This window comes from Streptomyces acidicola, from assembly GCF_009377235.1.
Classification (GTDB): domain Bacteria; phylum Actinomycetota; class Actinomycetes; order Streptomycetales; family Streptomycetaceae; genus Streptomyces; species Streptomyces acidicola.
This window is the reverse complement of the sequence record NZ_VMNX01000001.1, coordinates 1-50,443: the sequence shown is the minus strand read 5'-3', so window position 1 is coordinate 50,443 and position 50,443 is coordinate 1. Positions and strand designations below refer to the sequence as shown.

The following is a 50,443-nucleotide window of genomic DNA, read 5'->3' as shown; positions in this document are numbered from 1 at the left end:
GGTGCGGTGTGGCCCTGCCAAGCCATTCCGTCTCCAGGACTTCACCGCCAAGTTCTGTGACGCGTGCCCTGAATGCAGCCTCGGAGGAGCCGGGTTCCTTGCCTGCGCACGCCCTACAGAGGCCGCGACCCTGCTGCACATCTGCCGGACGGGGGCTGCACTCGTGACCTCCGACACAGATCACTCGGTGTGGCTTTCTGCTACCAAGCCAGACGGGCTCAAGCAGCACGGCGCCCAATGCCTTGAGACGCGCCCGGAAAGCGACTTCAGCGGCCTTCGGGTCGCGTCCTGCGCATGCGCGGCAGATGCCGCTGCCTTGCTGCACGGAGCTCGGCGCAGGTGTGCACTCGTGCCCTTCCGGACAGCGCACCCGGTGCTGCGTGTTCTTTCCTAGCCATTCTGTCTCCAAAACCACACCGCCAAGCTGGGCGACCCGCTCTTGGAACGCGTCCCACGCTGCCTGCGAGCGCGGTGAGAGCTTCTGTACAGTTGTCACACGGGGACTCCTTCGCAGTCTCCGAAGCGGCCCCGGATGGTGCACCACCACCGCCTGGGCCGCGCGGTATTTAGGCTTCCAATTCTCCTACTTTCGCTGCCAGTTATGGCGATATTCGTGCAACTACTCGCCGCACTGACGCAATTCCCCCGCCACATGGCGTGGGCGTTGGTCGTTACCGTGTCCGCTCGTCGCCGAAGGGAGCCTCGTGGCATCCAACCCGCCGATCGCCGCCGCGGTGGTCGTCCACGCGAACCGTCTGCTCTTGATCCGCCGCCGCGTCCCGGAGGGCGCCCTGTTGTGGACGCTCCCGTCGGGCAAGGTAGAGCCCGACGAGACACCTGCCGCGGCTGCCGCGCGGGAGGCCTTGGAGGAGGCGGGCGTGACGGTCGAGCCGGTGCAGCTCCTCGGTGAGCGGCTGCATCCGGGTTCGGGCCGCCGGATGGTGTACGTGGCCTGCCGTCGGCTGGCCGGGGATGCGCGGGTGGCGAGTCCGCGGGAGGTCGCGGAGGTCGCCTGGGTGCGCCTCGGCGAGATTCCCGAGCGGATCCCTGGCGGGCTGTTCGGGCCGGTTCAGGCTTTTCTGGATGACGCCTTGGGTGCGTGAGCCGTCGCTCTGTCTGCGTCAGTGGCTGTCGGGCTCGTTGCTGGAAGTTCCGGCATGCCGTGCAAGGGCTTCGAAAAGTTTGGACCTTTGCTCGCGTGTCGGGGGGGTGTAGCTGTTCAGCGCCCTCTTCATGTTCCTCAGGGCCTCAGCCACGACTCGGACCATGCCTTCGATAACGAGTACTGCTACGGCGCCAGCAGTCACGTAGAAGGATGCTTTGGCCAGTTGGGGGTCTGTCTGCGGTTCGTGTGTTGCAGACCAGAACAGGACTTTGATGAGTATCCATACGAGGGGGCCGCAAATGCCCAGCCAGATGATCGCAGCGGCCAGTGCAGGTATCGCCTTGCGCAGCACGCGACCAGGCCGGACTGCGACGGTTATCGCCTCCAGGTCGTCTGGTTCGGGGTCTTCTTCGCGTTGAATGGCGTCGATGGCGCTGTTCTGTGCGTTCACGCCTCGCTGAGCCGATTCAACGAACGCCCCGACGAACCGGCGCAGCAGGCTTGCGAGCTGTACTGAGCCGATCAGTAGTGCCGCCAGGATGATTGTGGTGATGAGTGCGGCGTAGTCGTCGCTCATGGCCCACTTCATGCGCCCCCTATCGATCATGTGGTGGGACGAACTTACTACCAGCCGGTCGGGCCTGGCTGAGCTCGTAGCTTTACACACAAAGGCGCCCTCTCCCTGACCTCGGGAGAGGGCGCTGCCGCGTCTACACCGCCTACCTGGCGCCGCTTCCGGCAGTGGCGGTGCTTCCTGGCAAGCAAACCGACATGGCATTGTTCGGATTCGGCCATCCTGCCACCGGCACTATGTCCGGTTTGCCGGGCTGCACGTTGCCTAATTGGATTTATGGCGAGAGCCAGGGGGCTATGTCGTCAGTGGTAATGATGCAGGTCATCGGCGCGCAACTTTATGTAAAAGTCCAGCTCAGCCGAACTTTCCGTGTCAGCCCGGGTTGGGTTGTGACTCATCTTCATACGCGAGAAGGCCGTGCCGGATCTAGCTGTCTCATACGAGCCCGTCAGTTAGGTTCCAGGAATGCGTCAGGCCGGGCGGTCTTCACCCGCCCGGCCTGGTCGACCAGCGAGTCATCACCTCGCTGATCAGTGAGAACCCCTACTCGCCAGAATGGAGGCTCCGTGGGGAGCGTAGCAAAGATGGTGGTAAAGAATTTCTTGTCGGATCGGGATGCCTTAACCACCGAGCACCTGTTGGACGCCCCGCTCGATTCTCTGCTCGCCGAGTTCGGCGTGGAGGTGGCGGTGCTGGATACGGACCCGGGCTTCACCGGGGGTGCGGCGGTCCATCCTGACGGCCGGCTGCTCTTCGTGCGCCCCGCGTCCCGGCCGGCGGCGGAGTGGGAGTTGATGGCGCGGGCGATGCTCGGGCGGGCGCTGCGGGTGCCGATGCCACCGCTGCCGGAGCCATACGAACTCACCGAGCTGTAGCCGAACCCTCAGACCGCCCCCGCCCAACAGGGCGGGGGCGGTCTGCATTTGCGCCTGGTCTGCGCCCTTGTCGCACCGCCGTGTACCGCTGACCGTTGTGTAGGTCGGATGACGGTGCACTGACTGGGGGGTCTGCATGCAGCGCAGGTTGAACGACGTGACGGGTTGGGTGCTGCTGGCGGTGGCGGTGGTGTTGCACCGGACGGTGGCGAGTAAGGCGGCGACGGAGCGGCTGCAGCGGCAGCGGAATGCGGCGCTGCGTGGGGCATTCGGGCGCGGGGTGCAGGTGCCGGAGCTGGCGGCCCGGCTGGGCCTGTCGGAGGGGTGGGTGCGTCAGGTGCTGAACGGGAAGAGGCCGCCGGAGGTGGAGGAAGCCGCCTGACTAGGCGGCGAAGGCCCCGCCCGGTTTCCCGGTGCGGGGCCTGATGTCGCGCTGGCTGTTCACCCCTACGTGGCACCGCGCGTGATTCGCGAGGAGCACTGCACGAGGTGGCGTGCTTCGTAGGCTGCGCGGATCACCTGGCGGTAGGTGTCTTTCCCGAGCAGGGTCTCGATGCCGTTGAGCGTCGTGTATGCGATGTCGAGCCGAGGGTCTGGTCCGGTTCCGAAGCGCCGTTCGAAGGCTTGCTGTCGGCGGACGTTGAGGAAGTCGTGGCGGGTGGGTTCCTCGATCTCGGTGTAGATCGCTTCGATGGCGCGCTGAAGGACTGGGGCGTATAGGTCGCCGATCAGGTCTTCGAGGACGGTGAGGTGTGCTGTGGCGGCCTGGATGGGCATCGGCCAGCAGTCGGCGTTGCCGTAGCGGTGCTCGATGGCTTGGCGGAGGCTGGGCACTGGGGCGTGGAGGAGCGGCATGCGGCTTTGCCTATAGGGCATGGCGGTGCTGTCTGTGTAGGCGCGCTCGGGACCGGGTGGTGATCGGCGGGGCGTCATGTGGACGCCAGTCTGACGAACGACCTGCTCTGTCTAGGCCGCCCGCCCGGCCGCGCCCACCGTGGCTGCTGTGCCGGGCGGATACGCCTGCCGCCTCGCCTGCCGCCGTGCACCTGTCACGCCGCAGTGTTCCCGTCCGAATGCTGCCGTGTGCCGTAGCTGCCCTGCGCGCACGCTCACGATATGGGGGCGGATGGGGTGCCGCGGTTGGGCGGCGAGCAGATACACACGTGCCCGAAGTGCGGGCTACCGCAGGAGCGGGTGCCGACGCTAGAGCACGATTGGGTGATGTTGGAGCCGGGCGTGGATGTGCTGGCGCATCTGGTGCCGGCCGAGCATCGGTGGATCACGGTGTCGGATGGCCGCGTGACCGTGTACGGGGTGTGTCCGCCGGATGCGGCGCAGCGTTGCCGGATCGAGCACCGGCTCGCCTGTTCGGGCCAGCAGCTGCCCGATCTGTGGCCGTGGCTGACCACGTTGCGGGAGGAGAACGGGCGGGCGGCTGAGCGGCTGGCGAATGCGGATCCGGCGGTGATGGCGGAGGTCGAGTTGCCGGACGCGGGGTAGATGGTGCGGGCTGGCGCTGCGCCCCGGTCCCGGAGGCGGATCGGGGCGCAGGCGCGTCAGGTGAGGTCTACGAGGGTGGGGGTGGGTTCGTTCTCCAGGTCGTATGGATAGAACTCCCACATCGTGATCTTCGCGTCTTTCGGTACGCGGTAGACGAATTGCATGTCGTCCTTGAAGCCCGGCTGGAGTTGTGCGTTGCATTCCGGGTTGTCTGCGACCTCGTAGAGGTTTTCGATCGTGTCGTAGCGGCGGTCTTGGTCGTCGATGAGGGCGCTGACGATGGGCAGCGAGCAGGTGAGGTCCATGCTGGCCTTCGTCTCGTTGGTGACGACGGTCTTCAGGGTGACGTATTTGGCGCCGTCGCCTGCGTTCTTTTGCGCCCCGGCCAGGGTGATGGTGTTGCTCTCCACGACCTTGGTGATCTTGACGACTGCTCCCCCGTTGTCGGCCTTTTCGCCGACCTTGAAGTCAGTCTCGACGGTCGTTGTTGCCGCGTCCTCCGCCTCTGCGGTGTCGGCTTCGGGTGCTGCCGTCTCGGTGACTGTGACGGTGGGTGCGGGGCTGGCTTCGCTGTTGCCGGTGACGCCTGCGGTGATGGTTGCCGCGATGGCCGCGGCTGCTACTGCTGCTGCGGTGGCGATGAGGACCGTGCGGTTCTTGTTCGGCGCCGGCGGCGCGGTGGGTGGCTCATATCCGGGCATTGGCGGCGTGACGTTCTGGCTCATGATCCCCCCCGAGGGTGGTGCTGCTGAAGAGCGGATCATCCCGCATGTGGCGCACGTTACGGAGGCGTTGTGCGCGAACCGTGACCACGTGAGGGTGCACAAAGGAGCGCGCCTCGTCCGCCCGTCCGGGCGAGGGGCACTGTCACGTCCTGCGACTCAGGATGGCTTCTCCGAGTGCGGGTGTGACGGACGGGAACTCGTGCCCGCAGTGGATCCCTGGATGAGTGCTTGCATGAGGGTGAGGCCGGTGTGCTGGTCGGTGGCGTCTTCGGTCCATTCCTGGCCGTCGTCGGGGCATTTCATGCGGGCCGGGTCGGTCCATCGTCCGGTGGCGATCAGGTTGCGCTGCCTGCCGCATTGGGGGCAGGCGACGGTGCGGGCCTCGGGCATGGGGGGCTCTGGTGCGCCGTAGGTGCTGTCGTCGTATAGCCCGTCGTAGAGGTGTTCAAGCCGGTCTGTATCCGCCGGGCCGACGATGATCGGGCCGTCTACGTCGATCTGCCATGTCTGGGACTCATCCACCCTCGAACCCTACGGTCACGGCGGCCGGCCTCGGAATGGGGCCACGGCACGATGTATCCGGTCCGCCGGCCGGACGAAGGCTTGTTCGTGTTCAGCCGAGGTAGTCGATGTTGCGGAGGTAGACGCGCCGGACGGGTGGTGCGGCGATGACGAGGAGGGCGATTGCGGTGTGCTGGAGGGCGCATGTCCGCTCCACGTCGCGTAGGTCGTCGCTGCGGGGCTCCGTGTGGGCCCAGGGGTCTTGGCAGATCCCGATGAGGGCGCGGTCGAGTTCGGCTCTGGCGTCGTCGGGGAGGGCGTCCCAGACGGCTTCGACGGCCTTCGAGTAGCGGAGCTTGTACACCCGGTTAAGGGTGGCAGGTCAGGCGGCGCCTTGTGACCCGATTCGCTCAGCTGCCTGCAGGAGACGTTCTGTGCCGTCGATCCAGTCACCTGGGGGTTCCTCGCCGCGCTGTACAGCGGCCACGATTTCGCTGCTGCCTTCGAAGGCGTTCAGGGTGTTTTGGGCGATCCGCTGCCATTTGGCGAACACCTGGAGTAGCTCATGCGCCGGGGCCCGGTTGATCTCGCCGAGGAAGCGCTGGGCGAGGGCAGGGTTGCCGAGCGCTTCGGTGATGCGCTCGATCGTCCACGACTGCTCGCTCATCGCTGCCTCCGGCCGAAAGTGCTGGTTGATTCGAGACTAGCGTGAGTAAGTGAACCCTGAGGAGCCGATGGCCGGGTTGCCCCGGCCGGACGGGTTGCGTCGCCCGCCGGGCGCGCGCCCGGTGGCGCTCGACCGCTGGGGTGAACCTGCAGGCCAAACCGTCTTCCTGGCCGCCGGTACCCCGTATGTCTGGTGTCGTGATGAATCAAGTGATGCGTGCCGCGGCCGTTGCCGCCTTGGCTCTGGCGCCGCTGGCTTTTCCCGTTTCTGCTTCCGGCAGCACCACGGCTGGGCGGGCTGGTATCGACTGCCCGGACGGCTATGTCTGCATCTACCCGGAGATCAACTTTGGTGGGCAGCCGTGGGTGCGGCGGGCCGTGGATGGTGGTGTGAAGGATCTGCCGTCCTCGATCCGTGACCGGGGCAGTTCGATCCGTAACAACTCCGGCCGTACTGCCCGTGTCTATGAGAAGCGGAACTACAGCGGTCGCTGGGCGTGTGTGACCCGCAGCGGTGGTTCCATTCATGATCTGCGCGGCTACAACCTCAACGACCAGACTCGCTCTCTGAAGATCAACCGCAACGGCTGCGGTTGAACACCCCCAAGGCTGAAGCCCCTGCCGCTCAACACGCGGCAGGGGCTTCAGCCTTCCGAGCGACGGCTGGGCTACCGGGCCAGCGTCACCGTGATCGTCTGGTCGGGGCAGAAGGAGAGTTCGCGGTTGAGCGCGGCCTGTTCCGCAGGGTCGATGTTCAGCGCATACCGGGTCTTGATCGTGATCCAGTCGGTGACGTACTCACACCGGTCGGGCGTGTAGGGCGGCAGCCAGTCGGCGGGGTCCTTGTCGGCCTTGGACCTGTTGGAGGCGGCGGAGACCGCGATGAGTGCGCGGGGGTCGTCGAGGTCGTTGGCGAAGGCCTGGCGCTCGGCGGGACCCCAGGCGGAGGCGCCGCTATCCCAGGCTTCGGCGAGGGGTACGCGGTGGTCGACGTCGAGTTTCCTGGCCGTGTCGAGGTACAGGTTGTCGTAAGCCGAGTACCACTCGCCGCCGGTCAGGGCGCAGTTCGACCCTTGCGTCGGTGCGACGACCGCCTCGGCTTTCAGTACCTCCGCTCGCGTGTTGCAGCCGTCTTTGTCGGCGTCGATCCAGTGCTTGAACTTGTCGCGGGTGTAGCCAGTGCGGTCCTCGTCGCGGACCGGGAGCTGGTTGAGGGCGTCACTGACGGGCAGGGTGATGGTTTCGCCGGCCGCGGCCCGGGGCGGGATGTCGGCGGGCGCGGCGTGGGCGGTTGCGGGGAAGAGCAGGGCCGCAATGGCGGCAGCCATTGCAGCGGCGCGTGCGAGTCGCACGGTGGAGTCCTCTCGATCACGGACAGCTTTCGTGATCTTCGTAGCGACACCAGCGGGGCGCTCACCTGGAGAACGACGGCAGGTCTACCCGATCGGGCGGTAAGTGTGATGGTCAGCTCGCTGGATCGGGATGCTCAGGACGCACGTGCGTGGCAGGCATCCCCGATCGAATAACGTCAGCTTGCCTCAATCGGACGGGGCCCCGGGGTCTGCTATGAGGGGTTGACGGTCCACCCGGTCCCATGCCTGCGTTTCTGGGTTCCAACGCAGATGAGTCCGGACGATCTCTTCCGCTCTTAGACGGATCAACGCTTCTGCTGCTGCAGGGGGTAGCTCCCTCGGATACTCGATTACGCAGTTGTGTTCGGGATCGTGAACCACCACCCACGGGTTGACACTACTGCCTTCGATGCGCCTGAAGGCGGTTGAACGGCTGGATAAAGATTTTATTTTGGCGTATACGTCTTTCCCGCCCTCAGCGAGGATGCCTCCGACGAACAAGGCCGTCAGCGCGAAAATTGATACGGCCGCGGGGTCGCCCAATATGAAGCCCGCGCCAGACGTGCGCTGGTTGCGGCCATAGAAAGCATTGTCAAGATAGGGCAGGGCGGTTTCATCCGTGCCTAGATAGTGCCTGGCGAACCAACCCTCCGGCACTTCCTCTCGCCCCTGGAGTTGCCAGTGGATGTCGCCCAAGGCCGGCGCAATCACGCCGAGCAGCAGGAACCGTTCTCCCTGCAGCGACACGTCAATCTCCGTCATGGGGGCTGGGTCGCCGAAAACTAAGAAGCTCGGGTTGGCTGCCATCCACCCGAATCTCACGTCCGCCACCAGCCATCCACGGTCCCTCAAGCCCTGCTGCAGCGCATCGCCACTGACCGCCAATCGCGCGAAGTCTGCCGGAGCTTCATGGAACCGCAGATCGGTCATGCGGCGATGCTAGTGGCTTTGGCCTGGTCGCGGAGCCGCTGGAACGCGGCCTGTTCGCCGTCGGTGAGTGCCAAGCTGTCGCATGGCGCGCCGCTGGGCTCACCTGCCATGACAGCGGCTGTCATACGCGGCGTTGGTCGTTCCACGTTCGGCTACCGATGACGAGGATCCGGTACGGGGCGGTCATTCGCCGTTCCTCTCCAGTGGCCAACGCCGGTCTGCGTCGCGGCATTCGGCGACGCTGGGCCCTTCGTCGTGTGCCGCTGCCTGGCCACCTCCCGCTGCGAGGTAGCGGGTTCGCGCGTCGTGGCCTTCGAAGAGGGTGATGGCCCATGCTGCGGCGATGTGGAGTCCGCTGGCGATGCCTTCGTTGACCCATCGGGCTTCGTCGAGGGTGCAGCGGGGTGCGTTGTCGAGGGCTTTGGCGCGTTCCTGCGCTAGGCGGGCGAGGAGTTGACGGTACGCGTCGAGGCTCTCAGCGCCGCCCTGCGGCCCGTTGGGTGCCTCGGGTGCCGAATTCCCCGTCGCGGCGCCTGCCGGGACGCTGTGGGGCATGTTGGGAGGCTTCTGGCCCGCCTCCGGGTCGGCGGCGAGCTGCGCCGCGCGGTCGACTTGGACGAGCGGCACGGTCTGGTCGGTCATACGGCTGTCCTTTGCTGGTCGGGGGGTTCGAGTTCATCGAAGCGGATGATGCGGCGACGCAGGGCGATCACCACGGCGTGGGTGCGGGAGCGGGCGCCGAGCTTGTTCGCTGCCGCGGTGAGCCGCAGGTGGATGCCCTGCTCGGTGGTGTCGAGGCGGTGGGCTATCTGCTTGCTGGTGTAGCCGGAGGCGGCGAGCCGGAGCGCGGCCAACTCGCCAACGCTGAGGGGCAAGTTCGGGTTGCGGGGCATCAGCGTCTCCCTCTGGCCCTGGTCTGCCAGGTGACGCCCGGGGAGTGCGTGTGCTCGCCCCGGGACGCGGCCGACGGGCCTGTCATGAGCAGGCGCCGATCCGGCGGCAGGGCAGGCACTCGTAGCCGATGAGGTAGCCGGCGGATGTACCGAGGATGAGGGTGAGGAGGGCGATCACGGTCTGCTCCCGGTGGAGTTCACGAGGCCTGGTTGATTGCGCGGGCGACGGCAAGGGCGTGGCGGGCGTCTTCGGGCAGGGCCGCGTCCTCGCGGAGTTCGATGCCGGTCCAGCTGTCCAGCCAGTCGGCGAGCGCTTTGCCGACGCCGGGGTGCACCGCGCAGATATAGAGGGCCATGTACGGGGGCACGTGCGGGTCGGTGGTCGTGGTGGCGACGACGTAGGGCACGCCCTTGTTGCTGATCGTCTGTGGGTAGGGGCGTTTCTCGCGGTTGTCGATGTACCACGGGCCTCGGCAGTCGCCGAGTTCGCCGGTGAGGACGCGGAGTCTGGCGGTTGCGGTGGTGATTTCTTCGGTGGGTGTCATTGAGGCTCCTGGGTCGTGCGGGTCCAGCGGGGCGCTGTACGCCCGTTTGAGGCTCGTTCTGGGGTTCCGGCGTCGCGAGAGTCGCGGGAGGGGCTGCGAGGCGCTCTAGCGGGCACTGAGCGCCTCCTGAGGTCTATTCGTGTCCATACGCCGAGTGGTAGTCCGGCCCACACGACGGCGACGACCACGAGTGCGAGCGCGGCGCCGAGCGTTCCGGCCCACAGGATCGCGGCGAGGATGACGAGGTGGGCGGTGTGCACCGCCTCGGCAATCACTGCGGGTCCCTGCGGCTGATGGGCCGGAACTCAAGCGGCGGCCCGAGCTTCGGCTCCTCGCGCCACGAGCGGACGTTCGCGAGGGTGCGGCGCGGGTGCACGGTCCACATCCAGGCCAGGGCGGCCAGGACGATGGGGGCGGCGGGCCAGAACTTCCAGGTGCGCCAGCCGGGTGTGGTGGCGTCCTCGGCCCAGTTGAGGAGGCGGGGGCCGAGCCGAGCCCGGCCGAGGGCGTAACCCACGGCCAGGACGGCGTCGTGTCCGTCGGCGGGGTGGGTGTCGTGGGCCCACCAGCCGCCGGTGGGGCAATCGACGTAGGCGATCGGGGTGACGCAGGTCCGGCAGGTGGTCTGCGGGTTGTTGGTCATTCGGGTCTCCAGATGCTGTGATCGAGGGTGGGCGCCCGCCGGTAGGTCGAATACCGGCGGGCGTTCCTTGCGAGCGGGGGTCAGGCTTCGTCGGCCTCCCACGCCGCGATCGCCGCCTCCAACGGACGCGAGTCCCACACCCACGACCCGTCGTTACGGATCGGCCCCGACACCAGCCGGCCGTTCAGAGCGCGCCCCGCGGACCATGCGACCTGCTGCGGGCTGGAGAAGACGTTCACGCCCTCCGGGTCCAGCTCGGTGACGTTGCGGCCCCCGCCGGCCTCGATGAGGTGCCAGCCCCGCCGCTGATCCCAGCCGAGGTAGACGCCGTCCTGCCAGGTGTCGGTGTTGATGTCGGTCTGGTCGAACTCGATGAAGGCTTCGAGGAGTTCGCCGTCCTGGGTGGTGGTATCGGCTTTGGTGACGGTGATGCCGTAGGTGGCGAGTTCGGTGGTGACGGCTTCGATGTACGAGTCGTGCGGCAGGCTGGTCATGATTCCTCCTGGTTTAGCGGGTGTTGGGACGGTAGGGGGTGGGTCTGACAGCGGGTTGTGGTTCAGGCGGGCGCAGGCTCGTTGGCGAGCTCCAGCAGCACCGCGGCGTGGCAGTGATCCGGCTCGCCGGGCTCGGGGAGCGGGCACCAGCACATGAGGTCCCGGCCGGCCAGCTGCTGCCGTGCTTCGTCACGCACCTCCGGCCGGTCGGCCAGCCACTGGCGGTAGAGCTCGACGACCTGCTCGCGGGTGGCGTCTTGGACGAGGTGCCACGTGATGGTGCCGTCGGGGTGCACGAAGGCGTGTTGCTGTCCGGACGTTTTACCGAGGCGTCCTTCGTGCTCCCACTCGCTGCCGTCGAGCGCGGGCATTCGGACCTGGGTGGAGTTGAGCGGGTACGCGTTGCCCCAGCGGCTGCCGCGTCCGACATAGACGGCTTCCTCAGGCGCGCGCCATCCCTTGGTGCGACGGCGTTGGATACGGGCGGGCATCACGCCTCCTCGCCGCTGAGGAACTCCCGGAGCCTCCGGTCGGCTTCGCCAGAGCGGGCGTCCTTTCGGGCGATCGCCGCGAGCAGGAACCGGATCTGGGCGCGGTGGCGGCGAACCTCGGCGACGAGCGCAGGCACGTCGTCACGAGCAGCCGCCATCAACTCCCAGTCGGCATCGGTGAAGTCACAGATCTCCGAACGGTGGAAGTCGTAATCGCGCGGCTGCTCCCCGGTCCGCTTGCAGCGCTCCACCGCGAGATGCGTCGGGGTGGGGGTGACGATGCCGGTCACGAACATGCCGTGGCCGCACGGGTAGTCGCCGCCGCAGTCGCACGACTCGCGGTCGAGTCGCCAGGGGCCAGGGGTGAGGCGCTCGCGGGTGGCGCGGGCGTCGATCTCGTTGAGCTGGGCGTCGCTCAGGGGCGGGCGGTCGGTCATGGTCGGTGCCTTTCGTGTGGCCGGCCGGGGTAGCCGGGTGTGATGGCGGTGGGGTGGGGCGGGCGGGCAACAACGCGCGCCGGGTCAGGGCTTGGTGACGTGGAGGCGTCGTCGTCCGCCGCCCGGCTGCTGGTCGGGAATCACGTGAAACCCGGCGGCCTGCAACTCCAGCCGGTACTTCTCCAGTTGGTCGGCTTCGCCGGGTCCGTCGTGGAAGACGTGCACCATGCGCCGTCCGGCCTGGGCGGTGCGGTAGCCGGGCTCCCAGTCGCCGTCGACGAACTCGGACTGCGGGTAGGCGGCGAGGACGGCGTCGACGTCGCGGGCGTGGATGACGCGGGCCATCAGCGGGTCACCTGCTCAGGTGTCCGCGGGCGGCCCGCGATCTTCGCCAGCTTGGCGTCCAAGTGCCCGGCCGGGTCGTCGACGATCGAGGCCAACGCCACCGCCGCAGTGACGATCACGTCGCACAACTCGTCCGCCACGTCGCGGGGGCTGTGCGTGACGCCCTTCCGCGGGTTCTGGCCGACGGCGCCGATCCACGCCTGGGCGACCTCGCCGGCCTCCTCGGACAGCTTCAGGATGCGGAGGGTGACCTCCTGCTGGGTGCGGCCGTTCTCCCGGTCCAGCCAGGCGACGAGGTTGCGGATCGTGGACCACTGGTTGGGGCTGATCATCGGGTTCTCCTGTCGGGTTGGGGTTAGGCGGCTTGGCGGAAGCCTTCGGAGCGCCAGCGGTAGACGCAGCGGGGGGTGACGCCGACGATGCGGGCGATCTCCTCGGCGGGCACGTCGCGTTCGGTGAGGCCGCGAGCGACCATGACCCGCTCCAGGCGGGTGAGGCCCTCGACGGCCCGCTGTTCGGCGACGATCAGCTCGACGTCGAACTCGTCGGCAACGGTCCACTCGGTGAAGTCGGGGTCGCCGTGGCGGGTGATGCGAGTCCGGTGCTTGTAGCAGATCCGCCGGCCGGGGCGAGGTGCTGCGGTGCAGCCGTCGATGCGGCAAGTGGCGTTCATGCAGCGGTCACCCTGGCTTCCTCCTCCCGGCGTTCGTGGACGGTGATCCGGGCTCGTCCTTCGTCGTGGCAGGGCGTGGTCGGTTCGACCTGGCATTGGGGGCAGCAGGCGGTGGTCTGCGCCCACGCGGACACGCGCTGAGGGTGCGGCTCGGTCAGGATCCGACCCGACTTCCGCAACACACACGGCCGGTGAGCGGGGACACCGCAGTGCGGGCAGTCCACAGCACGAGCCGGGTGCTGGCGGGCGCGCATGAAGTGCCGCAGGTTCTCGGGCATCGGGGCGGAGTAGCGGAGCGTCATCGGTTCTCCTCGGTGTTGGGCGGCGGGCAGTTGCCGCAGTCGCAGGGTTCGTCGGGTCGGTGGATCTCGTTGCTCAGGTGCCGGGCAGCCGCCGCCCATACGTGGCGGGGTATCTGCCAGTCCGGCGGCGGCCCGGCGGGCCGGTGCCAGAAGGCCAGGCGCCCGGCCGGTGACCGGGCGGCTTTTGCGCGGCGGGCTTCGGGGCCGGTTCGCGGCGGGACTTGCCGATCGCGATCTGCGCGCGCAGCAGCTGCCGGAGCTCCCCGCGCCCCTCGCGGCGGATCGCCTTCACGTCGTCGACCTGGATGCCGTCGTCCTGCGGGATCTGCGCCTCGCTCACGACGCCGCCTCCTCGTCGACTTCGAGGCGGGCGAGGTGACGGGTAGAAGCAGCCTTGCGGCGCTCAATCTCCGCCTGCTCGGCAGCCGGATCCGTGTCGCCGCTTCGAGCCGCATGCGGGGCGCGCTCACTCCCGCCTGGGGTCCGGCACGGCCGGCCGACCGCGGCCTTGCACTTGGGGCAGTCGGCGCCAAGAGGTCCTGGGCGCTTCACCTCCGCGACCTCGGGCGAGACCTTCCGGCCTATGCCAGCCACGAGTTCAGCGACAGGCCGACGCTTCATCTCCAGCCCGTCTGCGGCCCGGGTGCGCAGACCGCGAAGCGCCGAGAGGTAGGCCTGTACGTCGTCCGGGTCAGCGTCAGGGACCTCAGCCGACAAACCGGGGCCCTGGAAGTCCGCGGCCCGCTCGTCGCGCTGCTTACGGATCTCAGCGATGATTTCGGCCGGGCTGACGAACGGCTGCTTACGAGCCACAGCCGCAGCGGCGGCACGGGCGTCGGTGAGCGCGAAGTCGGCGAGGACGTCGTGCCAGGCGTCGGGGGTGTACTCGTCGAACTTCTGGCCGGGGCAGAGTGCCCGCACGTAACGGGCGAGCACAACGGTTTCGTCGGGGGTCACTGGTCCTCCTGCATACGGGATTTGGCGCGCTCCATGGCGCGGTCGAAGAGGTCGTTGGTTTCTTGCTGCTGGCGGGTCGGGGGCAGACCGCCCACGACGGCAGGCAGGTACGAGACGCCGTCCTGCTGCTCGGGGGCTTCGAGAGTTCTCCAGCCCGGAACCCAGGCGGAGGCGCCAGCAGGTGGGCCTTTGAGTCGGGCGGAGTTGACGGCGTAGGCGACCATCGCGGCGACGCCGACGCGTTCGATGGCTTGGCGGGTGTACTCCCAGCCGGATTCGCGGAGATCCCAGGCGACGCCAGCGAGGCCTGCCGTAGCGACGCCGCGCTTCAGATCGGCTAGGGGGTCAGGTAGACCGCCCGTTCGCCGCTCGCCTGCAGCACCAGTACTTCCGTAGGAAGTACTGGTGTAAGGAGCGGCAGCGGCATGGATACCCGTGACGGAAGCGTCACGCCGTGACACCTGCTCCCGACCTGCACATTCGTCTGAACTCTGCGATCTTTCCGAAGCACTTTCACTTTTTTTCGAGGACGAATCGAAGGTAAAGTCCTTCGATTCCTCGGCGTTTCGCTCGCCTTTTTGGGTGTCAGGAGCTCCACCGCGACGCTCCTCACGGTGCTTCGACTGGCGGTCGCGGGCCTTCTTGCGCTCTGCCTCGGCGCGGGCGCGAGAGGTGTTGCGGCCGTCCTCCAGGAAGTCGTGGAAGACGTAGTCGCCCGGGGCTGGATCGGGGCATCCGTCGCGGCATCCGTGGCCGTGCTCGTGCCACAGGCCGGCCTTGACGAGCTTGGCCGCTTGCGGCTTGGTGCCGTACAGCTCGGCGACAACGCCGGGCACGATGCCGTCGGTCAAGTGCTGGGCGGCGTAGGAACCGCAGCGCAGCCACAGACCGAGCGCAGCGTTCCCAGCCTTGATCAGCTTCGGGTGGGAGTGCGCCTTGTCATCGATCCTGAACCAGGGCATCAGTTCTCCCTGGGGGCTTTGGTGTGGGTCATCACGCGGCACCGCCCAGCGGCTGTGCGGCGATCTCCAGCACGGAGAGGTGCCGAGGCAGGCAGGTGGTCAGGTCGGTGTCCTGGTAGGCCCCGGCTGCCACGGCGGCGGCGAGTACGTCGTTGAGGTAGAAGTCCCCGTCGGCGGCCACGCGGTTGTAGTGGCTCAGGAAAGCGCCTCGCTCGTCGGGCTCGGGCCAACGGTTGGCTGCCGCACGGAAGCTGCGCGACCAAAGGTCGGCGGCCCGCTGCCGGAAGGCGTCAACTCCCGTGTGCTCGACCTCGTTTGCTCGCAGGCCGTGGTGCAGCTCCGACGAGTGGTGGAAGCCGGCCAGCACGGCTGCCCGCCTGATGCGGCTCAGTGCCACGTCGCCGTCCGCAAGGTCGTCGACCTGGGTTTGAACGACCCTGAAAAGGAAGCTGTCAGGTGGCGCCGTGTACGTGGCCGCGCCGTCGAGGTCGGTCCACGCGTCGCACCAGTTGATGACGACGTCGGCGCGCTCCTGATCGGTGGCGCCAGCCATCGCTTCTTCGATGGTCGAGAGGCCCGCGGATCCACCGAATGCGGCCGCAGCGATGAGCGGTTTCGGGTCCACCCAGTCGGTGCTTGCCTCGATCTGCATGAGGCTGCGCACGAACGTGGCGTGCTCCTCGTCTGAGGGTGCCACTTCGAGGTCGGACTTCCAGTTATGGGCCCAGAGGTCAAGTGCGGCCTGCCCGACGGAGCTGAGTGCAGGGGCGGCCTTGTTGGTCTGCGGGGCGACGATCTCGCGCGCTCGCTCGTGGAGTTCCTTGATCACGCGCCAGGCGATGCCGCAGGCGTAGCGGAACGTGTTGTCGACCCTGACCGTGGGGTTGGTCATGGCCTTCTCGATGATGTCGGGCCACACCTCTTGTGGGAGGCCTGCCTCGTAGAAGGTGTCGAGGCTGGTCTTCCAGCTGTCGGGGAGTTCGACGCGCGCGGTCTTCCAGCCGTCTTCTCGGGTCCATCCACGCCAGGACTTCTCGAAGGACTCTCGGTACGCGACCTTCGGTGCCTGCTTGTCCCGCAGGTCGTCGGCGGCCTGCTTCATGGCGGCAGCCCACCGGAGCGCGTCGCCGCTGACGTCCGCGACCAGTGCCGCGTCGGGGCTGGCGCTGCTCTTGCCGCTGTTGCAGGGCTCGCAGGCCGTGACGAGGTTGTCCGCCTTGTCGGTGCCGCCGAGCGCGACGGGTGTGACGTGGTCGACGCGCAGCGGGACGAGGGGGGCACTCGCTCCGCAGTACCTGCAGGTGTGGTTGTCCCGGCGGAAGATTTCGTACCGGAGGCGTTTTGAGACGGCCATTTGTCCCTCGTTTTGGAAGCGCGTTTTCAACTGCGCGTGACGAATTGGGCTTGCGATTCCGGTGAGCGATTTGGCCCGGAGGTTCGCCTTCTCGCGTACATCATAGCGCTCAACGCGCTCATGTACATCACAGAACTGAGGTACACTCCCGACATGACCGCGCCGAAGAAGGAGCACCAGGAGAAGATCGCCGACGTGCGTAACTCGCTCGCCGACGCGATCGAACGCGCCCGCTACTTCGACCAGACCACCGTCATGACCAGCCGCGGGAAGCGCGTCGCGGTCATCGTCGGCATGGACTTCTACGAGCGGGCACTGGAAGCCCTCGGCGAGGAACGCGAACTGGTCAAGAAGGACGCCCCTACTCCGAAGCGCAAGGTCGTCGTGCGTCGTAAGCCGGCCTCCGACGACTGACATCTCTCCTCCTCTCCTCTCCGGCCCCGCGTGTGCGGGGCCTTTGCCGTGTGCGGGTGGTTGGGGTTGCTGCTGGTCAGGGCCCGGCGCGGGTGATCAACGCTTCCGGTTTTTCGGTGGCGCCGGTACGCCAAACCGTGGCCATCTCGTGGCCACCTTCGGCTGGCCGGCGTTGGATCCGGTCACGCAAATTGCTTGCATTCATGGCGGGTTGTGGCTTTCGGCGCCGTGCAGCCGACAGGCGACATGGCCACAAGGTGGCCACGGTTTGGCGTTGTGTTGCCGGGCGGACTGTGGTCGCTGCACGCGGCCAGCAGCAGCCGGTCACGCGGCGGCTCGCAACTGACTGCGGGCTCGGTGGACGGTGCGCGGGGTGCAGCGGACGCGTTCGGCTATGACCGCAGCCGAGTAGTCCCGGCGGTCGAGCTGGTGGATTGCGGCGTGGCGTTCGCGCGGGGTCAGGGACTCAGGCGGATCACCGGCGACCGCGCGCTCGATCGCTATCTCATCGGGCTCGGCGGGCTGGTAGCGGGCCCGCTCGCGCTGCCGTCGACATTCGAGGCAGACCAGATGGCCCTTCTCGTTGCGGCCGAGGTTCTCGGGGAATGGGTGGCCGTGGCGGCATGCAGGGCTGTCAGCGGTGGTCTGGTAGCCGGGCAGGCAGAGGCGCTTGCGGTGGCGTGCAACGGTGTCGCGGGCAGCCCCGGTATGCCGGTGGATGGCGAGGTCGCTGTGCCCAGCGCGGAGCAGGGCTTCTATCTGCTGACGCTTCTCGGCGGCGTTCACCCGGCCTCCTTCCGGCTGCCGGTGGCGCGGTAGCGGCGGTCTGCTGCGGCGTTGGCGGCGCGGCAGGTGTCGCACCGTTCGCCGTTCTTGAGGTGGCGGCGGTACATGCGGGGTTCGCCGCAGATGGGTTCTGGGCGGGGTGTGTGGGTGCGGGTCTTGGGGTGCTTGCCGGGCTTCCAGCCGTTCGCTTTCCAGGCCTCGACGGTGGAGGGGTCCGAACCGATACGGCGGCCGATCTCCTTGGAGCTGAAGTTGCGGGCGTCGAGGATTCGCGCGGCGTGGATCTTCTCCGCGCGGGTGAGGGTGACGGGTTCGCCGTTGAGGGCGTATTCGATGGCGATGTAGTCGAGGTCGGCGGTCTCGTCGTAGGTGTGGGTGGTGGAGGCGTAGAGGCGCTCGCGGATGCCGGCGCCGAGGCGGGTGCCGTTCATGCGGCGAGCTCCCGTTCGGTGTCGGGGTGGGCGGCGAGGGCGTGTTCGACGTAGGACTTGGAGACGCCGAGGCGTTCGGCTGCGGCGGCCCGGTCGAGACCGGATTGCATGAGCCAGTGGGCGTCCTGGGCGACGATCTCCCGACGGGTGATGCCGTACTGCGGCTCGAAGTCGGGGTCGTCGATGCCTCCGACTTCATCCCAGTAGGACGGCGGCGCCCAGCGCTCGCGCTGAGCCTGGAGCTTGGCCCGCTTGATGCTGGTAGCCGAGATCCCGTGCTTGGCGGGCGACTCGTGCCGCATCTCGTCGTACACGGCGGCGACCCGCTGGGCGGTCCTGGCTTGGATCGTCGGGTAGCGGAGCATGCTGTTGCGGTTTGAGGGGTGGAGGCCGGCGCGGATCGCGGTGTGCACGGTGGGCCAGCCGATTGCGACGAGCGCGCGGAAACGCCGCTGGGTTCCGATCGGGCTCACGACGGCCGGGGTGTGCTCGTCGAGGTTGATCGCGAGAATCTTGGCTGCGACTTCGCGAGTGGCACGGTGCCGTCGCGGCGCGGCGTTGCCGTAGTCGTGCTGGGTGAAGGAGCGCACCGACCGGTAGGTGAGGCCGGTCAGTTGGGCGACGCGGTGGATGGTGATGCCGGCGGCGTGGAGGGTGAGGAGGTGCTGGCGGATGGGTTCGGCGTCGAGGAGGGGCTGCCAGGTGCCGTCGGCGATGGCCCTCTCACGGTCGCGGCTCCACGCGTTGTAGCGGTCGACGCATTCGGGCAGCCGGCATTTGTAGTCGGTGTAGCAGGTGAGGGTGTCGTGGTGGGGCGGCTGACGGTGGGCGGCTGTCACGGCTGCGGTGTCTCCTTCCGGATGTGGTGGGTGATGGTGCGGATGGCCCAGACGGCGAGTACGGCGGTCCAGTAGCTGGCGGCGACGGTGAGGAAGGCGATGCCGGTGGCGATGACGGCGAAGGCTGCGATGGCGCCCCAGAGGACGGCTTCGACGGCGTCGAATGCTTCGATCACGTCCGCCTCCTGCAGGCCCATTCGATGGCGGCCGTGGCGGCGCCGAGGACGACGGCGATCACGTAGACGTAGCCGAGGTTCACGCTGCCGCCGCCTTCCGCTGGGTGCGGGCGCTGCGGCGCTCCTCGATGAACTTCCGCCCCTCGGCGGTGATCAGGTACAGGTTGACCGGCTTGCCGTGGGCCTTCGGGTTCACCGAGGGCTCGTCGCCGACCTTGACGAGCACCTTCGGCTGGCGGCGCTTGGCGAGGCAGCTGAAGTACAGGCCGGCGGTGCCGCGGCCGAGTTCGGGGACGATGGCCCACAGGTCGTTGGCGCTGAAGGGCCGGTTGCCGCCTGCTATGGCGAGTACGGCCTGGTCGAGGACGGCTTCGTTCCAGTCGGTGACGTGGGCGTAGAGGGCGGCGAGGAGCTCGTTGGCCTTGATGCGGGCCTGCTCGGGCGTCATGGTCATAGCTGTGGTCTCCTTGGACTTCGAGGAGGCCGCCCGCGATAGCGGCGCGGGCGGCGCCTCGTCGGTTACTGCTGGGCGTTTTTGAGCGCGGTGCCGCGCTCCTTGATGAAGGCGCCGAGGCTGGTCGGCTGGCCGGTCTGCGGGTGCATCAGTGGCGTCGCGAGGGCGCTGGCGGCCTCGACCTCGCGGTAGAGGGCGAGCAGGCTGTCCGGGGTCGCCTCAGGGGCGCTGGCGGCGTCGATCCACACCGTGGGGTCGATCTCCTTGCCGCCGTCGCGCAGCCAGTCCAGGTAGGGCTTGGCAATGTCACGTGCCCCGTTGGGCTGGTTGAGGACGAGGCCCCTGAAGGAGGGGCAGCGGGACTTGATGAAGCGGAGCCGGTTGGCCTCGTCCATCTCGGCGGCCACACCGAACTCGAACTCGATGCCCTTGCGCTGTTCGGCGCGCATCCCCTTGTTGACCGGGGATCCGTTCTCCAGGACCCAGTGCACGTAGGACCGCATCGTTACGACGACGTGCCCCGGGTAGGCCATGAGCGCTTCGATCATTTCGTTCTGGAGCGGGGTGCCGTCCTTCCAGCCGGCGAACTTGTTGCCGCCGTACTTGGCCTTGGCCTTCTCGACTTGGTCGAGGGTGCCGTCGGTGCCCTTCCAGAAGTGGCTGAGGGAATCGACCATGACGACCGGGTAGCCGGCCTGTGCTGCAACGGCGAGCGCCTTCTGCAGGTCTCGCGGGTCGTACCGGTGCATCGGCAGGGTGTCGAAGGTGACGTCAAGGTCGTTGACGTAGAGGGCTGCGGCGCCGCGTTCGGTGTCGATGACGGCGAAGGGCTGCCCTTCGGCGAGGCCGCTGGCGATGGACAGCCCGGTCCACGTCTTGCCGGAGCCGGACGGGCCCTGGATGGCGACGGTGGCGTTGAAGCCGTCCTTCGTGGCGGGTCGGAAGGTGAACGGCCCGTCGTCGTACTCATCGGTGGTCTGCTGCTGGCGTCCGGCGCGGACAGGCTGGCCAAGCTGGGACATGCGGGTTCTCCTAGGCGTACTGGCGCTCGACCCACGGAGGGAGCGAGATCATCGGGTTGGGCAGATATCCAGGCCACTCGCCGGACTCGCGGCAGATGGCATAGGTGTTGAGGGCGACCTCGTTGAGGTGGCGGCCGATACCGCGGGCCATCGGGTCGCAGGTGGTGACGACCACGAGGTAGGGCGGTTCCTTCTCCTGCAGCACAAACTGGAACGGACGCTCCGGGTCGATCACATCGAGGGCCAGGCCGGCGTCGAGGTACCACTCCTGTTGTTGGTGGTAACCCCAGTCGTGGATCACCTTCGGCAGGTCCAGAGGGTGCGCCGACTTGGTGGTCTTGTAGTCGACGATCTGGCCGTCGTGGCGAAGCCAGTCGAAGCGGGCCCGCCGCCAGACGCCCTTGTCATCCCAGAACGCGGACTGCTCGGCGACACCGGACTCGGGCTCCAGGAGCGGAGCTGCTTCCGGGTCCGCCCGCAGCGCTGCAGCCATGGCCTTGACCTGCACCAGCTCCGAGGGCTTCAGGGGGGTCTTGCCCTCGGCGCGGATCGCGGCGACCTCGGCTTTGACGGCGTCGGTGGTCCACTTCTCGGCGTCGACAACGACCAGTTCGGGCCCGTTGCCGAGGATGAGCGTGTGCGCGGCGGTGCCGAGGTCGAACTCCTTCTTCGGCGGCTGCGGGTGCTCGCTCCAGTGCTTGAACTTGGCCGGGCATTCGCTGGCGAGCTTGCGGGCGCCGGTGGAGGAGAGGCTGCCGCCGGGGATCGGGTCGAAGTGGTAGACCTCGGCGGGTATGTCGTACAGGCCCGGCTGCACGTCGGCCGACGTCTCCACGGTGGCGGTCATGCGACGCCATCCAGGGGCATCGGCCGGGCGCATCCCTCGCACAGAGGCTGTCGGGGAGCCCCAGCGAACGGCCCGTCCTCGTCACCACACCGGATACAGACCAGCCCTGCCGCCCGCTTGAGCTTGTCGATGCCGTCCTCGTCGTACTTGGCCATGCGGACGGCCTCGGCCTCGGCCGGGTAGATCTGGGCGAGCTTCGCCACCTCGACCGGCGGGGCGTAGGCGAGAAGGTCGAGGAGCTTCTGGTGGTAGGTGCCGGGCTGGTAGCCGCCTCGGTGGCCGAACGTCCACAGCACGTGTCGCGCGGTTTCGGTGGGAATGGTGGGGCTTGTGGTGCCCATGAGTCCTCGTTTCTGGGTGCAAGAAGGTGGGGCCCGCTCCGCTCGGGCGGGGGTGCTCCGTGCGGAGCGGGCCCTGGGTGCCGCGGAGCGCTGGGGGTGTCGCTCGACGCGGCCGTCTTCGGTTGTGGATCAGGTGGTCAGGCGGCGGTGTCGGCCTCGGCGGGCTGCGGCTTGATGGCCTTCCATTCCTCGGCCTCGGCGTCGTAGGCGACGAACTGGTTGTCGTCGACACGGAAGTTGATCCCGGCGTTCTTCGCGTCGTTCAGTGCGAGGGCCAAGCGGACCGCCCACTTGCGGGGCTCCTCGGCCATCTGCTTGGCGACGCGCGCCTCGTGGTCGTCCTGCCACTTCTGCGGGTTGAAGCCCGCGTCTTCGGCCATGTCCCACGCCCACTCGCCGAGTTCGCCAGAGTCGAGCTGCTCGGCGGTGTCGTTCACGACCTCCTGGGCGGCCCGCGGGTCGACCTGGTGGAGGGCGTCGAGGTACCGGTAGGCGCACCAGTCCGCGACGCCAGCGCGGATGTGCGCGAACCAGGCGTCGCGGTCGTCGTCGAAGCTGGTCTGGTAGGCGTTGGAGGTGGAGTCGAGGACACCGCGAAGCAGGTTGGCGGCGGTCTCGCTGATGTCGCGGGGGGCCTCCCAGCGCGACGGCTCCGGCTGCGGCAGGCTGGCCATGTCGACATCGGTGGCCCCGGCGGCGAGGGTCCACAGCCACAAGTCGTGGGCGGACTGGAAGGTCTGCTCCTTGGCCGGGCCGATGCCGCCGCCGTTGGACGGCATCTGCGCGCCGATGAAGTCCTGGCCGAAGAACAGGACGGCCTTCTTGTCGGCGGTGACCCGTGTGCGGAGGCTTTGCCGGATGGCGGACCACCGCGGCAGGAAGTCGGTGTTGAGGGCCGGGAACGGCTCGCCCTCGACGGTCTGGGCGGCGATGGTGCGGAGCAGGCCCCGCCAGTCGGGGAACTCCAGGCCGAGGTTGACGGCAACCCTGAACTCGGAGAGCGAGTCAGCGAATACGAGCCGTGCGTCGTCGGTGGTGCTGATCGTGATGTAGGTGGCGCCCTTCATCGAGTCGATCCGCTCGCGCAGGGCGGGCACGATGTCGCCGGGGATGAGGCGCGCCCACGGCTCGTTGTTCTGCTCGCTGTCGGCGAGGCGGTAGCGGGCGGCAGCGAGCGTGTACTTGTCGGTGGCGACGGCGTACAGGTACTGGCTGTCGACGTCGAGACGGATGCCGTGCAGGGGCTCGAAGCCCTCGTGGCCCATGTGGTCGGCTGTCTGGTCGAGGAGCAGCTTCAACTGGTGGGCGTTGATGGTGACGGACAAGGTCATCTCCTGGGATGCTGGGTTCGGATCCCCGGTCGGTTGCGTCGGCCGGGGGTTCGTGCGTTGGGCGCCGGTCCGGGCGGGAGGGTGCACCGCCCGGCCGGCGGGTCAGTGGGTGTGTCCGGGATCGGTGACGGGGCCGAGAAGTCCGGCTTCAGCCGCTTCCCGCAGGGTGCGCACGTCGATGCCGATGGGGTCGGTGGCCTGGTCCTCGATCGCGCTGGTGTCGCGGTAGCCGCCCGGCACGGTGACCGCGTTGGCGTTGGCCTCGGCGGCGAGCTGCCCGCCGAACCGGCTTTTGAGGGCGGTGAGTTCCTCGGCGAGCTGGTCGCGTTCGGCGGTGAGGTCGTCGATGTCGGCCTGCTGCTGCACGACGACCTGTTCCGTCTCCGCCTGCCGGGCGCCCGCGGTGGCGAGGTCTTCGCGGAGCAGGGCGACCTCGTCACCGGCCGCGTGGAGGTTGGTGAGGAGGGTGATCTCGTTGCGGCGGAGTTCGGCGACCTTGTCGACGGCGCGCCGGCTGCCGGAGCCCTTCAGGCCGGGGATGAGGTCGGTGAGGGTCACGCGGCTTCTCCCTTCAGGCGGGTGTTGGTGTGTCGTGCGGCGGTGAGGGCGGCTTCGAGGCGGAGGATGCGGAGGGCGGTCAGGCACAGGGCTTGCAGCCAGAGGACGGGCACCTCCGCCGGGGCGGTCATGACACGGCCGCCGGGAACTCGTCCCAGGTGCGGCCGTCCAGCTCGCGGCCGGCCTTGCCCTTGCCGACGCGGCGCATCTCCCAGCGGTGGCCGAGCTCGTCGATCGGGTCGCCGACGAGAACGTTGCGCCGGTCGGAAGGACGACCGATGACCATCCATCCGGTGGGCTGGTGCTCCCCCCACTGCTTGAACAGGTAGGGCACGCCCGCCGCTTGGGCCTGGTCGCGGATGCTGCGCGCCCAGTCGGGGCTCATCGGTCGGGCTCCGTGCCCGGACTCACCGCCGACGATGACCCAGCCGATCGGCTGGCCGTTCGGGCGGCCGTTGCCGGTGTGGCTGCCGCCCCAGTGACCATCGCGGGCACAGTCGGGGCAGTGCTGCTCGAGCGGGCCGGAGTAGAAGCGGCGGCAGTCCGGCCCCTGGCAACGCCATGCGGCGTGACCGCTGGGCATCCACGCCGAGAGGTCGACAGGCCCGAGGAGCGGCTCGCAGGACAGGAACCGGACGGCGGCCGGGGTGTCGACGAGGGCAGGGATCCTGAGATCGGCGCGCTTCTGGTCCTCGACGCTCACCCCGAGCCAGACGTTCGGCAGAGGCCAGGCCCGGCGGATCAGCTTCGGGTCGGCGAACGGCGGGAAGTGCAGGAGCTCGTAGTCGACCTTCTTCTCGAACTCCGGGTCGCTGAGCAGGGAGCGCATCCGGCCGTGCCGCTTGGTCAGCACCTGGTACGTGTGCTGCGGCGTCAGTGACATGGCCGCGAAGACGCGGGCGATGTAGTCGACCGGGATGTCCTTGTGGAACAGGTCGGACATCGAATTTACGAAGACGCGCTTCGGCTTCCGCCACTTCAGCGGCAGCGTCAGCCGCTCCGGGCGGAGGGTGACGTCGAAGCCGGTCTCGAAGTGGTGGCCGGGGATGCCGCGCCAGCGCTCGGCGAACGTCTCCGCGTAGCAGTTGTCGCAGCCGGGCGACACCTTCTCACAGCCGGTGACGACGTTCCACGTCGCATCCGTCCACTCGATCTTGGATGACTCGCTCACGCGGCCACCGCCAGGGGTGCGGTCCGCCATTCGCGGTCGTGGTGGTCGAGGACGAGCACGAAGGTGACGCCGGCGTAGCGGACAACAGCCCGCGTGTAGTGGCCGAACCCGGTCGACCTGGTCTCCAGCAGCGCGGTGTCGATGTCGAAGACGTCGCACCAGGCGGTGAAGGCGTCGGGGTCGTGGTGGAACTGGACGTCGATGACCTGTTCGGCGGCGAGGGTGGTGCCGCGCAGGTGGAACAGGGCGGCCGGCAGGTGCGGGTGGGTCTCGGCGATCGTCTCCAACGCGCGGAAGGAGAGGGTCATGTCAGTCAGGTTCAGAGCGCTCACGACGCCTCCTTGAGGGTGCGGGTGGTGTTGTCGGTCCAGGCGCCGAACTCGGCTTGGTTCTGCGAGTAGGGGTGCCAGCTGGCGTGGGGCAGGCGCCGGTACCAGCCGAAGGCGTGCAGGCCGCCGTCGTTCGGGTTGCGGGTGATGTGATCGACGAGGAACTCGCCGATCTGGCCGCCGACCTGACGGGTGTAGGTGCGCTCGGGCTGGAAGAACTGGGCGCTCACGCGACTTCACCACCCGTCTCGCGGGCCATGAGCGTGTTGAACTCGCAGGTGCTGCACGGCTGGCCGTAGGTGTAGCCCGCGCTGCAGACCCGGCACGTCTGGATCGGGGCTGGCGTCAACGCCTCCAGCTCCGTCACACGAGCCAGTGCCTCGTCGCGCTCGTTGCGGACCGCGTCCAGCTCGTCGAGCAGGTCTGACACGGCAGTCCGGGCGAGCGCCACGAAGACGGCGTGCCGCTCGTCACCGAAGACGCCCACCGAACTGCGCACCACAGCACCGCGCTCGGTCCGCAGCACGTCCTCGACGACGTGCGCGAAGGCGGGCGGGAGCACGCTCTTCTCGTTGACCTGGCTCGCGGTCCAGGCGCCGAGGGTCAGCGTGCGATTGGCGTCCAGGGCGGCCATGCTCTCCCGGATCTCGGCTTCGCGGGCCGGGGTGAGACGGTCACTCATCGCCGCTCACCGCCTCGCCGGTCACGGAGAACGGGGCCGGCTGCGCCTGGTCCAGTTGGGCGTCCGCCCGAGCCGCCTGCCCGAGCGCCTCGGACAGCGCCGCCGACAGGGTGCCGTTGTCCGCCTTCAGTCGCTCGATCTCCGCATCGGCGTGGCGGAGACGGTTGAGCGCTCCGGGGAGCGCCTCGGCGCCGTAGATCGCCCTCCACTGCTCGACCTCGGCGAGCAGCAGGAGCATCGACTCCTTGGCGCGGGCGCTGTGGAACGAGATCGATGTCTCGTACCGCAGCAGGCTCTTGATCTCCTTGAGCCGCGCGTCGTCGAGCCGCTTAGGCTCCGGCCCGGCAGGCATCGGCAGAGCGCCCAGGGCGGCCACCGCTGCGGCAGTCTCGGCAGCCCGTGCCGCCTTGAACTCGTCCTCCGATACCACGTCGACGTGACTGAGAGCGATGCAGGCGCTGTGCCCGTCCACCCAAACCACGTCGGTGTGACCGCCCAGCACGGACGCCACGCTTCGGGTACGGGTGACGAGCCGACGAGCGTTGCGGTCGTCCTCCGGGCGGAAGCCGGGGTAGGCGAACACCGGGATGCCGACCTCGTACAGCGCGTTGAACTGCTCTGCGTTCACGCGGTCACCGCCGATCCGGCGTGGGCCTCGTGGTCGCGGCGCCACCGATAGCAGGGGTTCGGCGCCTGGGTCTCCCGCCACTTGATGGGGCCGTGGCACTTCCGCAGCGGATTGTGGTACCAGGACCGCTGCATGGCCTGCGCGCCGCAGCCCGGGCAGGCGATCATGGGGCCGATCGGGGAAGTCCGCCCCAGGTCGAAGCGCTCGGAGTCGTCGAGGCGGCGGAACTCTAGGCACCCGTCGAGAACTTGAGTTCCCTCCAGGTCGATGTCGCTGTAGTCGTCGGCCCAGCGGTCGAGCGCGTCGTCCTCGTCCTCCGCGTCCACCCACATGACTCGGGTGACGGTTTCGATGACGACGATCGGGAAGCGGCGCTCGTCCAGGCCCCATGAGCGGGCGGCCTTCGTCCGCTCCAGCAGCGCCTCAACCTTCGGGTCGGGCTCGTTCGGCTCCAGCCGCGGCCACGACTCGTTGAGGTAACGGTGGCTGCCGGGGTGCTTCAGGTCCTTGTCGCAGGTGCGCCAGGAGTCGTCGGGCTTCAGCTCGTCGCACTTCACGACAGCACCCCCGTTGCCTGCTCGGGCCGGAGTGCGGTCGCGGCCAGCACCTTGTCCGCCCGATGCCAGTGAGCGAGCACGGTCTCCCGATCGCCCAAGTCCTCCACCGACAGCGGCGACACCGGGCGGCCCAGCTCCAGCTCGGCACGATCAGCAGCCGAAGCCGCCTCACGGACCGCGCGCGGCAGCTGGCGGGACGAGAAGTAGCGGACGGCGTCCGGCGTCGGGATACGGGAGACGCTCATCGCGCACCTCCCGACTTGGTGTCGTTGATCAGCACGTCGTTGCCGCACACGTCGTCGGGGTCGGCCGGGTCTCCGAAGGTGCAGGTCCCGCCGTCGGGAAGGTCGTCGGCCGTGAGCGGGGTCAGCCAGGCCCAGCCGTCGCCGTGCTCCCGGCACAGCAGCACGCCCGGCTGGGAAGAGTTGCGGTAGGCGACGACGCGGTGCTCGCGCGCCTCGTCGGGCTCGCCCTCGCGGGGCTGGATGACCATGCCGTTCTTGTCGGCCCAGTTGCGGGCCTGGCGCTCGTGGTGCTCCTTGACGTGCTCCGTAAAGTCCGCGTAGCCGTAGGCGTGGAAGGCGATCGGACCGAACTTCAGGTCGACGGCGGCGTTACCCTCCTCGTCGATCTCGGCGGTCAGGCCGAGGGTGGCGGCAAACTCCTCCACCGCGGGGTTCGTACTCAGCGGCAGCAGCAGGCGATCCGTCGACGGGAGATCGGCGTCCGGGTGCTGCTCCAGCCAGTCCGCGATCTCGCGCAGGCCGGCGATGTACTCGGCGCGGTCGGTCATCGCACACCGCCCTCGGTGGAGCAGGTGCAACGGGTGGTCATGCCGGAGATGTAGGCGCACGACTCGTCGTGGCCGCCGCGGGGCGGGAACGGCTCCTCGGTGCGGGCCGCGTACAGCGCCTCACGGTGCTGGTCCATCGCCGCCTCACGCGTCTCGGCGCGCTGCGAGGAGTGGTCGATGGCGTAGCCGCCGAGGAAGAACCCGGCGTGCCGCTTGTCGGCGTGGTTGTCGAAGATGACCGTGTTGTAGTTGCCTCGCGCGATGCGGATCGTGGACACGGTGACGTCGAGGGTGTCGCTCTTCACAGGCGATTGCCGGACGATCTTCGGCGGGCGGTTCTGCGAGAATAGAGGCATCGATCTGCCCTTCTGTTCACGGATGGTGTGGGTGGATCGCGCGGCTTTGCGGCCGCGGGGCCCCGGCTGCCGGTATGCGCGCCGGCGGTTGGGGCTCAAGCCGCACTAGGCGGCGAGGCGGGGCTCGGCCGGGCGGCTGTCGTGGAGAAGCTGGGGGTCAACGTCCTGGTCGCCTTCGGCGAGCCAGGCCGCGATGTCTGCGATGCGCCAGGCGGCCTTGCGGCTCAGGGTCACGGACCGGGGTCCGTCGCACTGACCGGTGCGCTTCTGCTTCTGGCGGTCCTTGTAGAGCGTCTCGATGCTTCGGCCGCTCAGTCGGGCGGCCTCATCGATCCACACGTGGCCGGGTGGGGCCGGCTGCTTGTGCTGGGGGGTACTTCGGGGCACGGTTTCTCCTATTCAGGATCGTCGCCCATAGTCATGGTGACGCGATTTGGCGTCACTGGGGGCATGAAGAGGACGAGTACGGCGACACCGAGGGCCTCCGCGAGGGCGTGGGCGCCAAGGACACCCACTGTGGATTGGCTGCCGCTGGCCAGTTTCTGTATGAGCCCCGGGCCGCAGCCGCTCGCTTCCGCGAGGGTTCGGACCGAGTAGGGGGCTCCGCGGCCGGGGTTTTCCATGACCCATCTGAACTTCGCGGGGTCTTTGAGCGTGTAGCGGGTATGGCTCAACGGTTCTCCAGTGGTGCGGAGTGGCCTTGGCTTGCCCCCAGTAGAGCACTTTCGGTGTCACTCTGTCTACAGAATGGGTCACCTCGCGCCGCATATCGGCAAAGTTTGTGGCTAGATAGCATGGATGCGTAGACGATCCGTCTACAAACGAGGATGGTTGTACGGACTGACCTGCTACTTTTCCAGCGCACACCCCCACGGATAGAAACAGCCGGTGGAAGAGTGAACCGAGAGGACGACCAGGACATGACGGCAGCGGCCCCTGCGCCGGAGTCTGACGCAGCCCAGCCCTCCCCTACAGGGCCGCTCTCCCAGCTCATCCAAGCCGCACTCGACGACGGTAAGAGCCTTCGCGAACTCGGCAAGGTCGCAGTTGACCCGGAGACGGGCGAGAAGATCTCCTGGCAGTACTTCCAGAAGCTCGTCAAGAACCCGCCGGCTTCCGCCCCCAGTCCTGTCCAGATGCGCGCCATTGCCGCCGCCCTCGGCAAGTCGGAGACACGCATCAAGGAGGCGGTCGCCGAGCAGTGGCTGGACTACCGGGCCACCGAACTGGTCGGCTACGGAGGCACCGTGCGCATCATTCTTGGTCACCTCGGCGGCATGTCGGAGCGGGAGCAGCGGCGATGGCTGGCCATGATCGAGGCTGACGAGCGGGCTCGGCGCGAGGAGTAGTGCACCGCGCCCCGCCAGCACACACGTTGACTAAGAAGTCCCTTTATAGACATTTCGTACAACTGATTGTGGCCATCTGTTAACAGGTCGTACCCTTCCACAACCGTGCGCTTTCGGCAGATCCGTCACGGGCGCACCGCAACAACGGGAGGGCGCCTCATGCTGCGCGTCGTATACAGGGCCGACGACCCCGGCCCCGGGAAACTGTCCGACTGGCGCGAAGAACGCGGTCTCATCGAGTTTCGCGTCGCCTGCGGAACCAAGGCCCGCCAGTTCATCCCCTCGCTCAACGCCACCCTGCGCGACTGTGTCAAGAACACCCAGTGGTTCCAGGTCTGGGGAGGCGAGGTCATCTCCCCGGACCACCCCGAGAACCCCATCTCCGTCACGTTCGCGCTGTCGCCCTTCAACCCGGCACCGCCGGTCGACTTCCGTGAGCACAAGGGTGATGTGGCCGTGTACCTCTGCCCCACCGCAACGATCGACGAGATCGCCCCCTTCCTGAATCGCTCCGTCGAGGAGTGCCTCGCCGGCGGACGATGGTTCCAGTTGTGGCACGGAGAGATCGTCACCATCGATTCCCCTGGGACCATGGCGGCCTGATCAACCGTGCAGGGGAGGCGACGTGCCGGGATACATCGAGGACCGCTGGTACAAGAAGGGCGTTGACCCGGATACCAAGAAGGTCATTCAGATTCCCACGGAGCGGCACGGAAAGGGCAAGCGCTACAAGGTCACCGGTATCCCCGGCGTCCGCTCCCGGTCGTTCCCCGACGGACAGAAGGCCGCCGCCAAGGACTGGCTCGCCAACGCCCAGAGTGACACCATCCGCGGCCAGTTCTACGATCCGCGCGACGGATCCATCACCCTGGACGAATACGTGCGCAAGCACTGGTGGCCCACGGTGCGGTACCCGCCGACCACCAAGGCGTCCGTGCGTTCCCGGGTCTTCGGCCACATCCTCCCGCACGCCGGCGCACTGTCACTGAACCGCATCGGGTTCGACGAGGTGCGGGCCTGGCAGAGCCGGGCCGAGCAGGACATCGACGTCGGAACGCTCGTCGTCACATGGGCCCACTTCTCGTCGATTCTGCAGGCGGCACACAAGGCGAAGAGGATTCCGGCGAATCCGTTCCGCGACCCAGAACTCAGGGCCCCCCGTCTGCCCAAGTCGAAGGCGCTGGCGTGGCCGCAGGACACCGTCACGATGGTGCAGGAGGAACTTCCCGACCGTTACGGCATCCTGGTCAGCCTGGGCGCCGGTGCGGGTCTGCGGCAGGGCGAGGCCCTCGGCTTCTCGCCCGATGACGTCGACGGCGAGGACATCCACGTCGTCCGGCAGATCATCAAAGTCAACGGGCGGTTCGGGTTCGGGCCCCCGAAGGGAAACAAGGAGCGTGCTGCGCCGTGCACCCCCGAACTGGCCGAGGCGATCAAGGAGTACGCCAACCGGTTCCCGTCCGTCGAGGTAACGCTGCCGTGGGTGGATCCGGCTCGGCCGAGCCTGGCGTGGGAGGACCGTCCCAAGCGCACTGTGCGGCTACTCGTCACGACGCAGTTCCGCAACGGGGTCAACGGCGGCGCCATCAACAAGGACACCTTCAACGAGAAGCACTGGAAGCCGGCGCTCGCTGCGGCCGGGATGATCCCGCAGCCTGAGGTCACCTACATCGAGCCGAAGAAGGGGAGGAGCCCGTGGCGCAAGGAGACGTGGACGATGCCGCGCGAGTTCGGCTTCCACGTCCTACGCCACACGTTTGCTAGCGTCGTTCTGGCTGAGGGTGAGACGATTACACAGCTGGCCGCGTGGCTGGGCCACAGTGACCCGGCGTTCACGCTCCGGACCTACGTGCACTTCATGCCGAAGTCCGGTAGCCGCGGCAGGGCCGCGCTCGGGCGCCTCGTGTCGGGTGTCGCGCCAGAGGCCGGGGAGTCTCCTGAGAGTCCTGATACTGCGCTTCAAAGTGGATCTCCCCAGACGCTCCCCAGCTCGGATGGATCATGAGTTGAGCGGCCACCGAGGACCCCTCGATGGCCGCTCTTTCAGCTCAGGAATCGATGCTGTTTCAGCAGGTCATGGCGTGTAGACCGTCGGCCGGGGTGCCGTCGGCATCTTGTTGCCGATGAAGAAGCTCGTGTGCGGCGGCTGGTTATAAGCCGTGTTCTGCCAGGCCAGGCCCGTGCGGTACATCGTGTCGTGCAGCAGGGTCGTGATCTTCGTGCTCGTCTCGATCGGTGTGGAGTAGATCCGCAGCGCCGAGTTGTCGCTGGTGCGCCAGACGACCTCCTCACGCCAGTCGCCGAGGATGTCGCCGGACAGGGCGGGGGTGGACTTGGTGCCGTTGTTGGAGGAGACGCCGGAGCCGGTCAGCAGGCGGGTGTCGGAGGACGTGCCGTACTTGTCGATCCGGGTGCCGTCGAGCAGTTCTCGCACCGTGTCGCCGTCCCACCAGGACAGGAAGTTGACGGAGGACGGCTCGCGGCCCTTGGTGGCGCCGGCCTCGTCGCGGATGCTGCTGTCGGAGGCGGACCACATCTCGGGGCCGTCGTTGCCGGCGTAGACGTCCCCGGCGACGCCGCGGCCGTTGTCGCAGCAGGCGTCGAGCTTCCAGCGGACCGCGCCGTTCGCCGGGTTGATGTAGAGCGCGGCGGGCTGGGACGTGGACTCCGAGACCTTGTAGTACTCCAGGCCCGGTGTCGACGGGTCGAGGTCGCCGAGGTGCTGGGCGTCGCCGTGTCCGGTCTTCGTGGTCCACAGACCGTAGCCGTTGTCGTCGACGGCCATGGCGCCGTACACGATCTCGTCCTTGCCGTCGTTGTCGACGTCCCCCACGGACAGGCTGTGCGAGCCCTGGCCGTCGAAGCCCTTGCCGCTGTTGGTGGAGGAGTTGGTGTCGAAGGTCCAGCGACGTGTGAAGGACCCGTTCCGCCAGTCCCAGGCCGCGATCACCGTACGGGTGTAGTACCCGCGGGCCATGATGAGAGAGGGACGGGCGCCGTCCAGGTAGGCCGTGCCCGCGAGGAAGCGGTCCACGCGGTTGCCGTACGAGTCGCCCCAGGACGAGACCGTGCCGCGGGCCGGGACGTAGTCGACGCTCGCCATCGCCTTGCCGGTCTGGCCGTTGAACATGGTCAGGTACTCGGGGCCGGAGAGGACATAGCCGCTGGAGTTGCGGTAGTCGGCCGAGGAGCTGCCGATCACCGCGCCGGTGCCGTCCTTCGAGCCGTCCGCGGTCTTCATGGCGACCTCGGCCTTGCCGTCACCGTCGTAGTCGTACACCTGGAACTGGGTGTAGTGGGCGCCTGAGCGGATGTTGCGGCCCAGGTCGATGCGCCACAGACGGGTGCCGTCGAGTTTGATGCCGTCGATGATCGTGTTGCCGGTGTAGCCGGACTGGGAGTTGTCCTTGGCGTTGGTGGGCTGCCACTTGAGGACGAAGTCGAGGGCGCCGTCCCCGTCGAGGTCACCGACGGAGGCGTCGTTGGCCTCGTAGGTGTACGCGACGCCGTCGGGGGTGGTGCCGCCCGCGGGCGCGCTGATCGGTACGTCCTTGTAGCCGGTGCGGAACTGGACCGCGTGCACCGAGTCGCCCTGCTCCGCGCCGTTCACGATCGCGCGGACCGTGTAGTCGGCCTGGGCGGGGGCACCGGAGTGGAAGTAGTTGGTGGAGCCGGTGATCGGGGTCGAGTTCACCTTCGTGCCGGCGCGGTAGACGTTGAAGGACACGTTGTCGGGGTCGGTGCCGAGCCAGCGCCAGCTGACCAGGTTGCCGCTGTCGGTGTGCACACTGGCCACACCCCGGTCGAGCGCCTCGACCTGCCGGGCGGCGGCGGCCTCGGCCGGGCCGGCATTGAACGTGGTGAGTCCGGCGGCGGCGAGGACGACGGCCGCCGCCATGATCGGGACCCTGCGTCTGCGGTGCCTGTGCGGGTGCTGCACGGTGGATACCTCCGGTGAGGACAGACGGGTGTCTGTTTCCTCAGTTGCCGCTGGTGCGGGGCAAGTTGCCGGGGTGGGGCGAGACCGCACTCGCCGCCAAGGTCGCCCCCCATTCAGGGCGTGAAGTTCACACGCCCGGCTTCCTGAAGGCGCGCAGGGAGAACTCCGGGTCCGGGCGGGGGCGGTCCTGGTCGGGCAGGGCCGCGAGCTGTGCGGCGTAGTGGTCGGCGCGCGGGTCGCCGGGCGGCAGCGTGACGAACCAGCCGCGCCGCAGGTCGGCCAGGGCACGCCGGGGGCTGCGGCCCTGCCCACGGCCCGGGAAGCACGCCTGTCCGGCCGGGCGCAGACCGTGCCCGGCGGCGTGCTCCACGACGGCCGCCCCGGCGTCCAGGGCCGGGGTGCGCGGGCGCGTGGCCAGCACGGCGTCGATGTCGCTGCCCACGTTGTGGGAATGGGCCTTGTCGACGGTGGTGACGTACACACCGCCGGGGCTCAGCACGCGCGCGCACTCGCCGACGATGGCCCGGACGTCGTCCGGGCTGTTGACGAGGTGCAGCAGCCACACGCTCGTGACGGCGTCGAACGCGTCGTCAGGGAAGGGCAGTTGACGGCTGTCCGCGAGGACGACGGCGCCCGGCAGCCGGTCCGCGGCCCGGCGTGCCATCCCGTACGTCAGGTCGACGCCCGTCACCCGCAGTTGGGCCCGCGCCGCCGAGAACCGCCGGGTCACGATGCCGGTGCCGCACGCGACATCGAGGAGGCTGCGCGCGCCGTCGGGCACGATGCTCAGCACGGCCTCCGCGGCCGCCTTGGCGCGGGGCTCGCCGCCCCGCAGCACGTCGTACCGCTCGGCCTCCTTGTCGTAGTCCAGCACGTTTCAGCTCGCACCGTGGCCCGGGGCGAGCTCCTCCACCCGGCGGGCGAGCTCGAAGTCGCGCTCGGTGACGGCGCCGCCCACGCTGTGGGTGTTCACGGTGAGCGCGACAGTGTTGTAGCCGAGGGTGAGGTCGGAGTGGTGGTCGAGCTCGTCCTGGACCTGTGCGATGTGCACGACCATCGCGGTCGCAGCGAAGTGCGAGCCGAGCCGGTAGGAGCGGGTGATCCGGTCACCGTCCTGCGACCAGCCCGGCAGTTCCGCCAGCCGGTCCCCGATCTCCTTCTGGGACAGGGGTTCGAGAGGCATGAGCACGCTCCTTCCGTGACGTCGGACTCCCTCTCTCAGCGTCTCTGATCGGCTTGGTGACCCTGAGTACTGCGCAGAGTGTGAGCCAATCGCCTTCGTGCCCTGGTGCTGAACGACGGAAGCCGTCGAGCCCGCGTGGCACGCCCCTCCGGACGCTGGTCGGTAAGGTCTTGCGGCCGCACCGAGGAGGGAGCCCGACGTCGCCTGGGCGCCGGGCGTGCGAGTGACACACTGCCACAGGACCACTACGGTCCGCTAATCCGACTGGTGAGGCCTGCCGCAGACCGGGCGTGGAGTCCCTGGTCAGGCCGGGGGACCCCACGTTGCGGGCCGGCTCCTCCGCCCGGCCCATGGACGTCCCGGCCGGCGAGCCTGCCATCGAGACGCTGCTCCCCGCGGACCCGGGCACCCGCCAAGTACCGTCAATCTCAGATCAACTGAGTTACCGTCAAAGGGCCCCACGAGCTGCCCGACCCGTTCGACCCCCTTGGTGTTCGCGTGAAACATGACACACTGCTTGCGTACTTCGGCGCGTGGGGAGGCGTGGCGTGAGTGAGCGGCGGGCCGCGCCCACCGTGGGTCAAGTGGTGCTCGGGCGGCGGTTGCAGGAGTTGCGGGAGGCCGCCGGGCTGAAGCGGGAAGAGGCGGCGCGGGTCCTCAGGGTGGCCCCGGCGACGGTGCGGCGCATGGAGATGGCCGAGGTCGCGCTCAAGATTCCTTACGTACAGGTGCTGTTGACCACGTACGGCGTGGCGGAGAGGGACGTCGCCGCGTTCGTCGCGCTCGCCGAGGACGCCAACCAGCCCGGCTGGTGGCAGCGGTACCACGACGTGCTGCCCGACTGGTTCAGCCTGTACGTCAGCCTGGAGGGCGCGGCCCAGGTGATCCGGCAGTACGAGCCGCACTACGTGCCCGGCATGCTCCAGACCGAGGAGTACGCGCGCGCCGTCCTGGAGGCCGGGACGGTCGGACACAGAGGGCCGGAGTCGATCGAACGGCATGTGTCCCTGCGCATGGCCCGGCAGAAGCTCCTGACCCGCGCCGACCCGCCCCGTCTGTGGGTGATCATGGACGAGACGGCGCTGCGTCGCCCGGTGAGTGTCCGGCCCGAGGTGATGCGCCAGCAGTTCGACCGGCTCCTCGACGTGATGGACCGGGACCATGTCACGCTCCAGGTGGCCGAGTTCGAGGCCGGCCCGCATCCGGGGACGTACGCACCCTTCGTTCTGTTCCGCTTCGTGGAACCCGAGCTGCCGGACATGGTGTACACCGAGTACCTGACGGGCGCCCTGTACCTCGACTCGGAGCGCGAGGTGGTCACGCACCTGGAGGTGCTGGACCGCATGGCCGCCCATGCGACGCATGCGGACCGGACCAGGGAACTCCTGCGCGAGTACCGCGAGAAGTTCTGACTCCACGATCCGGCTCCACGATCGGGCTCCACGATCCGGCTCCGCAAGACGCCTAGGCGGCGCCTCCCTTCGTGTCCTTCTCGTCCTTCTCGTCGTCGACGATCTCCGCGTCCACCACGCCTTCCTCGTCGGGCGGGCGCTGTTCCGAGGCCGGGCCGCCGGAGGCGGACGCCGCCTCGTACATGGCCTGCCCCATCTTCTGGCTGACCGACGCGAGTTTCTCGACTCCCGCGCGGAGCGCTGAGGTCTCGGCGCCTTCCCCGTTCCGCTCCAGCAGCCGCTTCACCTCGGTGACCTCCGCCTCGACCTCGGCCTTGGTGGCGGCGGGCACGCGTTCCTCGTTGTCGCGGAGGAACTTCTCGGTCTGGTAGACGAGTTGCTCGGCCTGGTTGCGGGTCTCAGCGGCCTCACGGCGCCTGCGGTCCTCCTCCGCGTACTGCTCGGCGTCCCGCATCATGCGGTCGATGTCGTCCTTGGGGAGGGCCGAGCCGCCCGTGACCGTCATCTTCTGTTCGCGCCCGGTGGCGAGGTCCTTCGCCGAGACGTGCATGATCCCGTTGGCGTCGATGTCGAACGCCACCTCGATCTGCGGCACCCCGCGCGGCGCGGGCGGCAGACCGGTCAGGTCGAAGACACCCAGCTTCTTGTTGTACGCGGCGATCTCGCGCTCGCCCTGGTACACCTGGATGCCGACCGAGGGCTGGTTGTCCGTGGCCGTCGTGAAGATCTCCGAACGCCGCGTGGGAATCGTCGTGTTGCGCTCGATGAGCTTGGTCATGATGCCGCCCTTGGTCTCGATACCGAGGGACAGCGGGGTGACGTCGAGGAGGAGGACGTCCTTGACGTCACCGCGGATGACGCCCGCCTGGAGCGCCGCGCCGACGGCCACGACCTCGTCCGGGTTCACACCCTTGTGCGGGTCCTTGCCGGTGAGTTCCCTCACCAGGTCGGTGACGGCGGGCATCCGGGTGGAGCCGCCGACGAGGATCACGTGGTCGATGGCGGAGAGCTTCACGCCCGCGTCCTTGACCGCCTGGTGGAAGGGGGTACGACAGCGGTCGAGGAGGTCGGCGGTGAGCTCCTGGAACTGGGCGCGCGTCAGCTTCTCGTCCAGGTGGAGCGGGCCCTCGGCGGAGGCGGTGATGTACGGGAGGTTGACGGTCGTCTCGGTGGAGCTGGACAGCTCGATCTTGGCCTTCTCGGCGCCCTCGCGCAGCCGCTGGAGCGCCATCTTGTCCTTGCCCAGGTCGACGCCGTACGCCCCCTTGAACCGCTTGACGAGATACTCCACGATCCGCTGGTCCCAGTCGTCGCCGCCGAGATGGGTGTCGCCGTTGGTGGCCTTGACCTCGATGACGCCGTCGCCGATCTCCAGCAGCGAGACGTCGAAGGTGCCGCCGCCGAGGTCGAAGACGAGGACGGTCTGCTCCTCACCGCGGTCGAGCCCGTAGGCGAGGGCGGCGGCCGTGGGCTCGTTGATGATCCGCAGAACCTTGAGCCCCGCGATCTCCCCGGCCTCCTTGGTGGCCTGACGCTGGGCGTCGTCGAAGTAGGCGGGCACGGTGACCACCGCGTCGGTGACGTCCTCGCCGAGGTAGGACTCGGCGTCCCGCTTCAGCTTCTGCAGGACACGCGCGGACAGCTCCTGGGCGCGGTAGCGGTTGCCGTCGATGTCGCCCTCCGCGGGGAAACGCCAGTTCGCGTCGCCCATGTGACGCTTGACGGAGCGGGCGGTGCGTTCCACGTTCGTCACGGCCTGCCGCTTGGCGACCTCTCCGACGAGGACCTCACCGTTCTTGGCGAAGGCGACGACGGACGGTGTGGTCCGGGCGCCCTCCGCGTTGGCGACCACGGTCGGCTCGCCGCCCTCCAGGACGGCCACCACCGAGTTCGTCGTACCGAGATCGATTCCGACCGCACGTGCCATCGCCGTCCCCTTCCGCCAGGGCGCTTCCTACTCCAGCAAAAAACTTGAGTGGAGTAATGTCAATGCCGCATGTCCGGAAACGACGATGCCGCGCCCGTACGGCGGGCGCGGCATCCGGCGAGGTACGGGTGTCAGGCGAGCTTCGCCGACAGCGTGATCGTGGTGCCCGTGAGCGCCTGGCTGACCGGGCAGTTGGCCTTGGCGTTCTCCGCGGCGGCGACGAAGGCGTCGTTGTCGATGCCCGGGACCGAGCCCTCGACGGTGAGGTGGATACCCGTGATGCCCTCACCCGGCTGGAAGGTCACGTCGGCCGAGGTGACGAGCTTGGTGGGCGGCGTACCGGCACCGGCCAGGCCGTGCGACAGCGCCATGGAGAAGCAGCTGGAGTGGGCGGCGGCGATCAGCTCCTCGGGGCTGGTCTTCCCGTTCGCCTGCTCGGCGCGCGACGGCCACGACACCGGCTGCTCGCCGATGCCGGAGGAGTCGAAGGTCACGACGCCGTTGCCCTCAAGCAGGTTGCCTTCCCACACGGTGTGTGCGGAGCGCGTGGTTGCCACGGTTATTCCTTTCGCGAGCGGTCCCGAGGGGGGTACCCGGGGTTCCTGGGCCCCATCCGATCACACTCTGCCTCACCTCACCCTGAAGACCGGCCCACGGGGGGTGAACGGCAGGCGAGCACCTTGTGGGATCAGGTACGCGTGCTCGCGGCGCACCCGCAGGACGTCGCACCAGCCGTCCGTGATGACGAGGACCGGCGCGCCCGGCGGGAAGTCGTCCGCACGGTGCAGCAGATCGATACCGGGCTGGAGGACCGTGCCGCCGCGCCCCCGCACCCGGACACGCCCCGCGATCTCCGTGACCGGCAGATAGCCGGCGTCGTGCGGGGCCGCGTCACAGAACACGACTCGGGCGGCCGGCACGTCGCGGGCCTCGGCGTACGAGGCGATCGCGCCGAGCGCCTTGCCGAGCAGGACGCGGTCCATCGAGCCGGAGGTGTCGAGGACGACGCCGAAGGTGCACCGGGCGATCTCCTCGGGCGGGAAGTAGCGGCCCGCGCGCGGGATGTCGGGCGTGGACGACTGGCGGCGCGAGGGGCGCGCGTACGTCCGTACCGGCTCCGGGCGGGGGACGAACTCGTCGAACCAGCGAGCCAGTTGGGCGTCCCAGGGCAGCGGCGGGTGGCTGAGCGTGCGGATCTCCTCGACGAGACCGGCGGGCAGGAAACCGCGTTCCTGGTGCTGGTGCAGGTCGAGGCCCCGGGCGAGTCCCCTGCGGTAGAACTCGTCCAGATCGACGTAGTCGCGCGGGCTGCCGAGCGGGCCGCCGAGGATGTCGCCCACGCCCTTGCCGCGCGGGGTGGACAGACGGCGCATCCGGCGCAGGTCCTTGGCGATCCGGTCGTAGACCTCCTCGGCCGACAGGCCGGCCAATTGCGGGTCGTGCAGCAGCCCGTCCGGCATCGTGCCGACCTGCATCTCGCACAGCCAGCCGTTGATGACGTAGTCGGCGGCGATGTTGAACAGGAACGGGTCGCGGGTGCCGCAGCGGTCGCCGTGGCGCAGGGCGGCGTGCAGCATCTCGTGGGCGAGGACGAAGCGCCACTCCTCGTCCTCGAACTCACGCAGCGGGTTGATGTAGATCTCCCCCGCCTCCGCGTTCACCGCGGCGATGGAGATGCCGTGGGCGCGGGCGAGTTCGGCGTCGGCGACGATCGTGATGCCGGCCGCGATGCCGCCGAGCAGGGGGTAGGAGGAGATGAACCACTCCAGGGCCCACTGCCAGGGCCGCTTGCGCGTGGGCCCTCCCGACATGGAGTCCCGGCGGCCGCCCGCCATGTCCATCGCCGTGGACATCGTGCGGGTGAGCGCGTACGCGAAGGCGAGCTGCCAGTCCGCGGGCTGCCCGCCCCATCTGTCCGAGGGCACGAGGAGCTGGTCGGGCTCTCCGCCCGCCGTACCGCAGTGCGTGTACGTGGCCGGGATGCCGCTCCGGCGCCAGCGTGCGGCGAGCTGCTCCTCGTCGCCGTCCGGGTAGGTGGCGGGCAGGTCCGCGGGGGTGCGGCCCACCGGAAAGCTCAGCAGGAACCGGTTGACGACGGCGCAGCGCGCGGCGAGGTCGAAGCGGTCGGGCTGTGCACGGTCGCCCTTCGCCGCCGGGAGGTGCCCGAAGCCGAGGTGGATGACGCCGTGGGCGATCGCCCAGGCCCAGTCGTCCGGCTCGGCACGGCGGGTGGGGTGGGCGTGCAGGATTCCGTTCGAGTCGACGCGGACGAGGCCGTCACGCGGGGCGTACCCGCATGTCTCCTGAGCCTGGTCGGTCCCCGGGTCCCGGCAGGTCTGCTTGCCCCGGCACAGCTTCGCCTCCAGGGCGGCGATCGCAGGGTTGGCCCAGGCGAGCCGCACCCCGTCCGCGAACGCCTCCGTGGCGGGGTCCGGCTTCGTCGACTCGCTTGCCTTCTTACGGGTACGGCTCACCGGCACCCCTCACCGTCGCGCCTCGACCAGCCGCGGCATGTCCCGGGCCGCCTCCACCAGGAACCAGGCGGGCAGCACCGGGTTGCCGTCGGCGTCCGAGGCGATGACGCTCTGGGCGACCTCGACGGAGATCTCGGCGAGCTGGACGAGCAGCGACTTGGCGCGGTACGCGGTCTGGCGGCCGTTCGCCGAGAGGTGCTCCTTGCTCGCGGGGAGCTCCTTGATGAGGCGGCCGCGGAAGGACTCGGCGAGGTAGTACAGCAGGTCGCGGTCCTGGGGGCGGCTGGGCCAGCGGGCCTCGCCCTTGAGGACGGCCTCGATGCCGTACTGGCTGCGCACGATCTTGACGTAGCCGCAGAAGGCGACGGCGTGCGCGGGCGTCAGCGTGCCGTGGGCCAGGACCTTCAGGGTCTCCTCGTCGAGCGCCCGGCCGAAGGAGTGCAGCGCATCGGAGAGCATGTGCCATGAGCGGGGCGTGGAGAACGGCTCCTCGGTCTTCGGTGGCTTGGACCACAGGTGGTCGGGGCGGTCGGTGAGGTGGTCGAGGACCCAGGGGTGGATGCCGTTCACCGCCGCCCATCCCAGCCAGTCCTTCGCCGACGCCTCCAGGTGGACGTGGGCGAGACGGTTGACCAGCGCGGAGGCGATCGGGCGGGCCAGGGCGTTGTCCGTCGCGCGGTTGCCGGCACCGATCACGATCGAGCCCTTCGGCAGCTCGTAGGTGCCGATGCGGCGGTCCAGGATGAGGGAGTAGAACGCCTTCTGCACGTCCGGCGTCGCCGCGTTCAGCTCGTCGAGGAACAGGCAGTACGGCTCGTCGCGGGCGATCGCCTCCGGCGGGCAGAACACGGAGCGCCCGTCGCGGATCTGGGGCACGCCGATGAGGTCCTCGGGAGCGAGCTGGGTGCCGAGCAGGCTCACGCACTCCAGGCCCAGCGACTCGGCGAACTCCCTTACCAGGGAGGACTTTCCGATGCCGGGAGCGCCCCAGATGAACACCGGCCGCACGGTGGCAAGACCGAGGAGTAGTTCCGGAATACGGGAGGGTGTGACGGTGACGGCTGCCTGCAAAGCAGCGGCCCCCTCTCTGCGCCTAAGCCGGCGCCGCTCTCGCGGATGTGGTTGCTCGCCATTGAGGTTCTCAATTGATGGTTGCGGTCGTCACTCGCTTTTTTCGGGAGGCGGTCGGAAACGGTCGGGAACCGTCGGGAAGCGGTCGGAAACCGGACTGTTCAGGCGGCCCGTCGCTTGGGCTCCGCCTCCAGCGGGATCTGGGGGCCGCTGCACTCGCGCAGCCAGCGGCGCAGCACGCGGTGGACGTGCTCGGCGCCGACGAGTTCCTCCGCGTCCTCGACCGGAGCGGAGAACGTGACGGGCGACAGCAGAAACGGCCTGGCCTGGGCCCCGCCGAGGCCGCCGTGCGAGCCGATCTGCTCCTCGAACGCGAGGACCTCGCCGCTGTCCGGGTCGTACCAGGAGTTGACCATGATGTCGGCGACGTGCGGGAAGTCGTGTGTGCGCCGTACGGCGGCGGTGGCGCCGGGCCCGAAGTCGGCGAGCGGACCCGGGTGTTCGTCGGTGAGCTCGGCCACGGGGATCTCCGCGCCGTGCGCACCGAGCACGACACCGTCGTACTCGTCGCTCCCGACCAGGACGAACCCTATGCCGGGGTGGTTGGCGAGCGTGGACAGCAGCGCCGGGTACCGCCGGTCGATCTCCTCCTTGCTCATCCGGTGGGGCACGTCGGGGAACGACACCAGTCCGAGGTTGCCGGAGGCCAGCACGATCGGCTCGGAGCGGCGCGAAGGCCGGTGCTGCTCGCCGCCCTCCTCGACCGGCCTGCGCAGCGCGGCCCGCACCGCCGCCCGCGCCTCGGCCCCGCTGTGGGTGCGCTGCGCCCTGCGCGGCACGGGCAGTCCGCAGCCGGCCCGGACGAGGTTGCCGAGGGAGAGGCCGTAACGGGCGAGGAACGTCTCGCCGGGGCTCTGCCCGTGGTCCGACAGGACGACGATGCGGTACGCGCGCGGGGCGTGCTCGGCGACCTTCTCGATCAGGGCGAGGGAGCGGTCGAGCCGTTCGAGCACCTGCTCGGCGTCCCGGCTGCCGGGGCCGGAGTGGTGGGCGACCTCGTCGTACGCCACCAGGTCCGCGTAGATCGCGGCGCGGCCCGCGAGCATGTCGCCGATCACCGCGGCGACGACGACGTCACGCTCGACGACGGTCGCGAAGGCACGGATGAAGGGGTAGAGGCCGCCACGCTTGACCCGGGGACGCTGCTTGCGCATCCGGGCACGCGTGGACTGCCCGGTCTCGCGGAAGACGTCCGCGACGAAGGACATGGCGGTACGCACGGCGTTGGCGGGGTCGGAGAAGTAGGCGAAGTATCCGGCCCGGGACCGGTTGTCCTTCCCCCTGCGCGCCGCGATGGACAGGACGAGGGCGAGCTGGTCGGCGCCGCCGCTGAAGAGGTTGCCGCGGCTGGCGCCGTCGAGGGTGAGGAGGCCGGTGTCGCCGGTGCGCCCGACGGCACGGCGCTGGAGTTCGGCCGCGCTGGACGGCCGGTTGCAGACCACGACCTCACGGCTTTCCTTCTCGTACCACCGGAAGGCCGGGATGTCGTGGTTGGTGCCGTGCAGGATGCCGAGCTGGCTGGCGCCGGTCTGGCTGGACCAGTCGGTGCGCCAGGGGGTGAGGCGGTGGGTGGCGGGCCGGCCGCCACCCCGGCCGAGCCACTGGGCCACGGTGGGCATCAGGCCCTTGTCGACGGCGGCCTGAAGCATCTCGTGCCCGACACCGTCGAGCTGGACGAACACGGTGCCGGGGCCGACCGGTCCCGGGTGGTCGTGGGCGTGTCTGCGGCGCCGGTCGGAGAGACGGTACAGCCGCCGTCTGTACGCGTCGTCGTCCCGTACGGCGAGCGCGGCGCCCGTGGCGGAGGCGACGGCTGACATCACGGCGGCCACGACCACGGCCGTCTCCGGGGCGACGTCGCCGCGCCCGGACGGGTTGAGCCGCAGGGCGAGCAGCAGCAGCGACCCGTTCAGGAAGAACACCAGCAGCCCGAGGACGAGGGCGGGTACGAGGAGCAGCAGCCGGACCAGCAGCGGCCACACCAGGGAGGACAGCAGACCGAAGGCCCCGGCGCCGAACGCCGCGGTCACGGCGATCGTGGTGGCGCTGTCGCCGTTGTCGGACTGCAACTGGAAGTCGGGCAACGCCCCGGCGAGCACGAGCATCGTCACGGTGGACACGGCCCACACCGCGATACTCCGCCAGACCCCGCTCAGTACGCGTCGCCAACGCCCACCGCCCACAGCCACCTCACGTCCCGGCCCGCCCACCGCGCGGGCCTCGTTCCAGCCTGTCACAACGGGCGGGGATGGTTGTTCGACATCGGGTGTAAAAACCCGGAGCGGCTGTGCGCCGGCGCGCGCACGGCGGAAGAACGTACAAGGCGGAAGAACGGAAGAACGAACCAGAGGCACGACAGGTCACTTGCCGCCGGCCAAAGCGATCCCTTCGGGTCCGGATGACGGGTGCGCCGTGTCGCGATGCGGGCCCGCCCGTTGCAACACGGCGTGGATCATACGAACGGCATCCCGAAAGACATCCCGACGAACGTGCCGAAGGACGCCCCGGCGGACACACCGGCGGGCGCTCCGGCGGGCGCTCCGCAAGGCCTGCCGTCGACCGGGCGGGCCGGGCGGCGCTGGGGCCGGTTCTGGTTGCTGATGGCTCCGGCGGCGGCCTCGGTTGCGGCGTTGACGGCGGCCGTGGCGCAGGGCGCCGTGGCGGCGTCGGTGGCCGCTTCGGGAGAGGCGTTCAAGGTCTCGGGCGACCGGATGGAGGGCAGCGGTTTCACAGCCGTCCCGGGCGTCAACTCCGAGCCGGGCGGCGGCAGGCACCCCGTGGTGACGGTGACCGCCCGCGAGGCGGAGCTGGAGAACCTGTGCGTGAGCGTGCTCGTCCCCACCCCGGTGGGCGAGATGACGGTCCGCGTGCGCGCCGGCACCACGGAACCGGTCAGGGCCACCGGGCTGTCGGTCGACGCCGACCACGTGCGGGGCCGCGTCGACCTCACCGACGTGACCGCCCAGGCTCTCGGCCGGCCCTCGTCGGGACAGGGTCCGGGCGGGTTCCTGGCGAGCACGGCACGCGTGGTGGTGCGCGAACCGAAGTTCAGCGGCTGGCGCGGCACTGCGGGGTCCTTCGAGCTGCGGGATCTGAGCCTGCGTCTGGTGCCGGGAGCAGCGGAATGCTTCTGACCAGGCTCCCGGTCCGGCGCGCGGGGTGGTCGGGCGCGGCCGTCTGGTGCAGGACCCGTCCGCTCGGCGCCGCCGTCCTCGTCACCGCGGCGGGTGGCTGGCTGATCGTGCTGCCGTTCCTCGGCACCCCCGTCGCCCTGCTCCAGCCGGGCGTCGCGGGCTCGGCCGGACTCGGGGTGAGCCTGCCCCTGTTGCTGAGCGGCGTCGCCCTGATGCGTTTCCCGGCGCTGCACGCCCTGGCCGGCCTCTTGGCCACCGTTCTGTCGGTGCTCGCCCTGCTCACCTGCAACCTCGGCGGGCTCTTCCTCGGCACCGCGCTGGGCGTCCTCGGCGGCTGCCTCGCGTTCGCCTGGACACCACCCGCTCCCCCAGCACCGCAATCCGCCCCAGTGGAAACCCCAGTAGAAAAAGGAAGCAACAAGGCATGCCGGACCGCCTGACCTCCAGCAGCAACGAGCGCGCGCTGCGCGCCGCCTACCGTCACTGCCGTCGCGCCGTGCGCAGACGTGACCCGGTCGAGTACGCCGTCATGCAGCTCACGCCGCCGGCGCTGCGCCCCGCCTGGTGGGCCATGTGGGCCGCCTTCGCCGCCGCCGACGACATCGCGGACGACCCCGGCACCGACCGGGCCGAACGCGCCGCCCGGCTGCACGCCTGGACGACGCAGCTCGACGGCGACCTCGCAGGCGGCCGCAGCGACGACCCCGTACGGCACGCCCTGGTCGACACCGTCCACCGCTGGGACCTCGATCTCGGCACGCTGCACCGCTCGTTCACGACCCTCGCCGCGGACACCGGCGGCCGGGAGTTCGCCACCTGGGCGCAGTGGAGCTCATGGGTCCGCGGCACCAACCACAGCTGGGCCGTCGAGGGTCTGCGCCTGCTCGCCCGTGCGGGCGTCCACATCCCGCTGTGGCTGGACCGCACCGAGAGCTACCGGCGTTACCTCGACGGCCTGTACCTCACCGACACGCTCGCCGACCTCGGCGACGACCTGTCCCGCGGCGAACTCCTCCTGCCCGCGGACGTCCTGGCCTCCTTTCCCGGCGCCGAGGACGACCTCCGTGCGGGCCGGTACACCCCGGCGGTCCGCGACCTCGTCTCCCATCTGACCGGCCGGGCCCGCCACTGGCTGCACCAGCCGGAGCTCCTGGGCGGGCTGCCGCCGGGTCCGGCCGTCGTCTTCGACGCCGCCACCAGGCTCTTCTTGGCTCGGCTGGACGCCGTCGACGCAGCCGGCGGCAAGCTGCTGCACCAGCCGACCGTTCCTTCCCGCGTCACCCGCTGGCGTCTCCTGGCGCCCGCACGCGCGCAGACCGCTCTCGCCCGGCGTCTGCTCTCGTGCCCCGTCGACCACCGCACTCCCCCGCCCCCGGCCGAGTCGCGCGGCACCGTCGTCGTGGAGTCCGGCCCGGTCACATCACCACCGCCCCACCCCGGCGGCGCACGCCCCCCGTCCCTCGCCCCGGGCGAACTGCCCCGCCACGTCGCCGTCATCATGGACGGCAACGGCCGCTGGGCGACCCAGCGCGGCCTGCCGCGCAGTGAGGGCCGCCGCGAGGGGTCCACGGCCGTCCGCGAAGCCTTCCACGGGGCCCTGGAGCTCGGCCTTCCGTACCTGACGCTGTACTCCTTCTCCACCGAGAACTGGAAGCGGTCGACGGACGAGGTCTCCGAGCTGTTCGCACTCTGCCGGGAGGAACTGCGCACCCACAGGTTCGCGCAGTACGGGGTACGCGCGCGCTGGGCGGGCAGCCCCGAGGGCCTGCCCGAGGACCTCGTCGACGAACTCCTGCGCGTCCAGCACGAGACCCGCCACCAGACGCGCCTCACCCTCACCCTCTGTCTCAACTACGGCGGCCGCGCCGAACTCACCCGCGCCGCCCGCGCCCTCGCCCACCGGGCCGCCTCCGGCCAGATCGACCCCGCCCGCATCCACGAGGCCGACCTCGCCGCGCAGTTGTCGCTGCCGGACCTGCCCGACGTCGACCTGTTGTGGCGCACGGGCGGCGAGCAGCGCGTCTCCAACTTCCTGCCGTGGCACGCCGCCTACGCCGAACTCCACTTCACCGACGCGCTCTGGCCCGACACCGACCGCCGCGACCTGTGGCAGGCGGTCACCGCCTACACCCACCGCCGGCGCCGCTTCGGCAGCGCTCCGCGGGTGCCCGAACAGCCCCGGTCCTCCGCACCCGCACCGGTGTGACAGAGCTGCGCCACGCCCTCCTGTGCGGGCGCACGGGACCCGCACAGGCGTCAGCGGCCGTCGTAGCCCGCCGTCGGCATGGACAGGCGGCGGTGCACCCGGGCCTTCATCTGGGCGTCGTACAGGGGCTCGGCGCGGCCGACCGTCTCGACCCGCACGCCCCGGCGCGCGCACTCCGCGGTGAACTCGTCGACGTCGGTCAGGGCCCGCTCCAGGACCCGGCGGCTGGGGGCGACGAACAGGTCGACGAGACCGGCCTCGACGTCGGACCACAGGGCGCAGTGGTCGGGGCGCAGTCCGCGTACGAGGAGTTCGCGCGTGATCACGTACCCGCGCTCGGCGGCCCAGCGGGCGCACATGGCGTGCTGGCTGCGGGAGTCCACCAGGAAGGGGTCGGCTTCCAGTTCCTCCAACGGCGTCAGGCCGGCGATGGCCGCGACCCGCACGACCTGCGGCCGGCCGAAGGCACGCCTCACGTCTCCCATGGAGTCCCCCTCACCTCCGGGTTCGCCGCAGACCCTACTCCTGCCCGTAGGCTCGGGGGGAGTCGCGCGAGGGAGGCAATGGAAGTGCCGGTGGAGATCACCTGGTGGGGCCATGCCACCTGCACGGTCGAGGACTCGGGTACGCGGGTGCTCACGGATCCGCTGTTCGCGCGCCGGCTCGCGCACCTGCGCAGACGCCGGGGCGCGCCGCCCCCGGCCGAGGCCGCGGTGGCGGATGTGGCGCTGGTGTCGCACCTGCACGCCGACCATCTGCACGTGCCCTCGCTCGCGCGGCTCGCGCCGGGTACCCGGCTGCTGGTGCCGAGGGGCGCGCCGCGCCAGGTGCCGGGGCTGCGCAGGCTCGACCATCTCCGGCTCACCGAAGTGGCGCCCGGCGACGAGACCCGCGTCGGCGACCTGGTCCTTCGCACGGTGACGGCGCGGCACGACGGGCGGCGACTGCCGCTCGGCCCGCACCGGTCGCCTGCCGTGGGCTTTGTGATCGAGGGGGCCGCGCGGACGTACTTCGCCGGGGACACCGGCCTGTTCGAGTCGATGGCGCAGGAGGTCGGCCCGGTCGACGTGGCGCTGCTGCCGGTCGGCGGCTGGGGACCGTTCCTCGGTCCGGGGCATCTCGACGCGGGGCGCGCGGCACAGGCGCTCGCGCGGCTCATGCCGCGCAGTGCGGTGCCCGTGCACTACGGCACGTACTGGCCGATCGGTCTGGACGCCGTGCGCCCCCATGAATTCCACTCCCCCGGCGACGAGTTCGTCCGCCTCGCCTCCGCCCATGCCCCCGAGGTGACCGTGCACCGCCTGGGACACGGAGAGCGCGTCCGGCCGGGGGCGGCACGGTGAGGCATGGCCGGCACACCGCGGTACGGTCGGTGGCTCCGGAGGTCCGCCCATGATGCTTCTGGCCGCGGCGGGTTCGACCGTGCCCACCGAGTCCACACAGCAGGCGATCGGTTACCCGACGCTGTTCGTACTGGTGTTGCTCGGGGCGCTGGTGCCGGTGGTGCCGACGGGGGCGCTGGTGAGTTCGGCCGCGGTGGTGGCCTTCCACCAGACGGCGCCGTTCGCGCTGCTGCTGGTGTTCGTGACGGCGTCGTGCGCCGCGTTCCTCGGGGACATCGCGCTGTACTGGCTGGGCCGGCGCGGGATGCGGTCCAGGAACGGTTCGCGCTGGCTGGAGGCGATCCGTCGGCGCGCGCCCGAGGACCGGCTCGCCCAGGCCCAGGAGAAACTCGACGACCACGGCGTGACCGTCCTGGTCCTGTCCCGGCTCGTGCCGGCGGGCCGCATCCCGGTGATGCTGGCCTGCCTGCTGGCCGAGCTGCCGCTGCGCCGCTTCGCCCGCGGCGACCTCCCGGCCTGCCTGGCCTGGGCCGTCACGTACCAGCTCATCGGCATCCTCGGCGGTTCCCTCTTCGCCAAGCCGTGGCAGGGCGTGGTGGCGGCGGTCGCGCTGACCCTGTTGATCAGCGCCGCACCGAGCGTGTGGCGCAGGATGCGCCGGGCCGCCTCCCAGTGAGCCGGTGGCGTGTGTGATCTCCCCTGCCCGGTAAGGGGGTTCACGTCGGCCTGGTCATTCTCGTACCCGGCAACGGAGTGCATTGCCCGTGGTCGTACCCCTGCCCGTGGTCGTGGTCGACTCGGGCTGCTGTGTCATCGGGGAGGCTCCCGTCGCTGAGCGTCGTCACCGAGATCGGAGACCGTCGAGGGCCGATCCGAACGAGGTCAACGCGCGAACCACGTGCGGCAATTCCAGGGGCTCGGGGGACGCGAGGGACGCGGCCCGCTCCTCGGCCGTGGCACCGAGCAGGGCACTCGTCGACAGCCGGACGCGCAGCGCCTCAAGATCGTCTCCGAAGCGGTGTCCACCGGGTGCGGGCATACCGAGGCGGGCGGTGAGGAAGTCCTCCAGTTCCTGTGCGTCCCCGACGCCGTGCGTGGTGAGCGCGGACCGCAGCGGGCCGAGGTCCGCGTACAGGTGCCGGCCGGCCCGGGGCGGCAGCGCGAGCGCTCCGGCGCTCGTGACGGCGTGGTGCGCGGCGGCGGCCACACGCGCGTGCAGGCGTACGGCGGCGGTGAGGCGGGCGGTGACCTCGGCGGGCTCGCCCAGCGCGTACGCGGCGGCCGCGGCGACCGGCGTGGCGATCCGGGCGCCGAGCGCGGTGAGCACGTCGAGTACGTGGGCCCGCAGTCCGATGCCGGCGTCGGTGTCCGGGAAACGGGCGACGGCGGCGGGCCAGCCGAGCGGCAGGAAGGGGCCGCCGAGGTCGGTGACCACGGTGACCCGGTCGGGCAGCATCTCGGCGGGGCTGAGCAGCACGGTGTCGTGCGGCTCGTGCACGGTGTCGCGCCAGGACTCGTCGCTGACCAGGTGCAGGCCCTCGGCCTCGGCGGCCTCGACGGTTTCGTGCACCAGCTCGGGCGGGGCGACGGTGGCGGTGGGGTCGTCGGCGACGCACAGGACGAGCAGGCGCGGATCGCCTCCCTCGTCGCGGATCCTGCGGAGGGTCTCCAGCAGCGCGTACGGGTCCGGGATGCCGCCGCACTCGGCCGGAGTCGCCACGTGGAAGGCGGATCTTCCCAGAGCCCGGGTCTCGGGCGCCCACCAGGCGGCGCACGGCCGTGGGACCAGGACGTCGCCGCCGAACACGGCGGTCAGCGCGAGCAGCAGTGCGGGGGCGCCGGGGGCGGCGGCCACCATCTCCCGCGCGGTGGGCAGTCCCCGCCGCGCCCAGTAACCACAGGCCGCGTCGAGGAGGGCGGCGCCGCCGCCGGTGGGTTCGGCGCCGGGGCGGTCCGCGGCGGCGGAGAGACGGGCCGCGAGGCCGGGCAGAACGGGGAGCCCCTGGTCGGGGAGGGGCGGGCCGTAGCGGACGGGTCCGTGTCCCTCCGGTTCCGTCCTCCGCATCGGTGCCTCCGCGCAGTCAGTGGAGTGGTGCCCGGTCCTGGTCCTGGTCCGGGTCCAGATCCAGATCCAGATCCCGGTCCTGGTCCGGGTCCGGGTCCGGGTCCGGGTCCGGGTCCGGGTCCGGGTCCGGGTCCAGATCCAGGTCCAGGTCCGGGTCCAGATCCAGATCCAGATCCCGGTCCTGGTCCGGGTCCGGGTCCGGGTCCGGGTCCGGGTCCGGGTCCGGGTCCAGATCCAGGT

General features: G+C 69.6%; 70 protein-coding genes. 16 read left to right on the top strand and 54 right to left on the bottom strand.

What is annotated here, in order from left to right; genetic code table 11:
- Positions 1–704: 704 nt before the first annotated feature.
- Positions 705–1,103 (top strand): NUDIX hydrolase, encoded by a 399-nt coding sequence (locus FPZ41_RS00340; RefSeq protein WP_322619687.1) that lies wholly within the window; start codon positions 705–707, stop codon positions 1,101–1,103.
- An 18-nt stretch (positions 1,104–1,121) separates the two neighbouring features.
- Here FPZ41_RS00340 and FPZ41_RS00335 read toward each other — a convergent pair whose 3' ends face one another.
- On the bottom strand, positions 1,122–1,682 hold the full coding sequence (locus tag FPZ41_RS00335) for a hypothetical protein (RefSeq protein ID WP_152857926.1): 561 nt from the start codon (positions 1,680–1,682) through the stop codon (positions 1,122–1,124).
- A gap of 635 nt (positions 1,683–2,317) precedes the next feature.
- On the opposite strand from FPZ41_RS00335, the gene FPZ41_RS46730 reads away from it, so the two are divergent.
- Both FPZ41_RS46730 and FPZ41_RS00330 read left to right on the top strand, forming a co-directional pair.
- Entirely contained in the window at positions 2,318–2,554 is a 237-nt protein-coding gene (locus FPZ41_RS46730; protein ID WP_194235932.1) for a hypothetical protein, read from the top strand.
- Between the two features lie 136 nt (positions 2,555–2,690).
- Positions 2,691–2,936 (top strand): hypothetical protein, encoded by a 246-nt coding sequence (locus FPZ41_RS00330; protein ID WP_152857924.1) that lies wholly within the window; start codon positions 2,691–2,693, stop codon positions 2,934–2,936.
- A gap of 65 nt (positions 2,937–3,001) precedes the next feature.
- On the opposite strand, the gene FPZ41_RS00325 is transcribed toward FPZ41_RS00330, so the two are convergent.
- Entirely contained in the window at positions 3,002–3,409 is a 408-nt protein-coding gene (locus FPZ41_RS00325; RefSeq protein WP_152857922.1) for a hypothetical protein, read from the bottom strand.
- 261 nt (positions 3,410–3,670) lie between these two features.
- Between FPZ41_RS00325 and FPZ41_RS00320 the strand changes: the two genes are divergently transcribed.
- A complete protein-coding gene (locus tag FPZ41_RS00320) occupies positions 3,671–4,054 on the top strand; it encodes a DUF6083 domain-containing protein (RefSeq protein ID WP_152857920.1) in 384 nt (127 codons plus the stop codon).
- Positions 4,055–4,110: 56 nt separating this feature from the next.
- Here the strand turns inward: FPZ41_RS00320 and FPZ41_RS00315 are convergent, their stop codons facing one another.
- From FPZ41_RS00315 to FPZ41_RS00300, 4 genes are all read right to left on the bottom strand, one after another.
- On the bottom strand, positions 4,111–4,779 hold the full coding sequence (locus tag FPZ41_RS00315) for a DUF4352 domain-containing protein (protein ID WP_194235931.1): 669 nt from the start codon (positions 4,777–4,779) through the stop codon (positions 4,111–4,113).
- Between the two features lie 156 nt (positions 4,780–4,935).
- Positions 4,936–5,301: a hypothetical protein gene (locus FPZ41_RS00310; protein ID WP_152857916.1), complete on the bottom strand. Its 366-nt coding sequence runs from the start codon at positions 5,299–5,301 to the stop codon at positions 4,936–4,938.
- A gap of 91 nt (positions 5,302–5,392) precedes the next feature.
- Entirely contained in the window at positions 5,393–5,644 is a 252-nt protein-coding gene (locus FPZ41_RS00305; protein WP_152857914.1) for a type II toxin-antitoxin system RelE family toxin, read from the bottom strand.
- An 18-nt stretch (positions 5,645–5,662) separates the two neighbouring features.
- Positions 5,663–5,947, bottom strand: coding sequence for a hypothetical protein (locus FPZ41_RS00300; RefSeq protein WP_152857912.1), 285 nt, complete (start codon positions 5,945–5,947; stop codon positions 5,663–5,665).
- Between the two features lie 140 nt (positions 5,948–6,087).
- Between FPZ41_RS00300 and FPZ41_RS00295 the strand changes: the two genes are divergently transcribed.
- Positions 6,088–6,543 carry a peptidase inhibitor family I36 protein gene (locus tag FPZ41_RS00295; RefSeq protein WP_322619686.1) on the top strand — a complete coding sequence of 152 codons (456 nt, stop codon included), beginning with the start codon at positions 6,088–6,090 and terminating at the stop codon, positions 6,541–6,543.
- 71 nt (positions 6,544–6,614) lie between these two features.
- Here FPZ41_RS00295 and FPZ41_RS00290 read toward each other — a convergent pair whose 3' ends face one another.
- The 17 genes from FPZ41_RS00290 to FPZ41_RS00210 all read right to left on the bottom strand — a co-directional run bounded on the left by FPZ41_RS00290 (position 6,615) and on the right by FPZ41_RS00210 (position 16,324).
- Complete coding sequence (locus FPZ41_RS00290; protein WP_194235930.1) at positions 6,615–7,274, bottom strand: HNH endonuclease family protein; 660 nt, start codon at positions 7,272–7,274, stop codon at positions 6,615–6,617.
- Between the two features lie 210 nt (positions 7,275–7,484).
- Complete coding sequence (locus tag FPZ41_RS00285) at positions 7,485–8,228, bottom strand: hypothetical protein (protein ID WP_152857910.1); 744 nt, start codon at positions 8,226–8,228, stop codon at positions 7,485–7,487.
- Between the two features lie 183 nt (positions 8,229–8,411).
- Positions 8,412–8,870 carry a hypothetical protein gene (locus tag FPZ41_RS00280; protein ID WP_152857908.1) on the bottom strand — a complete coding sequence of 153 codons (459 nt, stop codon included), beginning with the start codon at positions 8,868–8,870 and terminating at the stop codon, positions 8,412–8,414.
- Positions 8,867–9,121 carry a response regulator transcription factor gene (locus FPZ41_RS00275; RefSeq protein ID WP_152857906.1) on the bottom strand — a complete coding sequence of 85 codons (255 nt, stop codon included), beginning with the start codon at positions 9,119–9,121 and terminating at the stop codon, positions 8,867–8,869. Before FPZ41_RS00275 ends, FPZ41_RS00280 begins: the two co-directional genes overlap by 4 nt.
- A 197-nt stretch (positions 9,122–9,318) precedes the next feature.
- Positions 9,319–9,666 (bottom strand): hypothetical protein, encoded by a 348-nt coding sequence (locus FPZ41_RS00270; protein ID WP_152857904.1) that lies wholly within the window; start codon positions 9,664–9,666, stop codon positions 9,319–9,321.
- 271 nt (positions 9,667–9,937) lie between these two features.
- Positions 9,938–10,309 carry a hypothetical protein gene (locus FPZ41_RS00265; RefSeq protein WP_152857902.1) on the bottom strand — a complete coding sequence of 124 codons (372 nt, stop codon included), beginning with the start codon at positions 10,307–10,309 and terminating at the stop codon, positions 9,938–9,940.
- An 80-nt stretch (positions 10,310–10,389) separates the two neighbouring features.
- Positions 10,390–10,803 (bottom strand): DUF6292 family protein, encoded by a 414-nt coding sequence (locus FPZ41_RS00260; RefSeq protein WP_152857900.1) that lies wholly within the window; start codon positions 10,801–10,803, stop codon positions 10,390–10,392.
- Positions 10,804–10,865: 62 nt separating this feature from the next.
- Positions 10,866–11,294: a DUF4326 domain-containing protein gene (locus tag FPZ41_RS00255; protein WP_152857898.1), complete on the bottom strand. Its 429-nt coding sequence runs from the start codon at positions 11,292–11,294 to the stop codon at positions 10,866–10,868.
- Positions 11,294–11,731 carry a hypothetical protein gene (locus FPZ41_RS00250; RefSeq protein ID WP_152857896.1) on the bottom strand — a complete coding sequence of 146 codons (438 nt, stop codon included), beginning with the start codon at positions 11,729–11,731 and terminating at the stop codon, positions 11,294–11,296. The genes FPZ41_RS00255 and FPZ41_RS00250 overlap by 1 nt, the downstream gene beginning before the upstream one ends.
- 84 nt (positions 11,732–11,815) lie before the next feature.
- Positions 11,816–12,076: a hypothetical protein gene (locus tag FPZ41_RS00245; protein ID WP_152857894.1), complete on the bottom strand. Its 261-nt coding sequence runs from the start codon at positions 12,074–12,076 to the stop codon at positions 11,816–11,818.
- Positions 12,076–12,408, bottom strand: coding sequence for a MazG-like family protein (locus tag FPZ41_RS00240; protein WP_152857892.1), 333 nt, complete (start codon positions 12,406–12,408; stop codon positions 12,076–12,078). Before FPZ41_RS00240 ends, FPZ41_RS00245 begins: the two co-directional genes overlap by 1 nt.
- A 23-nt stretch (positions 12,409–12,431) precedes the next feature.
- Positions 12,432–12,749 carry a helix-turn-helix domain-containing protein gene (locus FPZ41_RS00235; protein ID WP_152857890.1) on the bottom strand — a complete coding sequence of 106 codons (318 nt, stop codon included), beginning with the start codon at positions 12,747–12,749 and terminating at the stop codon, positions 12,432–12,434.
- The gene (locus FPZ41_RS50535; protein WP_456154430.1) at positions 12,746–13,003 is read right to left on the bottom strand and encodes a zinc finger domain-containing protein; all 258 of its coding nucleotides are present in this window, start codon (positions 13,001–13,003) and stop codon (positions 12,746–12,748) included. The genes FPZ41_RS00235 and FPZ41_RS50535 overlap by 4 nt, the downstream gene beginning before the upstream one ends.
- Before the next feature lie 121 nt (positions 13,004–13,124).
- On the bottom strand, positions 13,125–13,391 hold the full coding sequence (locus FPZ41_RS00225; protein ID WP_152857886.1) for a hypothetical protein: 267 nt from the start codon (positions 13,389–13,391) through the stop codon (positions 13,125–13,127).
- On the bottom strand, positions 13,388–14,008 hold the full coding sequence (locus FPZ41_RS00220) for a zinc finger domain-containing protein (RefSeq protein WP_152857884.1): 621 nt from the start codon (positions 14,006–14,008) through the stop codon (positions 13,388–13,390). Before FPZ41_RS00220 ends, FPZ41_RS00225 begins: the two co-directional genes overlap by 4 nt.
- Complete coding sequence (locus FPZ41_RS00215; protein WP_152857883.1) at positions 14,005–14,970, bottom strand: hypothetical protein; 966 nt, start codon at positions 14,968–14,970, stop codon at positions 14,005–14,007. Before FPZ41_RS00215 ends, FPZ41_RS00220 begins: the two co-directional genes overlap by 4 nt.
- A 31-nt stretch (positions 14,971–15,001) precedes the next feature.
- Entirely contained in the window at positions 15,002–16,324 is a 1,323-nt protein-coding gene (locus FPZ41_RS00210) for an HNH endonuclease (RefSeq protein ID WP_152857881.1), read from the bottom strand.
- 153 nt (positions 16,325–16,477) lie between these two features.
- Between FPZ41_RS00210 and FPZ41_RS00205 the strand changes: the two genes are divergently transcribed.
- Both FPZ41_RS00205 and FPZ41_RS46725 read left to right on the top strand, forming a co-directional pair.
- Positions 16,478–16,738: a type II toxin-antitoxin system prevent-host-death family antitoxin gene (locus tag FPZ41_RS00205; protein WP_194235929.1), complete on the top strand. Its 261-nt coding sequence runs from the start codon at positions 16,478–16,480 to the stop codon at positions 16,736–16,738.
- 213 nt (positions 16,739–16,951) lie between these two features.
- Positions 16,952–17,557, top strand: a complete 606-nt coding sequence (locus FPZ41_RS46725; protein ID WP_194235928.1) for a hypothetical protein — start codon at positions 16,952–16,954, stop codon at positions 17,555–17,557.
- Here FPZ41_RS46725 and FPZ41_RS00195 read toward each other — a convergent pair.
- The 20 genes from FPZ41_RS00195 to FPZ41_RS00105 form a co-directional block, all read right to left on the bottom strand.
- Entirely contained in the window at positions 17,521–17,955 is a 435-nt protein-coding gene (locus tag FPZ41_RS00195; protein WP_152857875.1) for a helix-turn-helix domain-containing protein, read from the bottom strand. The two genes, FPZ41_RS46725 and FPZ41_RS00195, sit on opposite strands and share 37 nt — an antisense overlap.
- A complete protein-coding gene (locus FPZ41_RS00190) occupies positions 17,952–18,794 on the bottom strand; it encodes a hypothetical protein (RefSeq protein ID WP_152857873.1) in 843 nt (280 codons plus the stop codon). The genes FPZ41_RS00195 and FPZ41_RS00190 overlap by 4 nt, the downstream gene beginning before the upstream one ends.
- Positions 18,791–18,970 carry a hypothetical protein gene (locus tag FPZ41_RS00185; protein ID WP_152857870.1) on the bottom strand — a complete coding sequence of 60 codons (180 nt, stop codon included), beginning with the start codon at positions 18,968–18,970 and terminating at the stop codon, positions 18,791–18,793. The genes FPZ41_RS00190 and FPZ41_RS00185 overlap by 4 nt, the downstream gene beginning before the upstream one ends.
- A 79-nt stretch (positions 18,971–19,049) precedes the next feature.
- Complete coding sequence (locus FPZ41_RS00180; RefSeq protein ID WP_152857869.1) at positions 19,050–19,424, bottom strand: hypothetical protein; 375 nt, start codon at positions 19,422–19,424, stop codon at positions 19,050–19,052.
- 65 nt (positions 19,425–19,489) lie between these two features.
- A complete protein-coding gene (locus FPZ41_RS00175) occupies positions 19,490–20,446 on the bottom strand; it encodes an AAA family ATPase (RefSeq protein ID WP_152857867.1) in 957 nt (318 codons plus the stop codon).
- A 10-nt stretch (positions 20,447–20,456) separates the two neighbouring features.
- Positions 20,457–21,293, bottom strand: a complete 837-nt coding sequence (locus tag FPZ41_RS00170; RefSeq protein WP_152857865.1) for a PD-(D/E)XK nuclease-like domain-containing protein — start codon at positions 21,291–21,293, stop codon at positions 20,457–20,459.
- Positions 21,290–21,634, bottom strand: coding sequence for a hypothetical protein (locus tag FPZ41_RS00165; RefSeq protein WP_152857863.1), 345 nt, complete (start codon positions 21,632–21,634; stop codon positions 21,290–21,292). The genes FPZ41_RS00170 and FPZ41_RS00165 overlap by 4 nt, the downstream gene beginning before the upstream one ends.
- A 137-nt stretch (positions 21,635–21,771) precedes the next feature.
- The gene (locus tag FPZ41_RS00160) at positions 21,772–22,959 is read right to left on the bottom strand and encodes a hypothetical protein (RefSeq protein WP_194235927.1); all 1,188 of its coding nucleotides are present in this window, start codon (positions 22,957–22,959) and stop codon (positions 21,772–21,774) included.
- A 108-nt stretch (positions 22,960–23,067) separates the two neighbouring features.
- Positions 23,068–23,523 carry a hypothetical protein gene (locus tag FPZ41_RS00155; protein WP_152857859.1) on the bottom strand — a complete coding sequence of 152 codons (456 nt, stop codon included), beginning with the start codon at positions 23,521–23,523 and terminating at the stop codon, positions 23,068–23,070.
- On the bottom strand, positions 23,520–23,654 hold the full coding sequence (locus tag FPZ41_RS49300; protein ID WP_265584184.1) for a hypothetical protein: 135 nt from the start codon (positions 23,652–23,654) through the stop codon (positions 23,520–23,522). The genes FPZ41_RS00155 and FPZ41_RS49300 overlap by 4 nt, the downstream gene beginning before the upstream one ends.
- Positions 23,651–24,694: a DUF5131 family protein gene (locus tag FPZ41_RS00150; protein WP_322619685.1), complete on the bottom strand. Its 1,044-nt coding sequence runs from the start codon at positions 24,692–24,694 to the stop codon at positions 23,651–23,653. Before FPZ41_RS00150 ends, FPZ41_RS49300 begins: the two co-directional genes overlap by 4 nt.
- The gene (locus FPZ41_RS00145; RefSeq protein WP_152857855.1) at positions 24,691–25,026 is read right to left on the bottom strand and encodes a hypothetical protein; all 336 of its coding nucleotides are present in this window, start codon (positions 25,024–25,026) and stop codon (positions 24,691–24,693) included. Before FPZ41_RS00145 ends, FPZ41_RS00150 begins: the two co-directional genes overlap by 4 nt.
- Complete coding sequence (locus FPZ41_RS00140; RefSeq protein WP_152857853.1) at positions 25,023–25,253, bottom strand: hypothetical protein; 231 nt, start codon at positions 25,251–25,253, stop codon at positions 25,023–25,025. Before FPZ41_RS00140 ends, FPZ41_RS00145 begins: the two co-directional genes overlap by 4 nt.
- A complete protein-coding gene (locus FPZ41_RS00135; protein ID WP_152857851.1) occupies positions 25,250–25,705 on the bottom strand; it encodes a hypothetical protein in 456 nt (151 codons plus the stop codon). The genes FPZ41_RS00140 and FPZ41_RS00135 overlap by 4 nt, the downstream gene beginning before the upstream one ends.
- Positions 25,698–26,333, bottom strand: a complete 636-nt coding sequence (locus FPZ41_RS00130) for a hypothetical protein (RefSeq protein ID WP_152857849.1) — start codon at positions 26,331–26,333, stop codon at positions 25,698–25,700. Before FPZ41_RS00130 ends, FPZ41_RS00135 begins: the two co-directional genes overlap by 8 nt.
- Entirely contained in the window at positions 26,330–26,890 is a 561-nt protein-coding gene (locus tag FPZ41_RS00125; RefSeq protein ID WP_152857847.1) for a hypothetical protein, read from the bottom strand. The genes FPZ41_RS00130 and FPZ41_RS00125 overlap by 4 nt, the downstream gene beginning before the upstream one ends.
- Entirely contained in the window at positions 26,887–27,135 is a 249-nt protein-coding gene (locus tag FPZ41_RS00120) for a hypothetical protein (protein WP_152857845.1), read from the bottom strand. Before FPZ41_RS00120 ends, FPZ41_RS00125 begins: the two co-directional genes overlap by 4 nt.
- Positions 27,132–27,683, bottom strand: coding sequence for a hypothetical protein (locus FPZ41_RS00115; RefSeq protein ID WP_152857843.1), 552 nt, complete (start codon positions 27,681–27,683; stop codon positions 27,132–27,134). The genes FPZ41_RS00120 and FPZ41_RS00115 overlap by 4 nt, the downstream gene beginning before the upstream one ends.
- Positions 27,680–28,039: a hypothetical protein gene (locus FPZ41_RS00110; RefSeq protein ID WP_152857841.1), complete on the bottom strand. Its 360-nt coding sequence runs from the start codon at positions 28,037–28,039 to the stop codon at positions 27,680–27,682. Before FPZ41_RS00110 ends, FPZ41_RS00115 begins: the two co-directional genes overlap by 4 nt.
- A 105-nt stretch (positions 28,040–28,144) precedes the next feature.
- The gene (locus FPZ41_RS00105; protein ID WP_152857839.1) at positions 28,145–28,426 is read right to left on the bottom strand and encodes a helix-turn-helix transcriptional regulator; all 282 of its coding nucleotides are present in this window, start codon (positions 28,424–28,426) and stop codon (positions 28,145–28,147) included.
- Between the two features lie 533 nt (positions 28,427–28,959).
- Here FPZ41_RS00105 and FPZ41_RS00100 point away from each other — a divergent pair.
- The 3 genes from FPZ41_RS00100 to FPZ41_RS49760 all read left to right on the top strand — a co-directional run bounded on the left by FPZ41_RS00100 (position 28,960) and on the right by FPZ41_RS49760 (position 31,393).
- On the top strand, positions 28,960–29,388 hold the full coding sequence (locus tag FPZ41_RS00100; RefSeq protein ID WP_152857837.1) for a hypothetical protein: 429 nt from the start codon (positions 28,960–28,962) through the stop codon (positions 29,386–29,388).
- Positions 29,389–29,547: 159 nt separating this feature from the next.
- Positions 29,548–29,991, top strand: a complete 444-nt coding sequence (locus FPZ41_RS00095; protein WP_152857835.1) for a hypothetical protein — start codon at positions 29,548–29,550, stop codon at positions 29,989–29,991.
- Between the two features lie 22 nt (positions 29,992–30,013).
- Positions 30,014–31,393: a tyrosine-type recombinase/integrase gene (locus FPZ41_RS49760; RefSeq protein WP_322619684.1), complete on the top strand. Its 1,380-nt coding sequence runs from the start codon at positions 30,014–30,016 to the stop codon at positions 31,391–31,393.
- Between the two features lie 69 nt (positions 31,394–31,462).
- Here the strand turns inward: FPZ41_RS49760 and FPZ41_RS00085 are convergent, their stop codons facing one another.
- The 3 genes from FPZ41_RS00085 to FPZ41_RS00075 form a co-directional block, all read right to left on the bottom strand.
- Positions 31,463–33,328: a rhamnogalacturonan lyase gene (locus FPZ41_RS00085; protein ID WP_322619683.1), complete on the bottom strand. Its 1,866-nt coding sequence runs from the start codon at positions 33,326–33,328 to the stop codon at positions 31,463–31,465.
- 127 nt (positions 33,329–33,455) lie between these two features.
- Positions 33,456–34,202, bottom strand: a complete 747-nt coding sequence (locus tag FPZ41_RS00080; RefSeq protein WP_322619682.1) for a class I SAM-dependent methyltransferase — start codon at positions 34,200–34,202, stop codon at positions 33,456–33,458.
- A 3-nt stretch (positions 34,203–34,205) separates the two neighbouring features.
- Entirely contained in the window at positions 34,206–34,511 is a 306-nt protein-coding gene (locus FPZ41_RS00075) for a 4a-hydroxytetrahydrobiopterin dehydratase (protein ID WP_152857829.1), read from the bottom strand.
- A gap of 548 nt (positions 34,512–35,059) precedes the next feature.
- Here FPZ41_RS00075 and FPZ41_RS00070 point away from each other — a divergent pair.
- A complete protein-coding gene (locus FPZ41_RS00070) occupies positions 35,060–35,923 on the top strand; it encodes a helix-turn-helix domain-containing protein (RefSeq protein ID WP_322619681.1) in 864 nt (287 codons plus the stop codon).
- Positions 35,924–35,975: 52 nt separating this feature from the next.
- Here FPZ41_RS00070 and dnaK read toward each other — a convergent pair whose 3' ends face one another.
- The 5 genes from dnaK to FPZ41_RS00045 form a co-directional block, all read right to left on the bottom strand.
- Positions 35,976–37,850, bottom strand: coding sequence for a molecular chaperone DnaK (gene dnaK, locus FPZ41_RS00065; protein ID WP_152857827.1), 1,875 nt, complete (start codon positions 37,848–37,850; stop codon positions 35,976–35,978).
- 131 nt (positions 37,851–37,981) lie between these two features.
- Entirely contained in the window at positions 37,982–38,407 is a 426-nt protein-coding gene (locus tag FPZ41_RS00060) for an OsmC family protein (protein ID WP_131562081.1), read from the bottom strand.
- Positions 38,408–38,479: 72 nt separating this feature from the next.
- Positions 38,480–40,324 carry a vWA domain-containing protein gene (locus FPZ41_RS00055; RefSeq protein WP_322619680.1) on the bottom strand — a complete coding sequence of 615 codons (1,845 nt, stop codon included), beginning with the start codon at positions 40,322–40,324 and terminating at the stop codon, positions 38,480–38,482.
- 9 nt (positions 40,325–40,333) lie between these two features.
- Positions 40,334–41,395, bottom strand: a complete 1,062-nt coding sequence (locus FPZ41_RS00050) for an ATP-binding protein (protein WP_152857825.1) — start codon at positions 41,393–41,395, stop codon at positions 40,334–40,336.
- A gap of 161 nt (positions 41,396–41,556) precedes the next feature.
- The gene (locus FPZ41_RS00045; protein WP_322619702.1) at positions 41,557–43,638 is read right to left on the bottom strand and encodes an alkaline phosphatase family protein; all 2,082 of its coding nucleotides are present in this window, start codon (positions 43,636–43,638) and stop codon (positions 41,557–41,559) included.
- 264 nt (positions 43,639–43,902) lie between these two features.
- Here FPZ41_RS00045 and FPZ41_RS49755 point away from each other — a divergent pair, with 264 nt between their 5' ends.
- Genes FPZ41_RS49755 through uppS form a run of 3 tightly spaced genes read left to right on the top strand, consistent with a single transcriptional unit; the run spans position 43,903 to position 46,795 of the window.
- A complete protein-coding gene (locus tag FPZ41_RS49755; RefSeq protein ID WP_152857823.1) occupies positions 43,903–44,589 on the top strand; it encodes a DUF6230 family protein in 687 nt (228 codons plus the stop codon).
- Positions 44,580–45,029 (top strand): DUF6114 domain-containing protein, encoded by a 450-nt coding sequence (locus tag FPZ41_RS00035; protein ID WP_152857821.1) that lies wholly within the window; start codon positions 44,580–44,582, stop codon positions 45,027–45,029. Before FPZ41_RS49755 ends, FPZ41_RS00035 begins: the two co-directional genes overlap by 10 nt.
- Positions 45,014–46,795: a polyprenyl diphosphate synthase gene (uppS, locus tag FPZ41_RS00030; RefSeq protein ID WP_152857819.1), complete on the top strand. Its 1,782-nt coding sequence runs from the start codon at positions 45,014–45,016 to the stop codon at positions 46,793–46,795. Before FPZ41_RS00035 ends, uppS begins: the two co-directional genes overlap by 16 nt.
- Before the next feature lie 50 nt (positions 46,796–46,845).
- Here uppS and FPZ41_RS00025 read toward each other — a convergent pair whose 3' ends face one another.
- The gene (locus tag FPZ41_RS00025) at positions 46,846–47,280 is read right to left on the bottom strand and encodes a hypothetical protein (RefSeq protein WP_152857817.1); all 435 of its coding nucleotides are present in this window, start codon (positions 47,278–47,280) and stop codon (positions 46,846–46,848) included.
- A gap of 84 nt (positions 47,281–47,364) precedes the next feature.
- Between FPZ41_RS00025 and FPZ41_RS00020 the strand changes: the two genes are divergently transcribed.
- On the top strand, positions 47,365–48,138 hold the full coding sequence (locus FPZ41_RS00020) for an MBL fold metallo-hydrolase (RefSeq protein WP_322619701.1): 774 nt from the start codon (positions 47,365–47,367) through the stop codon (positions 48,136–48,138).
- A 49-nt stretch (positions 48,139–48,187) separates the two neighbouring features.
- Positions 48,188–48,814 (top strand): DedA family protein, encoded by a 627-nt coding sequence (locus FPZ41_RS00015; protein ID WP_152857813.1) that lies wholly within the window; start codon positions 48,188–48,190, stop codon positions 48,812–48,814.
- A gap of 165 nt (positions 48,815–48,979) precedes the next feature.
- On the opposite strand, the gene FPZ41_RS00010 is transcribed toward FPZ41_RS00015, so the two are convergent.
- Both FPZ41_RS00010 and FPZ41_RS00005 read right to left on the bottom strand, forming a co-directional pair.
- Positions 48,980–50,203 carry an aminotransferase class I/II-fold pyridoxal phosphate-dependent enzyme gene (locus tag FPZ41_RS00010; protein ID WP_152857811.1) on the bottom strand — a complete coding sequence of 408 codons (1,224 nt, stop codon included), beginning with the start codon at positions 50,201–50,203 and terminating at the stop codon, positions 48,980–48,982.
- Positions 50,204–50,219: 16 nt separating this feature from the next.
- On the bottom strand, positions 50,220–50,443 hold a 224-nt coding region (locus FPZ41_RS00005; RefSeq protein ID WP_194235926.1), incomplete at its 5' end, for a hypothetical protein.

Bases quoted from the DNA above. Each gene is read 5' to 3' on its own strand.
- FPZ41_RS00290 (WP_194235930.1), bottom strand. From the start codon at position 7,274: ATGGCTGCCGCCATTGCGGCCCTGCTCTTCCCCGCAACCGCCCACGCC.
- uppS (WP_152857819.1), top strand. From the start codon at position 45,014: ATGCCGGACCGCCTGACCTCCAGCAGCAACGAGCGCGCGCTGCGCGCC.
- FPZ41_RS00335 (WP_152857926.1), bottom strand. From the start codon at position 1,682: ATGAGCGACGACTACGCCGCACTCATCACCACAATCATCCTGGCGGCA.
- FPZ41_RS00175 (WP_152857867.1), bottom strand. From the start codon at position 20,446: ATGTCCCAGCTTGGCCAGCCTGTCCGCGCCGGACGCCAGCAGCAGACC.
- dnaK (WP_152857827.1), bottom strand. From the start codon at position 37,850: ATGGCACGTGCGGTCGGAATCGATCTCGGTACGACGAACTCGGTGGTG.
- FPZ41_RS00235 (WP_152857890.1), bottom strand. From the start codon at position 12,749: ATGAACGCCACTTGCCGCATCGACGGCTGCACCGCAGCACCTCGCCCC.
- FPZ41_RS00240 (WP_152857892.1), bottom strand. From the start codon at position 12,408: ATGATCAGCCCCAACCAGTGGTCCACGATCCGCAACCTCGTCGCCTGG.
- FPZ41_RS00210 (WP_152857881.1), bottom strand. From the start codon at position 16,324: ATGGCCGTCTCAAAACGCCTCCGGTACGAAATCTTCCGCCGGGACAAC.
- FPZ41_RS00330 (WP_152857924.1), top strand. From the start codon at position 2,691: ATGCAGCGCAGGTTGAACGACGTGACGGGTTGGGTGCTGCTGGCGGTG.
- FPZ41_RS00270 (WP_152857904.1), bottom strand. From the start codon at position 9,666: ATGACACCCACCGAAGAAATCACCACCGCAACCGCCAGACTCCGCGTC.
- FPZ41_RS00035 (WP_152857821.1), top strand. From the start codon at position 44,580: ATGCTTCTGACCAGGCTCCCGGTCCGGCGCGCGGGGTGGTCGGGCGCG.
- FPZ41_RS00215 (WP_152857883.1), bottom strand. From the start codon at position 14,970: ATGCCCTGGTTCAGGATCGATGACAAGGCGCACTCCCACCCGAAGCTG.
- FPZ41_RS00095 (WP_152857835.1), top strand. From the start codon at position 29,548: ATGCTGCGCGTCGTATACAGGGCCGACGACCCCGGCCCCGGGAAACTG.
- FPZ41_RS50535 (WP_456154430.1), bottom strand. From the start codon at position 13,003: ATGCGCGCCCGCCAGCACCCGGCTCGTGCTGTGGACTGCCCGCACTGC.
- FPZ41_RS00250 (WP_152857896.1), bottom strand. From the start codon at position 11,731: ATGACCGACCGCCCGCCCCTGAGCGACGCCCAGCTCAACGAGATCGAC.
- FPZ41_RS00075 (WP_152857829.1), bottom strand. From the start codon at position 34,511: ATGCCTCTCGAACCCCTGTCCCAGAAGGAGATCGGGGACCGGCTGGCG.
- FPZ41_RS00195 (WP_152857875.1), bottom strand. From the start codon at position 17,955: ATGAACGGCACCCGCCTCGGCGCCGGCATCCGCGAGCGCCTCTACGCC.
- FPZ41_RS00165 (WP_152857863.1), bottom strand. From the start codon at position 21,634: ATGGGCACCACAAGCCCCACCATTCCCACCGAAACCGCGCGACACGTG.
- FPZ41_RS00260 (WP_152857900.1), bottom strand. From the start codon at position 10,803: ATGACCAGCCTGCCGCACGACTCGTACATCGAAGCCGTCACCACCGAA.
- FPZ41_RS00275 (WP_152857906.1), bottom strand. From the start codon at position 9,121: ATGCCCCGCAACCCGAACTTGCCCCTCAGCGTTGGCGAGTTGGCCGCG.
- FPZ41_RS00325 (WP_152857922.1), bottom strand. From the start codon at position 3,409: ATGCCGCTCCTCCACGCCCCAGTGCCCAGCCTCCGCCAAGCCATCGAG.
- FPZ41_RS00180 (WP_152857869.1), bottom strand. From the start codon at position 19,424: ATGACCATGACGCCCGAGCAGGCCCGCATCAAGGCCAACGAGCTCCTC.
- FPZ41_RS00315 (WP_194235931.1), bottom strand. From the start codon at position 4,779: ATGAGCCAGAACGTCACGCCGCCAATGCCCGGATATGAGCCACCCACC.
- FPZ41_RS00015 (WP_152857813.1), top strand. From the start codon at position 48,188: ATGATGCTTCTGGCCGCGGCGGGTTCGACCGTGCCCACCGAGTCCACA.
- FPZ41_RS00100 (WP_152857837.1), top strand. From the start codon at position 28,960: ATGACGGCAGCGGCCCCTGCGCCGGAGTCTGACGCAGCCCAGCCCTCC.
- FPZ41_RS00280 (WP_152857908.1), bottom strand. From the start codon at position 8,870: ATGACCGACCAGACCGTGCCGCTCGTCCAAGTCGACCGCGCGGCGCAG.
- FPZ41_RS00110 (WP_152857841.1), bottom strand. From the start codon at position 28,039: ATGCCTCTATTCTCGCAGAACCGCCCGCCGAAGATCGTCCGGCAATCG.
- FPZ41_RS00245 (WP_152857894.1), bottom strand. From the start codon at position 12,076: ATGGCCCGCGTCATCCACGCCCGCGACGTCGACGCCGTCCTCGCCGCC.
- FPZ41_RS00025 (WP_152857817.1), bottom strand. From the start codon at position 47,280: ATGGGAGACGTGAGGCGTGCCTTCGGCCGGCCGCAGGTCGTGCGGGTC.
- FPZ41_RS00120 (WP_152857845.1), bottom strand. From the start codon at position 27,135: ATGAGCGTCTCCCGTATCCCGACGCCGGACGCCGTCCGCTACTTCTCG.
- FPZ41_RS49300 (WP_265584184.1), bottom strand. From the start codon at position 23,654: ATGACCGCCCCGGCGGAGGTGCCCGTCCTCTGGCTGCAAGCCCTGTGC.
- FPZ41_RS00300 (WP_152857912.1), bottom strand. From the start codon at position 5,947: ATGAGCGAGCAGTCGTGGACGATCGAGCGCATCACCGAAGCGCTCGGC.
- FPZ41_RS00115 (WP_152857843.1), bottom strand. From the start codon at position 27,683: ATGACCGACCGCGCCGAGTACATCGCCGGCCTGCGCGAGATCGCGGAC.
- FPZ41_RS00320 (WP_152857920.1), top strand. From the start codon at position 3,671: ATGGGGGCGGATGGGGTGCCGCGGTTGGGCGGCGAGCAGATACACACG.
- FPZ41_RS00170 (WP_152857865.1), bottom strand. From the start codon at position 21,293: ATGACCGCCACCGTGGAGACGTCGGCCGACGTGCAGCCGGGCCTGTAC.
- FPZ41_RS00265 (WP_152857902.1), bottom strand. From the start codon at position 10,309: ATGACCAACAACCCGCAGACCACCTGCCGGACCTGCGTCACCCCGATC.
- FPZ41_RS00010 (WP_152857811.1), bottom strand. From the start codon at position 50,203: ATGCGGAGGACGGAACCGGAGGGACACGGACCCGTCCGCTACGGCCCG.
- FPZ41_RS00255 (WP_152857898.1), bottom strand. From the start codon at position 11,294: ATGCCCGCCCGTATCCAACGCCGTCGCACCAAGGGATGGCGCGCGCCT.
- FPZ41_RS00285 (WP_152857910.1), bottom strand. From the start codon at position 8,228: ATGACCGATCTGCGGTTCCATGAAGCTCCGGCAGACTTCGCGCGATTG.
- FPZ41_RS00205 (WP_194235929.1), top strand. From the start codon at position 16,478: ATGACCGCGCCGAAGAAGGAGCACCAGGAGAAGATCGCCGACGTGCGT.
- FPZ41_RS00135 (WP_152857851.1), bottom strand. From the start codon at position 25,705: ATGAGTGACCGTCTCACCCCGGCCCGCGAAGCCGAGATCCGGGAGAGC.